This window comes from Peribacillus sp. P4_B1, from assembly GCF_056402395.1.
The window spans coordinates 1-55,510 of sequence record NZ_JBFUHM010000033.1 but is presented as its reverse complement, the minus strand read 5'-3'; the positions used below and the strand labels follow the sequence as shown (position 1 = coordinate 55,510).

Below are 55,510 nucleotides of genomic sequence, written 5' to 3'. Positions count from 1 at the left end.
CCTTAGATCAGGCTATGGCAATCGGGGACAGCAACAATGATTTATCCATGTTCCAGAAAGTTGGATACAGCGTAGCGATGGGAAATGCGAAAGATGCCATAAAAGCTGTTTGTACAACGACAACCATGAAAAATGATGAGAATGGGGTAGCTTATGCGATTTATCGATATATGGAGAACTTCGAGGTTCAAAATAAGTGTCAATGCCGAAGGAGAGAGCGATAAAATGGCATGGATATATATCATAATGGCAGGACTTTTGGAAATCGTCTGTTTATGAGGGGGGATTGTTTATGGCAGTAGCAAAGAAGCAGGTCAAAAAATGGTTTACCTTATGTATCTTAATTTTGGGAGGAGGAACAATATTTAAATTATCATCCTTAAAAGATGCTTTTTACATTCCGATGCAAAAATATTTTCATCTTTCACATACCCAAATAGGTTTGGCATTATCTGTATATGCTATTGTGCAAATGTTTGGTTATGTAGTCTCCATTTATATCACTGATAGATTTACTAAAAGGAAGTTAATTCCGATTGGATTGATTGGGGTAGGTGCAACTGGGATTTATTTATCTACTATACCAAGTTATTATGGAATTTTAGCTTCTTGGGGAGTAATGGCTTTATTTACAGAGATTACTTTTTGGCCAGTATTGATAAAAACCGTTAAATTGCTTGGAGACTCCGACGAACAAGGCAGGATGTTTGGATTCCTTGAAGCTGGCCGTGGTGTTGTAGATACAATCGTTGCATTCTCTGCTCTAGGTATATTTATTTGGTTAGGATCTGAGTCATTAGGTTTCAGAGCCGCAATTTTATTCTTTGCCTTGATTACAATTATTGTTGGTATTATTAGTTATTTCTTTATAGAGGACGATATTATTGAAACGTTTGATAAGGGTGGAGAAGAAATTAGTAAAAATAAAGTAGCTTTGAAAGGTGCGATTCAAGCAATTAAAACTCCCAAATTGTGGTTTTCCTCATTTACAATATTTTGCGTATATACGGTTTACGCAGGTTTAACTTACTTTATTCCGTTCTTGGAAGAAATTTATGGAATGCCGGTAGCGTTATTAGGTGCATATGGGATTATAAACCAATACGGATTAAAAATGATAGGCGGTCCCATCGGTGGATTCTTAGTTGATAAAAAATTTAAATCAGCGACAAAATACCTTAGATTTACATTTCTCTTATCCATTATTGCAATGATAATTTTTATTATGCTTCCACATGACAAAATGAATATTTATATAGGAATAATTGCGACACTTGGCTTCGGAACGATTGTATTTACTCAACGGGCTGTGTTTTTTGCCCCATTAGATGAAATTGATATTCCAAAAGAAATAAGCGGTGCTGCCGTATCAGTAGCTTGTTTAGTTGGTTATGCTCCTTCAATTTTCGCCTTTGCCATGTATGGTAATATTCTGGATCACAATCCTGGAATTACTGGATATAGATATGTATTTTTGATTATGATTGCATTTGCAGCTATAGGTTTTATTATAAGTAACTATTCAGTTAAAATTTTAAAAAAGAAAAAACAAACTAACCGATATTTGGAAGATAATTAAATGAATGTTTAATTTTTTAKCAATATATAAATTGGCTTAAATTTGGGTAACAAATGAAAATTGGATTAGAAACAGAAAGCTTTCACTTGCAGTTTATTATAGGTTGAAGGAATATTTTCGATTTTATCAGAAGGCTGTTTTCACATACTTTGTTGCTATTTACCAGGTAGTGAGTTGTGGTTGATTTCCCCTCCAGATGCTCGCTTTCCTTGGTGCGGGCGGTGAGCCTCCTCGGCGTAAACGCCTGTGGGGTCTCACCTGTCCCGCTGCTCCCGCAGGAGTCTCGCACTTCCGCTCCAATCAACCTTAAATAGTTTCGTTTTAAAAACAACAATCTTTACGAAAAGAGCCTATCAGAAAAAACAGCTAATCATTTAAGATGTAAAAACCGTATTTCAATCAAAAACTGATTGATCCTTTAACAACATACTATCCAAGTGATGATCTTTTAGAACAAATGTTATTGGCCCAAGATAATGAAATTAAAGAATCTGTACAAACGGTCAAAAAGTTACGAGAAAAATATTGTAGATAAAAAGGAGATTTTTATTATGAAAGAAGCAGTTTTAACAAATAATGCGCCACAACCTATTGGACCATATTCCCAAGCGGTATTATCAAAAGGGATTCTCTATATTTCGGGGCAACTCCCTTTAAATCCTAATACTAATAAATTAGCTATAGGCATTGAAGACCAAGCAAGACAATGTTTAGAAAATTTAAAGCACATTTTAATAGAAAAAGGTCTAGAAATGAATTCAGTTTTGAAAACAACTATATTTGTGACTGATTTATCAGATTTTCAAACTGTAAATGAAATTTATGCGGAATATTTTTCGAAGCCTTTTCCAGCTAGGAGTACCATTCAGGTAGCAGAATTACCTATGAGTGCAATGATTGAAATTGAATTGATGGCCGAGGTAAAAAGGTGACCAATTATTCTTTTTTGGAGAGAATGTGTTCTGTCGTTTAGTTGCTGGTTCTTCCCTTATTTAAGAGAAATTTCGTAAGCAAAGTCGTTAAGCAGAAATTAATTCAAATAAAAATAGAAGTCGAACAAAATTTAGTTTAATTTCTTTCTCTGCACAATAAATTAACATAAAGGTGGGTAAAACATGAAAATTGGATTAGAGACAGAAAGCTTTCACTTGCAGTTTATTACAGGTCGAATGGATATTTTCGGTTTTATCAGAAAAACAGCCGAATTGGGATTAGATGGAGTCATGATCAATATTGTTCCATGGCCAGGGTTGCCAGGAATTGGTACATTAGAATCATTTGAACCGGAATACTTAGACAAGGTGAAAAAAGAAATTCAAAAGTATGGATTTTTCGCTGAAATCGATACAAATGGAACCGATCCGAAACATCTAACCGAGGTCATTGAGGCCGCGCATAGAATTGGAGCGGATGTCATTCGTACGTATACCTGCATGGGAGAATATGATCCAGGCAGATTGAGAAGAGCTCCCGAAGATATTAAACAAATTGTACCATTATTAAAGAAATATAGAATCAAGCTTGCTGTTGAAAATCACGAGGAAGAGTTAACGGATGAAGTGATTCAAATCATAAAGGAAGTCAACAGCCCTTGGGTTGGTGCTCATTGTGATTTCGGGAATGCAATGATGGCATGGGAGGACCCGATTGAAGCTGTAAGAAAATTAGCACCATATGCCTTTACAACTCATTTTAAGGATCATATTATCGTCCATGATGGCGAAGATTACAGGGTATGTGGCGTACCTGCTGGGACTGGTAATATCGATTTGGAAGAATGTTTTAAAATATTGATTGAGAATTCAATGTTGACTAGAATCAACGTTGAAATGTGCTTCCCGTATGCCATCCATTTTAAGAGAGAGCCTGGTACAGGCGGAGTCTTTGCAGTAGGCGAAGGAGCATTTAAGGTGGAACAACCTCCTTATGATTTAAATGTAATTAAACCATTGGATTACTATTATCCGCCAACAGAACTTCTAGAACAAATGATTGAGGATCAAGAAAAAGGTGCAGAGCAATCGGTTAGATATGCACTTGCATTAAGGGATAAATACTGCCGCTAAACAAAAAACAGGGAGAGGTTCTTTCGTGAATAATCTCCCTGTTTTTTATTTTGCAGAGGGTGCTAGGGTGCGTGAGTTTAACAATAGGGTTGTTACACAACACTTTCTTATGGAACTAAAGCGGCTGGTTAGTTCAAGAGTGAGTTTTGATTTTTGTTCAACAATTGGGCCAGATTGTGGAAGATCATTTTAAAAGAAAATTCGATATTTGTCTGTGAGATTTTGAAGAATTGTACTAAGCTAAAGGACAGAATAGTTGAAGAAATCAAGTTTATATATATTTTGTCCATCAACGTTCCATTGTAATGTAATCCTTCTTTCTATCTTTTTATAAGATTTAAATAGAAATATTACATCAATTGGGTTCTAACTCCCCCAAAAGTAGCAAGATGAGCGAATAAAAAAACAGTACCACCGCTATAAAAGTGGTGGTACTGCTATATTGAGTGACAAGTGTTTTATTAATTAGAACGTACTTGCTACTTTAACAGCTTTTTCAAGCCCTGCAGCAATAATTTCTTCTGCTTTATCAGGGAATTGATTGTGACCCTCAATCACTACTTTCTCTGTATTTTTTACACCGAAGAAGCTCATCATACTTGCTACATATTTAACAGCCATTTCTACTTCAGCTTTTGGTCCTTCAGAATATACACCGCCACTTGCGTTTAATAATGCAATTTTCTTATCTCCAATCAGACCTACTGGACCTTCTGGTGTATATTTAAATGTTTTGCCTGCGCGGTTTAAATAATCAATATATGTGTGTAGTACAGCCGGAATTGTTAAGTTCCATAATGGGAATCCAAACACAACTTTATCAGCTGCAAGGAATTGTTCTAAATATTTATCAGCAACAGTTACTGCTTTTGTTTCTTCTGCTGTTAAACCAAGTCCTCTACTAGCTTTAAATGTACCGTTAATCATATCTACTCCTACATATGGCAATTCTTCCTTGTATAAATCAAGTTCTACCACTGTATCATTTGGATGTGATTCTTTATAACTTGCTAAAAAAGCCTCATATAATTTCACACTCACCGCTTGGTTTGCGGGGCGATTGTTTGCTTTTACAAATAAAACTGTTGTCATTCTCTTTTCCTCCAATTGGTCACTCTTTTGTTGTTATATATTTATTCACTTAAAAAGGAATCATATTGTCTTTACAATATCTTTTTAAAATAATACTCCATGTCTCCGCCTAGAGCTTCAGCTGTATCACCAGTTTCTCTGAAGTCATGTGTATGAATCTTTTCAAACGGACCAAAGTTTACTTGCTTATAAAATTCATAACAAGGGAATCCGTCATGTGCACCTTGAATATCGATAGTACCATCTTTTTTGACATGTACAGTTAATAGATAATCAACGGGAGGTGCATATATATTTAATGGGTTGCTAGCACTAGCACTCATTTGAAATTTGACGTCATCTGACCTCCATACAACATCAGTGCACAAAATGCCTTCCGTTCTAGCTTTTCCTGTTTTTTTATTAACGGAACCATCAGGAGTTGTGATTCTTTCTGTTGTTATGCCCGTATTCGCATATGTGAAAATTTCTTTTTTATAAAAATCAATGATCACTTCTTGTTCCACTCTAGAACGCATAGCGTTTACCGCATATGGTGTAAATTCACGTGCATCACCTTCAAATTGAATAATGTTTCCTGTTTGAGTATCCTTCTTAGGTTCAGTCCAAGACATTGGAATAAATACACTTGCTCTAACTTTAACGATATTAGTCATGAGGCACACCTCTGTAATTCCTGATTTATTTTGGGTAATAATAATATTGACCCATTGAGCAAAACAGATCACAAGTTCCTTCGTTTGATCAATTGCTTTTCTATATCTAGATTGTCGTTTTAAAACTGTATTCCATTTCCCCAGCTAGTGCTGCCGGAGTGTCACCAGTTTTTCTGAAATCATGTGTATATATTAATTCAAATGGACCGAAATCTGTTTGTTTATAAAATTCATAGCAGGGGAACCCATCATGGGAACCTTCAATATACGCAACACGATTTTTGTTAACATGTATAGTTAATAAATAATCAGCCGCAGGTGCTGCTGCATTTAAAGGATTACTTGCACTTGCCCTCATTTCAAAAGAAACTTCATCAGAGCCCCACACAACATTAGTACATACAATATTTTCTGTACTTGTTTTTCCTTTTTTATAATCAATAGAACCATTTGGATTTGTAACTTTTACAGTTACGATACAAGCATTTACATATGTGAAAATTTCTTTTTTGTAAAAATCTACAACTACTTCTTGCTCTAATCTTGACCGCATAGTGTTTACAGTGTTTGGTGAAAATTCACGTGCATCACCAGTGTATTCGAATATCTTTTCTGTTGCAGGATCTTTAATAGGTTCCAACCAAGCATATGGTGCAAATACACTTCCTCTAATTTTAACGATAGCCATGAGCACCCTCCAAAATGTATTAATTTTTTTATAATTGAATTATAGTCAATTTGATTGACTACATTGCGTATAGTACAATGGATTTTAAATAAAGTCAATCTAGTTGACTTTATTCAAGGAGGTTTTATGTATGAATCATGAAATATTTAGTGAGTTGGACCTTACATCACTTTTATCATTATCCTTTAGTACATCAATTACTGAATTACATGACAGATTGAGTGAATTGGGATTTGGAGATATTAGACCTGTACATGGGTTTATGTTTAAATGTATCACTCCCAATGGTGCAACAGGTATAGAACTAGCCGAATATTTAGGAATTACAAAGCAAGCTGTGAGTAAAATGGTGGATTATCTTGAGAAAAGTGGCTATGTAATGCGCAAAGCTCATCCCACTGATAAGAGAGGGAAAATTATTGTTTTGACTGAACGAGGTTGGTTAGTTGTGAAAGCAAAAGAGAGGATACTAACTGAAATTGAGCAACGTTGGATTGAAAAGATAGGTGCTGATCGCCTGCAAATGCTCAAAGAAGATTTAACAAAATTAGTTTATGAAGAAAATGAAGATAAACTATCATCGAGGTTAAAACCTGTCTGGTAATTATAGAGTTTATAAAGGGAACTTATAATCGTGCTTAAATTCGTACTAACAGTACACATTCCTGTAATGATTTAAATTAGCAGCAAGGTTTGTGAGAATTGTACGGGAGCGTTAGTTGAAGAGAAACAAGCTAACATTTGTGTTTCTATTTTCGTTGTTCCATTAAAGGGCGCAATTCTTGAAGAAGGTTCGCTTTTCTTATAGAACTAACCAGCCAATAGTTTTTCAAAATTTTTCAATAAACACTTAAAATGTTTCATTATATACTAAATTTGCGTATGCCAAATAACCTTCCAAGGTTCTGTGTTTGGAAAGTTTTGGGCTGTTTAGTTATACTTTAAAACTAGGCTAGATCTTGGAAAGTCGATTTACTTTTTAAAAGTGCATAAATCCAATGTAAGAATTTATTGGTACTTGCTATCACAGCTACTTTAAAGGGCTTTCCCTCCTCACGTTTCTTATCATAAAATTCTCATAATCGCCTGTTACGAGGAATGATTTCATCTGTCGTTTTCTTTTTGCGACAATCACGAATGGCACATTTTACAGCCATATACAAGGCGTGTCGCAGCCTACTAGAACCTCTTTTGGTAATCCGAGTTAAAGTACCTTTGAATGTACCAGATTCAAAGACACTTGGATCGATTCCGGCAAATGCAACCAGGAAAATTATAAAGAAAGTGGGAAAACGATTGAAGCGATTAGAACAGGTGGCTACATACTATATTGAAGAGTTTAGTCAATATTCGCTAGCGGTAATCCGTTCAAAACAAGGAGTTACTCCCACTTTCGAAGGTAAAATAGTTATTTCGAAATTAATACCTTTACTAAACCTTAAAGAACTAAACAAAGAAATTTATTTTAAAAATATCAATCAAATGCGTTTAATTACTGCGCCTACTTTTTCTTTTATACTTCAAGAAATCAAGTTGAATTTTAATTCAATAAATCATTTGAAGTTGAATTAGTTGAGCAAAACCCTACAGTTATATATGTATTGCAGTGGGTAAAAATTCACCTTTTTATTCTTTGTTAAAGACTAATATAAGTTAGCGATGATAAAAGAATTGATGTAATAATAATGGCAATAAGTGGACGTATTGCTTTGGTACGTAGTTCTTTCAAGCTAATATTCAATCCTAATCCGGTCATTGACATTGTTAACATAAATGATGTGAAGTCTGCAATATCAGACATCACTTTTTGTGATACCAATACCTTATTACCAATGATATAGCTTCCCACAAAACTCATAACAATAAAGCCAATTAAAAACCATGGAAACTCGAATCTTGCCTCCCCTTCTATTTTTCCTTTCTTTTTCATCCAAAGCATGAGGATAAAGCAAACCGGAATTAATAGGAATACTCGTGTAAGTTTGGCAAGTAATGCGTGAGCAAGAGCATCCTGGCCTGCYGGGGCAGCAGCTAAAGCAACATGGCCTATCTCGTGTAGGCTGATTCCAACCCAATTTCCGTAGTTCATAGGACCAATTGATAAAAAAGGATATATTAACGTATAGATTATTGAAAACACTGTGCCGACTAATGCGATGATGCCTACACCCATAGCCGTATCTTCATCTTTTGCTTTTATAATAGGCGATACGGCCGCGATGGCAGCTGCACCACAAATGCCTGTGCCAACACTTAATAATAAAGAAAGATTAAAATCTGCCTTCAGCCATTTTGCAATAATCATAAGAACAGCAATTGAAAAAATGATCGTTATTGTCCCTCTTAGCAATAGAGGGACACCCTGATGAAATATCACAATCATGTTAAGCTTTAATCCATAAAGTATGATGGCAAACCTCAATAATTTTTTTGATGAAAATTGAATACCATTACGTAATTTTTCTGGATATCCAAAAACCTGTCTATAAATTACAGCTAGTAAAATGGCGCATGCAAGAGGTCCAATATGATTTAGACCTGGCAACGCTGCTAAAATAAAACCTAATACGGCTATGAGCAAGGTAAAACCAATTCCAGAAATCAAAGAAACATTTAGCTTTTTTGCCGGTTTTTTTTGCATATTTGGACTGGGAGTTATTAACGCTTTTTGTTCCAATGTTTTTCAACCCCTTATTTGGATTATTTTTAATTTATCGTAACTTATGATTTACAATAAGGAAAATAAATGATTATTATAGTTGTAATAAGTAAATACGATAGTAAGGAGGGGAACATATGGATCAACTATTATCTGTATTTATATCTGTAGCTGATAAAAGAAACTTTTCCAGAGCAGCGGAAGAGCTTCATATGACCCAGCCAGCAGTCAGCCAGCAAATTCAACAATTGGAAAAATACGTAGGTGCAAAACTACTTCTGCGAACAAACAAATCTGTCCAGATAACTAAAGCAGGAGAAATAGTCTATTTACATGCTAAGGAAATTACAGGTTTATATAAACGAATGTCGATGTTAGTGAATGAATTAAATAACGAGCCAACAGGACCATTAAAAATTGGTGCCAGCTATACCTTTGGAGAGTATGTATTACCACATATACTTGCAAGAATGAAAAACTTATTTCCTAATATCATCCCTTCGGTACAGATTGGCAACACAAGGGATATTGCCAAAGCAATCACAAGTCATGAGATCGATGTAGGTATTGTAGAAGGGGAAATTTCTCTTCGAAATATATATATAAAATCGGTTTCCACCGACCAAATGTATATCGTGGCAGGGGGCAAATATCCAATTTATTTCAATAAGGAAGTTTCACGAAGACAGGTAGAACAAGAGAATTGGATTGTCCGTGAAGAAGGTTCTGGTACAAGAGAGGCAACAGAAACATTATTTCAATCTTTACAAATACGTCCTTCCAAGTTAATGGAATTCGGCAGCACACAACTTATAAAAGAAGCAGTTGAAGCTGGGCTTGGTATTAGTTACTTATCTGAACTTACTGTAAGAAAAGAAAGAATGCTCGGTACCATTCAAGTATTAAATGTAAAAGGGACACCGATAAAAAGAAATTTTTCAGTTATAACAGAATCTGTGGAATTGCATACGAAATCTATGAACTTATTTATTGAGTTAATAGAAAAATATCTAAAGAACCAATTATTGCAATAGCTCTATTTTATAAAATAATCAAAAATATAAAAAAAGACAACGCTCTTTACTGGGGCTTTGTCTTTTTATTTAGAAGTAGTTGTAGAGTTCATCGAATTAGCACTCCTTTTATCCTGAAGTTCCTTTTTAATATTATTAATACTTATATATAAATTAAAATCTTTAATTTTATTTAATTATAATTTATAAGTATACTTAGTGTAATAATATTTTAAATATTCAAAATAGTGGGCGTTCAAAGCCTCCTATGTGAGAAAAGGGGTGGAATTCATTTAATGAGTTATAACTTAAACGAAAATCTAAAAAGAAGTGCAAGCAACTTCCCGGAAAGTATCGCTTATATCTTTAGAGATAAAAGTGTTACTTATCAAGAACTAAATCAGAAGGTGGATCGATTGGCTGCCGGTCTGTATGTACAAGGAATCAGGAAGGGAGATGGAGTGGCTCTAATTTTTGGAAATAGCCCTGAATTTCTCATTGCGTACTACGGCATTTTACGGCTAGGTGCATTTGTTGTTCCTATCAATCCTTTGTATACCCAAGGGGAAATCAACTACTTATTAGACAATAGTCAAGTCAAAGCGGTCATTACTCATGTTTCTGTAGAACCGAAGTTATCAGAAGTAAAAAAGCAGTTGGAAAATCTGAAGATTGTGATTTATACCGAAGCCGAGGATCAGGAATCGACATGGGAGCATCTCATGGAAACAGGCACAGGCTTCAATGCAGATGGAAGCCCTTACATTGATGAAGAAGACCTTGCAGTCATTCTATACACATCAGGAACAACCGGGAAACCAAAGGGTGCAATGTTAACGCATCGGAACTTGGTTTCAAATGCGGACTCCATTTCAAAATTACTAGAACTCGATGATAAAGATCGTGTCGTAGCTGTTCTGCCAATGTTCCACGTATTCTGTATGACAGTTTGTCTGAATGCGCCAATTGCTTGTGGGGCAACAGTCCTGATCCAGCCTAAATTCAGCCCTCATGACGTGGTCACCACCATTCGAGAAAAAAAGGCAACCGTGTTTGCTGGAGTACCTACGATGTACAGTTTTATCTATCAATTGCCTGAAGCGAGTGCAAAGGATTGCCAATCTATTCGCCTGTGTATCTCTGGAGGTGCCTCGATTCCGGCAGAGCTGCTGCATAATTTTGAGAACAAGTTTAGTGTTCCTTTATTGGAAGGATATGGGCTTTCAGAAACTGCTCCTCTCGTCGCGATTAATCCATTAAAAGGGACTCGCAAGCCAGGTTCTATCGGTTTGAATATTCCAGCTGTCCAAAGCAAAGTTGTAGATGAGTTTGGAAAAGAATTGCCAAGAAGAGAAGTAGGAGAATTAGTTGTTCAAGGGCCAAATGTAATGAAGGGATATTTTGGGATGCCGAAAGCTACTTCAACTGCTTTTAATGACGGGTGGTTTTACACTGGTGATTTCGCAACAATGGACGAAGAAGGATACATCTACATTGTTGACCGCAAGAAGGACATTATTATTGTTGGAGGCTACAATGTATATCCTCGTGAAGTGGAGGAAGTCCTGTATCAACATCCTGCTGTAATAGAGGCGGCCGTAATCGGAGTTCCAGATGGGGAATACGGAGAAAGTGTTAAAGCTTTTGTCGTAGTTAAGGATGAGCAGATCACCATGAATGACATTATTCAATTCTGTCACGATAAGCTGGTGAAGTACAAGCTTCCTAAACGAGTAGAATTTTTTAAAGAGTTGCCTAAGAACTCAACAGGGAAGATTTTACGAAGAGAGTTAAGAGAATTGACTGAAATGAACACTTATTAAAGGGGGATTAATTATGTCAACCATTTTAAAAGAAAAAGTTAAAGGGCAAGTAGCGTGGAAAGGCACTGACCTGGCTAAAGATGATTCATGGGTTTATTATTTGTCTGAAAAAACGATTGCCTCGCTTGAGGATGCTTTAGTTCATGTTAAACAAAAGGGTTTAAAAGCACCTGATTTTAACAAAGAGGATTTTCCGATTCCTGATATATATGAAGAAATCGTTTATTTTGTTGAAGAGCTGGAGAATGGGAGAGGGTTCCTATTAATTCGTGGATTACCTATTGAAAGATATACTGATGAAGAAGCAAGCATCATTTACTGGGGTCTCGGACTTCACATGGGCATTCCGGTATCGCAAAACGCAAATGGTGAACTCTTAGGGCACGTCAAAGATCAAGGTCTTAGCTTAGAAAATTCTAATGTACGTGGTTACCAAACGAAACTGCATCTTCCATTTCATGCTGATGGATCTGATGTTGTTGGCTTATTAAGCCTAAGAAAAGGGAAATCTGGAGGTTACAGCAGTATCATCAGTTCGATGACTGTTTACAATGAAATTCTGGAGAAGAATCCGGAATATCTAGGAGTTCTCTGTCGTCCATTTTACTTTGATCGTCGTGGAGAGGAAGCGCCGGGAGAACCTCCAGTATTTACATCATCAATCTTTAATTATTATGATGGTAAATTGAGCTGTAGATATGTCCGTTTATTTATCGAATCAGCACAAGCAAAAACAGGCATACAATTGTCAAAAGTGGAAATTGAAGCATTAGACTTATTGGACTCCCTACTTCATGATGAGAATTTACATTATAACATGATGTTGGAAGAAGGTGATATGCAGTTCGTCAATAATTATACGATTCTTCACTCACGTACTCAATACGAAGACTATGAAGAGCCAGAACGCAAACGTCATCTTTTAAGATTGTGGCTCACGATGCCAAATGGTCGGGAAATTTCCCCGGAATTCGCGATGTTTATTGATGAGAATACAGGTAAACCAGGTCGCGGCGGCGTACCCCAACGTAAAACAACATCTGGCGGTATTATAGAAACCCTGAAGTGATTTTTTATAAAACGTTTAGTAAGAACGAGTGGGAACACCTTTTCGGAATTCAGAAAAAGGTGTTCCTTATATAGGAAAACGTGGGGAGATTTTCATGACAAGCACTCCAAAATATTCTTGGATTATCTTATTATTTCTAGTTCTTAGCGGGATGATCAACCAAGTGGATAAAATAATTATTGGGTTGGTTTCCGTTCCTTTAATGAAAGAGTTACATTTAAGTCCATCGCAATGGGGAGTTGTAGGAAGTTCTTTCTTTTGGTTCTTTACCTTCTCCTCCATTATTTTTGGCGGCATGGCCGATTCAAAAAACACGAAAAAAATGTTAACTTGGATGTCGTTGGTTTGGTTGATAGTTCAATTTTTCACCCCTTTCGTTAGCAGTTTGTCTATGCTTTTGTTAACCAGAATGATTTTGGGAGCTGGTGAAGGTCCTGCCCCCGCTCTATCCACGGCAATCATGGGGAAATGGTTCCCGAAACATAGGCATGGCATCGGTTTTGGTGCGGTTCTATTAGGAACGACAGGGGGATCTGCAATCGCTTCGCCATTATTAATCTCCTTGATTGATCATTATGGATGGAGATCTGCATTTATAGCGATGGGCATTCTGGGACTGATTGTGCTGGTTTTATGGATGATTTTCGGTAAAGAAAGTCCTCAAGAAATCGGCTGGCCGTCGATACAGCAAAAGGAGCAGCAATTATCCAGCCTCTCTAAAGTTTCTTGGAGTCAGTTTTTTCCGCATCTATTATCTAAAAACTTTATTCTGATCGTTTTGTGCGGGGGGTGTGCCTATTGGTTATTGTCCGTACAAGCAGTATGGCTTCCAGCCTATTTTACCAAAATTCAACATTTTAATGGTCAAACATTAAAATTAGCCGTGTCTTTACCTTTTCTTTTTGCAGCGTTTTTCCAATTAGGATTTGCCATTCTATCAGATCGGCTCTATCGTAAAACCAGAGATATTCGTAAAGCACGAATAAATCTTGCCGGTATAACGATGATGTTATCCGCTCTATGCTTATACCTAGCAAATGCCGCGAATTCCACGGTGATGTCCATATTGTTCTTCACCCTTGCTCCGGGTTTTGCGTATGTCATTCTTTCACTCGCACCCGCAATCTTGATGGAGTTTTTTTCTCCCCAAAATATTGGAAAGGCACAAGGGACGTTCATTGCACTTGCGAGTATTACAAGCGTTATTGCTCCACTCGTATTTGGCTATCTTATTCAAAATTCTGAGAATGAAGCTATCGGATACGGATACGCATTTCAAGCCTCTTCTTTAGGGATGCTCATTATTGGATTATTGTTTTGGATCGGTGTACGTCCCGCAAAGGAAAGCCACACAATAATTGAAACAGATGAGAAATTGAGAATTTAAGAGATATAAACGTAGATTGAAAGATTCTTAGTAAGATTATATTGATCTAACTTAATTATAAGTTAAAAATAATAATTTCATTTTTAAAGATAAGTTAAAAATAATAATTTCATTTTTAATTATAAGGATACCATATATAGTAATTTCCGAATATTCAATCAATTGAGATGATACAACAAATATAAAGGAGGAATATGTATGTCTGTTATTTTAAAGGAAAAAATTCAGGGGCGTTCAGCGTGGAAAGGTATCGAACTGGAAAAAGATGATTCATGGATTTATTATTTGTCTGAGACAACCCTTGCAGCTCTTGACAAGGCTGTATTACATGTTCAACAAAAAGGGGTAAAGGCACCCAATTTTAACAAGGAGGATTTCCCGATTCCTGATCTCGCTGATGAAATTGCTTATTTTGTTGAAGAGCTGGAGAATGGGAGAGGATTTCTATTGATTCGTGGGTTACCAATGGATCAATATACTGACGATGAAGCTAGTATCATTTACTGGGGTCTTGGACTTCACTTGGGCCTACCGATCATCCAAGGAAAAAAGGGCGACCTCTTAGGGCATATCAAAAACATGGGTAAAGACTTTAATGATAATACAGCAGTAAGAGGTTACCAAACGAATGTACGTCTTGACTATCACACAGATCTTGCTGATGTTGTCGGATTACTATGTCTTCGTAAAGCGAAATCTGGCGGTTTAAGCAGTATCGCTAGTGCGATGTCTATCTATAATGAAATTCTGGATAATCACCCTGAGTACCTTGAAATTCTCTACCGTCCATTCGCTCATGATCTTCGTGGGGAAGAAGCACCTGGTCAATCTCCAGTAGTTCCATCACCGATCTTTAGCTATTACGATGGTAAATTAAGCTGCAGATATATGCGGCAATATGTCGAATCAGCACAAACAAAGACAGGTATCTCTTTGTCAAAAGAGGAAATCGAAGCGTTTAATTTTGTAGATTCCCTTACTGCTGATAAAAACTTTCATATTGATATGATGATGGAACCGGGTGATATGCAATTCGTTAATAATTATACCGTTTTTCATTCACGTACACTATTTGAAGATTATGAAGAAGATGACCGCAAACGTCATTTATTAAGATTGTGGCTCATGATGCCAAGTGGCCGGAAAATTGCTCCAGATTTCGAGTTTTATATAGGAGGAGCACCTGTAATTAGATAAAAACCCGTGGTAATAATAATCACTAATAATTCTTGAATGGTGATTTTATTCAACGAAAATGATGAATAAAATCACCATTTTATATTTTTATTTTGAAGTGAGAGTTTCGTGACAGGAATAATGGCGTCGCATATAGACTGGGTAATTTAAAAATAACCTAAAGTGAGGAGGATGTTTTTTGGCAAATTTAGATCCGCAAGCAGAAAAATATTTACAAGCATTTAATCAGCTGCCACCTATTCATACGATGAATCATAAGTCAGTAAGAGAGATGCTTTCTAAAGCACCGCGTCCTGTTGTAAAATTAGAACCGCTTTCAAAAGTTGAGGATTACATGATTCCGGTAAGCCAGGATGAAACAATCAAATGCAGGGTATATATACCGGAAGGAAAAGGTCCTTTCCCACTATTTATTTACTACCATGGTGGAGGATGGGTTCTAGGAGACATTGAATCAACGGATGCAAGCTGCCGAATGATAGCGAATCGAACGAAAAGTATTGTTGTATCCGTAAACTATCGTCTTTCTCCAGAGTATAAGTTTCCGACTCCAGTAGAAGACGCCTATTCCGCATTGCAATGGGTTTTTGAAAAAGGGACTTCATTTAACGGAGAGGTTTCTCGATTGGTAGTTGGTGGGGATAGCGTAGGTGGAAATCTAGCAACTGTAGTTACGATGATGGCGAGAAACAAAAAAGGTCCAAACATCACTGCACAGGTTTTAATCTATCCTGCGACAAATCTTGAGTTCAATGCGGAATCCCATCGAACCTTTGCAAAAGGATTTGGACTTGACCGCGAGCAGTTGATTTGGTTCCGTAATCATTATTTAAGGAATAATGAGGACAGATGTAATGAGTATGCTTCCCCCTTAGTCGCTCAAGATTTAAGTGGTCTCCCTCCAGCAATTGTTATTACAGCGGAAAATGATGTACTTCGGGATGAAGGAATGGCCTATGCCGAACGTCTAAAAGATTTTGGTGTTCAAGTTGAATATGAATGTGAACCGGGGATGGTCCACGGATTTTTTGTACAAATGGCCATTTTCTCAAAGAACATAGAATTGACTGTTTCTCGGATCGAGAAGTTCTTGAGTTCCTTAAAATATACAATAGGGATAGATTGAAAGAAAATGTTCTAAATGAAGCGAGCCTCAGAATGTAGTGAGGCTCGCTTTTTAAAATAACCTATTTAATTTTTTAAATAGAATTTATTGATAATCAACGAAACAGTAACAATAGCAACCCTAGGCATTTAGTAATAAACGGTATTTCCAATTCCACCGGTTACCGAAATGACATCGCCAGTTATCGATGCCGCCAAAGGTGAGGCTAGGAAGGTAACGACATAAGCAATTTCCTCTGATGTAATCAAGCGGCCGAGGGCATTCATTGATGCTGCCTGGCGTATAGCTTCCTCATTAGTGACACGGCCTCTAAACGTTTCCGTATCGACAATCCCTGGATAAACAGCATTGACAGTAATTCCGTGCTTTCCTAATTCTAATGATGCGGATTTTGTCATATGGACAACAGATGCATTACGAGGACCGGAACTAAAATAATTGCCGCCAATTCTAGCTGCCAGACCACTTATATTGATAATACGTCCCCAATTATTTTGGATCATATAAGGAGCAACAGCCCGGACACTACGAAAATAGCCCATATACTTTTCTTCGAAATCTTTCAAGATAAGTTCATCTTTAATGCTGTTAAAATCCTCTGGTTCATGGCCTCCTACTCGGGCCCCACTGTTGATTAAAATATCAATGCTTCCCATTTCTGCTGCTGATTTTTCAACTAAATTTAGGATAGAGTCCGGATCATTAGTATCTGCCGTTATTGGATAAATATTCCTCTTAGTCTCTTTGGCCAATTCGTCTGCTGCATTCTTTAATGAAGATTCGTTTCTTGAACAAATCGTACAATCCACACCTTCCAAAGCCAACTGACGGGCAATAGCTTTGCCAATCCCCCTGCTTCCCCCAACGATAAGTGCCTTTTTTCCAGATAATTTTAAGTCCATAGTTCAACCTCCTGCTTCAATTAACTTGTATTAGACTCTGCTCTTGAAAGCGGTTTATTAGAAAATTCAATCATTTCTATCTTTGATTATACCTATAAATAATAATTATATAAAATTAAAGATTTTAAATTGCACTTAAGTTTTATTAATATAATGATATGTGTTGTAAATTGCCATGTACAAGTGTGTTCTATTTCCGTTTATTAGTAAGGTTTATTTGTAAATTAAAAATTTTAATTTTATTTAACTGAAAATTATGAATATAATGAACTGGATAACTATTATAACAGTCAGAAGTTATTTAAAGCGCTTTCATGGAGGGGGGACAAGGAACATCATTTATTAAGCAATAATTGTTTGTATAAGGGTTTGAAAGATAGTGGCAGTCGCTTTTAAAGTAGGAAAACAGCCCAAACTTTTTCATTAGGTACTATAGTTAAAATTGCAATAGAAAACGAAGGAGGATTCTCAGTGCCGTCTATTTTAAAGGAAAAAATTCAAGGACCAGTAGCTTGGAAAGGTATTGATTTAGCTAAAGATGAATCATGGATTTATTATTTGTCAGAGAAAACGATCGCAGATCTTGAAAGCGCTTTATTCTATGTGAAACAAAAAGGATTAAGGGCACCTGATTTTAATAAGGAGGACTTTCCAATTCCGTATCTTTCTGACGAAATAGCTTACTTTATAGACGAGCTGGAGAATGGGAGAGGTTTTCTATTAATTCGTGGCTTACCAATTGAAAAGTATACAGATGAAGAAGCAAGCATTATTTACTGGGGTCTCGGAGTCCACCTGGGCATCCCGGTCACGCAAAACGCAAAAGGTGATCTATTAGGACATGTTGTTGATCAAGGTCTCGACATTAATGATTCAAATGTACGTGGTTACCAAACGAATGCTCATCTGCCCTTTCACCCAGATGGATCTGACGTAGTCGGATTATTAAGTCTTCGAAAAGCTAAATCTGGCGGTTACAGTAGTATCGTAAGTTCCATCGCAGTTTACAATGAAATTCTGGATAGATACCCTGAGTATCTTGGAATTCTCTATCTTCCATAATTCTTGGATCGTCGTGGTGAGGAAACACCAGGTGAATCTCCTGTTTATTCATCACCAGTCTTTAGTTATTACGAAGATAAATTAAGCTGCAGATATAACCGCGGATATGTAGAATCAGCACAAGCGAAAACAGGTAGATATTTGTCAAAAGTTGAAACTGAAGCATATGACTTAATAGATTCCCTCTTATATGATGAAAACATGCATATTGATATGATGATGGAACCGGGTGATATGCAATTTGTTAATAATTATACTGTTCTTCATTCCCGTACTGTATACGAAGACTATGAAGAACCCGAACGCAAACGTCATTTATTAAGATTGTGGCTCACGATGCCAAATGGGCGGGAAATTGCGCCAGACTTCGCGATGTTCATTGATGAGAAAACAGGTAAAGCTGGTCGCGGTGGTATTCCTGTACGTGAAAATACAGCTGGAGGTATTGCAGAAAAAATGAGGTAAGGGGTTTAATAAATAAAGAGTTTAGACGAGTTTAAACACGGAAGATTTACCTTTAAAGACTTTTAAAACTTTAAAGACTTTTAAAACACCAATTGATTCATGTTAACGGAATAGAAGGGGAGATTATTAATTTGAAAACACCTAAATATTCTTGGATCATATTATTAATTCTTGTAGCCTCAGGGATGATCAACCAGGTTGATAAAGTTATCATTGGTTTAGTTTCTGTTCCTCTAATGAAAGAGTTACATTTAAGTCCTTCACAATGGGGAATTGTTGGCAGTTCGTTCTTTTGGTTCTTTACCTTTTCCTCTTTCATTCTAGGGGGAATGGCCGATTCAAGAAATACGAAAAAAATGTTTACTTGGATCTCGTTTGTATGGTTGATTGTTCAATTTACCACACCTTTTGTTTCAAGTCTATCTCTACTAGTAATAACAAGAATGGTCTTGGGAGCAGGAGAAGGTCCTGCCGTTGCTATATCAACTTCAATAATTGGAAAATGGTTCCCTAAACATAGACATGGTATAGGCTTTGGCGCTGTTCTCTTTGGAGCAACAATCGGGCCTGCGATTGCTTCGCCATTATTAATCTCCTTGATCAACGGATATGGATGGAGATCTGCTTTTATAGCAATGGGGATTGTTGGACTAATGGTGCTAGTTTTATGGATGATTCTTGGAAAAGAAAACCCAAAAGAAATCGGTTCGTATGCTTTTGATCAAGAAGATAAGCACTCAATAATTTCTTCTAATGTTTCTTGGCGTCAGTTTCTTCCGTATCTTTTATCTAAAAATTTTATTTTTATCGTTTTGTGTGCAGGTTGTGCCTATTGGTTATTGTCCGTTCAAGCGGTATGGTTTCCTGCATATTTTTCCGAAATTCAACATTTTGATGGAAAAATGTTGAAACTTGCAGTGTCTTTACCTTTTCTTTTTGCTGCCATTTGCCAAATTGTATTTGCCCTGTTTTCGGATCGGCTTTATCGCAAAACAGGAGATATTCGTAAAGCACGAATAAATGTTGCAGGGATTACGATGGTGCTATCCGCTATTTGTTTATTTCTTGCAAATGCCTTTAATTCTAGTGCAATCTCCATTCTATTCTTCATCCTTGCTCCGGGTTTTGCGATTGTTATTCTCTCACTCGCACCCGCCATATTAATGGAATTCTTTTCTCCCAAAAACATTGGAAAGGCTCAAGGGGCCTATGTTGCTCTATCAAGTACAACAAGCATTATTGCTCCACTCATATTCGGGTATTTTATCCAGTATGCAGGAACTGAGGCAATTGGATATGGTTATGGCTTCCAAGTAACTTCTTTGGTTATGTTCGTAATCGGATTATTGTTTTTGACCATTGTCCGTCCCGCGAACCAAAGTCAAACAACGATAAAACCTGAGGAACAAGTTATTGTATAAAAATCATTTAATAGGTGAATCAAGGAGGGAAATAAACGATGTGTAAAAATGAAAAGTCCGTTTCTGAGAAGGACTGTTGTGTATTGTGTCATGAAGAATTAGCTATTATGGAGCGAAATCGCAGTAAGTGCTGGAGTTGTCAGGATAAGATATCCGAGACCTACGCTGATAATCATATTGAAGTGGAGGATTAAGTAAGTTAATTAGTTTCGTAATGATTAGAACTGTAAAAGGGCCTTCTTTATGAAGGTCCTTATTATTTTTTCGGTGATGTTTAAACATAATTGTTGATTTTTAAACTAAGTTGATTGAAGCGGAAGGCACGAGGCTCATGTGGAAGTAGCAGGTCAGGTGAGACCCCACAGGCGCTCTGCACCGAGGAGGCTACACGACTGCACGCGGAAAGCGAAGTGCCTTAAGCGGAAATCAACAGGCAAGTTTAACACAGCCAATATTTAAGATTATATTTTGTGTTATATAAATATTACTTACAGGTACCAGGACAAAAATCATTAAGCGTGCGGTTCAAGAGATTCAAAATGGGATGAACGTGAATCTAGGAATTGGAATGCCTTCTTTACTTGCGAACGAAATACCGAAAGAAGTACATGTATTATTGTAATCCGAAAATGGGTTGCTTGGCATCGGACCTTATCCAGTTGAAGGGATGGAAGATCCTGATCTTATTAACGCAGGGAAAGAAACGGTTACAGCGGTAATCGGTGGATCTTTCTTTGACAGTGCTGAGTCCTTTGCTATGATTCGTGGGGGACACATTGATCTGGCTATCTTGGGAGGCATGGAGGTTTCCGAACAAGGTGATTTGGCAAATTGGATGATCCCGGGGAAATTGGTCAAAGGGATGGGAGGTGCGATGGATCTTGTCCATGGTGCCAAAAGAATTGTGGTCATAATGGAGCACACCAATAAGTACAATGAATCCAAGATCAAAAAAAAGCTGTTCCCTTCCATTGACAGGTCAAAAGGTTGTAAATCGACTGATTACGGATTTGGCTGTATTTGACTTTACTCCCGAGGGAATGATTCTTGTGGAAACGCAAGAAGGTGTTTCACTAGATGAAGTGATAGAAAAGACGGAGGCTTCCGTTACGATCAGCGCCAATTTGACATGTGGAAAAGGGGATCGCCAAAAGGCTTCTATTACAAGGTAAAGAGATAACACTGCTAATTCCTGTTAGGGTAGAGATAAATTTGTAATAAGAGAAGCCTTTTCGTCCACCTTTGGACGAAGAACCTTCTCTTTTTTTCTTTTTTAATTCTTAATAATTTCTGATTTTAAATAATGAATATATTTGTTGGCAAAAGTGGACAAATGTTTATTCTCTGATCGAACTAATCCTAAAGAAATATTTACAGTTGGATGATACACCAAATCAATTGGAACGATATCGCCATTAATGATAAGGGGGTAGTTTTTCATTACGAAATCAGGAGCGAATGTAATTGCCAAATTTTCATTTATGGCTTGGAGAACTCCATCCATATTATTTGAAGTAAACAAGATTTTCAAGGGCTTATATTTATGAAAAAAATCTTGTACGAAATACTCCATAAATTCACCCTTATATGTAACGAGAGTTTGATCAAGTATATCATGCGGAGTTATAGTACCAAGAATGGCTAAGGGAGAATGCTTAGAAACATATACTTTCTGCTTTCCTTCGATTAATGCTTCAAAAGCTATTCCTTCCATGTTTATGTTCAAATCTCTTGAATACGTAATCAGTCCAATGTCAGTCTTATGCTGTCGAACATCTCCAATTACAGCAGATCCACTTTTATCGGCAACCTCCAAATTTACGTACGGATAATCATGTCTAAACGATGCTATCGCTTTTACCAGGAACGTCATCAATCCGGGTAATGACGATATTTTTAGTTCCCCCACTTCCGTGGAATTCAATAAGTTAGCAGTCACTTTTATTTCCTCAAGCTTTTTTTGCACTTCATAGGCGAGTTTCAGAATGATTCTTCCTTCATCGGTTGGAACAGCGCCTTGTCCCCGTGACCGTTTAAGAACTTTAATCCCCAGCTCCTTTTCCAAGTTGGTTATGGACTGGCTGATGTTGGATTGAGTCACATGTAGATTCTGTGCTGCGACAGACAGAGAACTGTATTTTGCGACTTCTACGATATAAAGTAATTGTTCAATATTCATGACTATTCTCCTTTTTTAAATAGGCTGTTTTCACATACTTTATTGCTATTTACCAGGTAGTGAGTTGTGGTTGATTTCCCCTCCAGATGCTCGCTTTCCTTGGTGCGGGCGGTGAGCCCCCTCGGCGTAAACGCCTGTGGGGTCTCACCTGTCCCGCTGCTCCCGCAGGAGTCTCGCACTTCCGCTCCAATCAACCTTAAATAGTTTCGTTTTAAAAACAACAATCTTTACGAAAAGAGCCTTTAAATATTAGTAATACTTACTTACAGATTAAAATTTTTAATTTTATTTAATTATAATTTATTAGTATAATCAATATCAATAGTATTTTAAAAACTTTGAATATTCTAAAAAAATAGGAGGAGAACAAGAATGTCATTGAACCAATTGTTTGATTTAAATGGTAAGACAGCAATCGTTACTGGAGGCGGCAGCGGGTTAGGGCGTGTAATGGCACTGGCATTGGCAGAAGCTGGAGCAAACGTTGTTGTATGTTCACGGCGTTTAGAGGTTTGCGAAGCAGTTGTAAAAGAAATCGAGGCGTTAGGAAGACAGGCACTTGCCCTGTCATTGGATGTCACAGATCGGGAATCTGTCGTTCAAGGTGTTGAGAAAGCGGTTTCTCATTTTGGGGAAATCAGAATTTTAGTCAACGGCAGCGGAACAGTTTTTGAGTCTCCTGCTACGGATATGCCTTTAGAACAATGGCAATCTATGATGGATACAAATGTGACTGGAACATTCTTGATGTGTCAGGCAGTTGGTAAACATATGATTAATAACGAATACGGTAAAATCATTAACATTTCTTCTAGTATCGGCTTTAAAGGAGTTGACCCAGAAGCTGTAGATTCTGTCGGATATACAACTAGTAAGGGTGCAGTCATGACTTTAACGAAGGATCTGGCAGTTAAGTGGGGACGACATGGAGTGTATGTAAATTCAATTGCTCCTGGAGTTTTCACTACAGGTATGAATAACCCCGAAATACCGGGAACACTAGTACACAAAGCAGGCCCTTTCATTGCGTCACAAGTTCCAGTTAGAAGATTAGGCAGTGACAATGATTTGGTAGGTGCACTCCTATACTTTGCTTCAGCAGCATCTGATTATTGTACTGGACAAATTTTGACTCTTGATGGTGGACTTGGGGCTAAGTAAATTTCAACCAAATAACGTGGTTGCGTAAATTAATCATACTTAACTACAATTAAAAAATACCAATTTTACTTAACTAAAAATCACGAATATACTGAATTAATAAATTCGAACTAGTTAATTTGCTTGCTGATGAAAGCGATAACAATATGCGAATTAAATAAATATTTATTGGAAGAGGGGATTTTAAATGAGTGATTTAAAAGATGTAAAAAAAGTAGAAGTATTTCATGCAGGTAATGTTAGTGTAGATGAATTGCCTTGGATTCCATATTTTGGAGATGCGAAGTTTAAGTTGCTTAAAGCCAACCCTGTGACCGGACAGACGGTTACGTTATTATGTGTTCCTGCGAAAATGCAGCTTCCTGCCCATTTCCATTCTGGAACAGTCATTGTATATACCGTCCAAGGGACTTGGAGATATCTCGAGGAGCCTTGGATCTCCAAACCTGGTGACATGGTTTATGAGCCTGCAGGCTCCAAACATACGCCGACAGCTGTAGGGGATGAAGATGTTATCACCTTCAATATTGTAGAAGGAACATTAGACTATTTGGGTGAAGAAGGAGAAATTCTTGCCAGAGACAATTGGGAATCATTCCTGAAAAGATACTATGAATATTGTGCGGCTGAAGGAATTGAGCCTATTGATGTGACTAAATTTTGATAGTTAGATTCATGAAAAAAGGAGAAGCCCGGTGTCCACATGACGAAGAGGCTTCTCTTTTTTCTGGGATTTTTCATTTTAATATTAGTAGTAATAATTTATATATTAATATTTTTAATTTTATTTAATTAAAACTTATAAGTATAATCATAAACATAATAATATTTTAATAATTTTTAATATTCTAACTTAATAGATAATAATGCTGGGAGGAATAATGATAAATGACAGCAGAGACGGTTTTGATTACTGGTGCTACAAAAGGGATCGGATATGAATTCACAAAAGTTTTTGCAGAGCATTATTATAACTTGGTATTAGTTGCAAGAGATTCGGCGTTGTTGGAACAACAAGCCGAGAGTTTAAAAAAGGAATATGGCGTGCAAGTGAATACTTTTGCCGGCGATTTGAGCAGCCATACAACGGTAGAGAGCTTACATCGATACTTGAAAAGCGAAGGAATCGACATCGATATTTTGATTAATAATGCTGGAGCAGGCGGATTAGGGTTGATGACGGAATTGGATATTCAAAAAGAAATGGAATACCTGCAGCTCAACATGATCTCTCTCACGTATTTAACTAAACTTATTGCGGATGACATGGTGAAACGAAAGCAAGGTAAAATTTTAAACGTGGCTTCAACAGCAGCCTTTCAGCCAACTCCACGGATGTCGATGTATGGTGCCAGCAAATCTTACGTCTTATTCTTTACGGAAGCAATTGCGGAAGAACTTAAAGGAACCGGAGTTCAAGCTTCTGTATTATGTCCACCTTCTACCAAAACGCCGCTCACGCAAGGGTTGGCTTCAACAAGAACAAAAATTTTCATTAAGAACTTAATAGAGCCGCAAGCTGTTGCCAAGTGCGGATTTGAAGGGTTAATGAAGAATAAAACTGTAATCATTCCAGGCCTTAAAAATAAACTCATGGCTAAATCTGTGGGATTGTTGCCAAGGAAATGGGTAACTATCTATACCCGAAAGCTTATCGAACAAAAAGTGTAAATACCATTAAGGTCCTATCCTTGGAAGAGTTGGAGTATTTAAAAGTATTACCTTGATAGATTTACAATGGCAAATAGCTTACATAGTTTTTCAGAAGATATCTTGTTTGGAATAACAAAATCAAAAAAGGGGACTAATGATGAATTTTTTATTATCTAAGGAACATCAAATGATGCAAAAAATGGTACGTGAGTTTGCTCTAAACGAATGTGAACCTACTGCAGCCCAACGTGATGAAGAGGAATACTTTGATATCAATATTTGGCAAAAGATGGCGGAACTTGGTTTATGTGGCATTCCTTGGCCGGTAGAGTACGGAGGTGCAGGTGCCGATTATTTGAGTTATGTGATCGTGGTGGAGGAATTGTCTCGGGTGGACGCTTCAATTGGGACCACACTTTCCGCACATACATCGTTAGCCGGATGGCCGATTTACAAGTTTGGAACGGAACATCAAAAGCAAAAATATTTGCGGGCCATGGCGGAAGGAAAAAACATGGGTGCGTATTGCTTGACGGAATCTGGATCCGGATCTGATGCCAGTGGAATGAGAACAACAGCCGTTTTTGACGGAGATGAATGGGTTTTGAACGGATCGAAGATTTTTATCACCAACGGAGGCTATGCCGACACTTATATCGTTTTCGCACAGACCAACTCTGCACTAAAGCATAAAGGCATTTCTGCGTTTATTGTGGAAAAGGGCTTCCCAGGCTTCTCTGTAGGAAAGAAGGAAAAAAAGATGGGAATTCGCTCTTCCTCCACGACAGAGATCATTTTTGAGGATTGCCGGGTTCCAAAGGACAATCTTTTGGGCCAAGTGGGTGAAGGGTTCCAGATTGCCATGAAGACTCTCGACGGCGGTCGGAACGGAATCGCTTCTCAAGCTGTTGGAATCGCTCAAGGAGCATTTGATAATGCCGTAACATTTGCAAAGGATCGCGTCCAATTTGGCAAACCGATTAGCTCACTTCAAGCTATTCAATTCAAATTAGCCGATATGGCCACAAAAATTCAAGCTGCCCGTTTATTGACGTATCAGGCAGCATGGTGTGAGGATCAAGGAATTCCTTACGGACTTCAATCTGCAATGTCCAAACTATTTGCTGGAGACACCGCCATGGAAGTAGCGGTAGAGGCTGTTCAAGTATTTGGCGGATATGGCTACACAAGGGAATACCCGGTAGAACGATATATGAGAGATGCTAAAATCACCCAAATCTATGAAGGGACGCAAGAGATTCAGCGTCTTGTTATTGCCGGAAATCTGCTTAAAGCATAGAAAAAAATCAATATTAACGAAAACAGGAATGTAATCTATTAAAAAGAAGCGAATGGGTTTGTCAAACGTGAAAGATATGCTTGGACATGAGTTAGAGCCTTACCGCATGGCAGTGGAAAAAGGAAAAATAAAAGAATTGGCGATTGCAATAGGGGATGATTTTCTACAGCTTGGAGTCAGCTGGTATTCCTGTTCCGCTCGCTTTTTTGCAAATCATTGGCGGTTATGGCTTTCAAGAGAAAAGGAGGTTTGTTGGCAAAGTAGTAGAGAAAAAAGCTGACAACGTTGTTGTGGGTGAAATACAGGCGAAAAAAAGTAAGGTGACATGAAATTCTCTGGTACTTTTGAATCGTTTTGCCATCAAGTGATTTGTACATCCAATCTTATAGCTCGTTGCTGACCGAATGGATGGAACACAACCGCTTCAGGAATTGGCGGATGTGCTAGGTGCTGAATACTGAGATTATTCACTTCAAATCGGACAGGCGGGAAAAGTCGTAAACCCTGATTTGTCCATTGCCTGCGGAATTTCAGGGGCCATTCAGCATTTAGTCGGGGTGTCTAACTCTAAAGTTGTCGTTGCGATTAACAAGATTCCGAAACACCTATCTTTCAAGTAGCGGACTACGGTATTGTGGGGGGATTTGTTTGAGGTGATTCCGCTTCTAGCGAAAGAAATTCAAAAAAACTGGTAAATTCTTAAATAAGAACATGTTATTACTCCTGATTAATAAGTGCATCTCTTCTCAATAAAGATCTCCTATCAATAGAGTGATTGATAGACAATAATAAGCTTTTGGAAAGGAATTCGTATATGTTTAAAAAGGTTCTTATTGCTAATCGAGGAGAAATTGCTGTCCGTGTGATTAGGGCGTGTAAGGAAATGGGGATATCTACGGTCGCTGTATATTCTGAAGCAGACCGTGAAGCTTTGCATGTACGTCTAGCAGATGAAGCCTATTGCATTGGACCACACCTATCATCTAAGAGCTACTTGAATATGACCAATTTATTAATTGTTGCTCAAATTTCACATGCAGATGCTATCCATCCCGGCTATGGATTTTTAGCGGAAAGTGCAGAATTTGCTAATTTATGTATTGAAAACGATATCATTTTTATTGGGCCATCACCTGAGGCCATCAGTAAGATGGGGGCGAAAGCGGTAGCGAGAGAAACGATGGAATACGCTGGCGTACCAATTGTCCCAGGTACGGATGGGATTATTGAAGATATTGATGAAGCTGTTTTTACAGCAAGACGTATCGGGTATCCAGTTATTGTTAAAGCCACTGCGGGTGGTGGTGGAAAAGGAATGCGGGTTGCTAAATGCGAGGAAGAGTTAAAAAATGCGATTTCAATGGCGCAGCAAGAAGCAGCTACAGCTTTTGGTAATGCAGGTGTTTATTTAGAAAAGTACATTGAAGAGCCTCGACACATTGAAATCCAAATTATGGGTGATTCCTTTGGCAATGTCGTGCACTTAGGGGAACGTGATTGCTCAATCCAGAGACGCCATCAAAAGCTAATTGAAGAAGCGCCATCCCCTGCACTTGATGAAGAACTAAGAACGAAAATGGGAGAGGCGGCATTAAAAGCCGCGAAGGCAGTACAATATTCAGGGGCAGGTACCATTGAATTTTTACTAGATAAACATAAAAATTTTTACTTTATGGAAATGAATACTCGTATTCAAGTTGAACACCCAGTTACAGAACTTATAACAGGAGTAGACTTAATCAAAGAACAATTACTTGTTGCCTCAGGTCATAGGCTATCTGTCAAACAAGAAGATATTCATATCAATGGTTGGTCGATCGAATGCCGGATTAATGCAGAAAATCCTGATAAAAAATTTATGCCATCCCCTGGGAAAATTGGATTATACCTACCTCCGGGTGGATTTGGAATCCGAGTCGATAGCGCAGTTTATCCAGAATATACGATCTCACCATTTTATGATTCGATGATTGCCAAATTAATCGTACATGGAAAAACTCGTGAAGAAGCAATTGCAAGGATGAAGCGAGCCTTAAGCGAGTTCGTCATTGAAGGAATTGATACAACAATCGCTTTCCACCTTCGCTTATTAGAACATCCGGATTTTATAGCTGGTAATTTCAACACTAAATTTTTAGAGATGAATGATCTAACGGTTTCCACTAAGTAACTAGTGGTGATTTGAAGTATTCAGTGGCACTAGTTCATTTAGTGAAGAGAAGAGGTAATGGATTTGGAAAAACAATTTTTTAAATTATTGATTAGAATGGCCAGATAATCGGGACTGAACCTATGTGTGGAGATTTCATAGATCCTAAAAAATCGGAAATGAGTAAAGAAAAAATGATAGAAATTAAATTGTAGAAGGAGTGTTTCCTCATGTTTAAAATGAATGACATTAAAGAATTAATTCGAGCGGTGGACCGTTCTTCAATTGGAGAATTAACGATTAAAGGTGAAAATGATCACCAAATAACGATTAGTAAACAAATGAATGTCGGACAATCAGCGCTTATCGAAGAAACGCAAGTCCCAGCAAATATTGCTTTCTCACCTGTGAAAGTGGAAGCGGCACCCGTTCAAAAGCAGGAAGAAATACAAGCACCAGCGGCGACAATTGCTGATGACACATCGATTCATAAAATTACTTCCCCAATGGTGGGAACGTTTTATACGGCTCCATCACCTGATTCTGATGCCTATGTAAGAGTGGGAGATCAAATAAAAGAAGACACAGTGTTATGTATTGTGGAAGCCATGAAGCTTATGAATGAGCTTGAAGCGGAAGTTAGTGGTGAAATTGTTGAAATCTTTGTGGAAAATGGTCAGGTTGTTGAATATGGCCAGCCCTTGTTCCTCGTAAAAACAGCATAAACAATAAAATTTAAACACTGATAGGAGAGGAACCACAGCATGGATATGTTCGATAAAATCGAGATCATGGAAGAACGACGGGAAAAAGTGAAGCTGGGGGGCGGTTATGCACGGATTGATGCCCAGCATGACCGCGGGAAGCTTACTGCTAGAGAGCGAATCGAACTATTAGTGGATGAAGGGACATTCGTTGAAATAAACCCATTTATAGAAAATCGCGGCCTTGAATATGGATCTGGGGAGGCTCCAGGAGAAGGGGTTGTTACAGGTTACGGTAAGGTCGATGGGTGCCTTATTTTCCTTTTTGCTCAAGATTTTACTGTTTTCGGCGGAGCCCTTGGCGAAATGCATGCGACAAAGATTACCAAAATCATGGATTTAGCTGCAGAAAATGGAGCACCTATAATCGGGTTAAATGACTCAGGTGGAGCAAGAATTCAAGAAGGTGTTTTATCACTAGATGGATATGGACACATTTTCTATCGAAACTCCATTTATTCAGGAGTAATTCCACAAATTTCCGTGATTATGGGACCTTGTGCCGGGGGGGCTGTTTATTCTCCTGCGATTACAGATTTCGTTTTCATGGTAGAAAAAACTAGTCAAATGTTTATTACAGGTCCAAAGGTAATTGAGTCGGTAACGGGAGCAAAGATTAATAGTGAGGATTTAGGTGGTGCGTCCGTTCATTCCACAATAAGTGGAAATGCCCATTTTACTGGACCAACGGAAGAAGACGTATTAAACGAAGTCAGGAGATTAATTGGCTACTTGCCATCAAACTATGAAGAAAATCCACCTTACAAAGAGCCAGTAAATAAAGTTCCTTTAGATGAAAGAATCGATGAACTTCTTGATGTTGTCCCGATTGATGGAACGAAGGTTTATGATGTGCGTAAGGTGATTCATTTAATTGTTGATGATCAAGATTTCATGGAAGTCCAGCCTAAATTCGCTAAAAACATTGTCGTTGGCTTTGGCCGTATAAACGGCGATACAGTCGGTATAATCGCAAATAATCCGAAGATGATGGCTGGTGGTCTTGATATTGATTCATCTGACAAATGTGCTCGCTTCATCCGATTCTGTGATTGCTTTAAGATTCCATTAATTACATTTGAAGACGTGAGTGGCTTTATCCCAGGAATTCAACAAGAGCATGGCGGGATTATCCGGCATGGGGCGAAAATTTTATATGCCTATTCGGAAGCTTTGGTTCCCAAAATTACAGTGATTCTTCGAAAAGCATATGGTGGGGCTTACGTTGCCCTAAACAGTAAAGCAACCGGGGCAGACTTAGTATTTGCTTGGCCTAATGCGGAAATTGCGGTTATGGGACCATCCGGGGCTGCCAATATCATTTTTGCAAAAGAGATTAATGAAAGTACAGATCCGGAGGCCTTTAGGCAAGAAAAAATCAACGAATACCGCGAACGGTTTGCCAATCCTTACGTCGCATCAGCTAATGGCATTGTTGATGATGTAATTGACCCGAGGGATACAAGAAAAAGTATCGCTAGTGCATTGGAAATGCTAAAAAACAAGAAGAAAGCATTACCTAAGAAAAGGCATGGAAATATCCCTTTATAAACCTTTTCTTTAATAGATTATGAACTACCTATATTAATAGGAAGAAAAACATCTAAAGACGACAAATGAAAAAAACCTAGCGTAAATTGAGATGGTATAGAAGGGAGAGAGCGATAGCATAGGGATTGATGCTTAGCGCAACTTAAAATGGATAAAAAAATAGTGGACCAATTTTCAGAATTTGAGATCCCAAGTTATGAACAGTGGCGTGACCTAACAGAACAATCTTTAAAAGGAGCTTCTTTTGAAAAAAGACTTATTACAGAAACTTATGAAGGAATTTTACTTCAGCCGATGTATCGAAAGGAGGATGCCGCCACTCTTCCTTTTCTGCAGTCTTTGCCAAGTATGGCCCCTTTTACTCGCGGCACTAAAACGCTTATAAATGGATGGGAAATCAATCAGGAAATCAATGTTGGAATACCCACTTCTTTTAATAAAGTAGCACGGCATGACCTTAGTAAGGGGCAAACCTCATTAAATATCGTCCTTGATACACCAACGAAACGTGGAATAAATGCGAATGAAGCTACCTCAGAAGTAGGGAAAGCGGGACTATCGATTTCAGGGGTAACCGATGTAGCCGGTGCACTAAAAGATATTGACTTTGGTAATGTTCCTTTTCACGTTAGTGCTGGGGCAAATTCGTTGCCAATCCTAGCTCTGATTATCGCTCATCTAGAACAGTCCGGACGACAAGTGGAGGAATTACATGGGTGTATAGGAATGGATCCACTCGCAGAACTGGTAGCAAATGGAACATTGGCTTACGAGTTGGAAGATTGTTATACATTGATGGCCGACATAACAAAATGGGCAAATGAGAATACCCCCCATTTACAAACGGTTCTAATCCATGGAAATGTCTATCATGACGGTGGAAGTAGTACGGTTGAAGAATTAGCTTTTACCTTATCAACAGGTGTCGAATATCTACAGGCACTAACTTCCCAAGGAATTGATATAAATAAAGCCGCCAGCAGTATCCGTTTTTCGTTCTCAATCGGTTCCGGTTATTTTATGGAAATTGCCAAACTTCGTGCCGCAAGAACTCTTTGGGCCAGAATTGTAGAAACCTTTGGTGGGAATGAAGAAGCCCAGAAGATGACGATGCATGCACGAACATCTGCATGGACAAAAACTGTTTTTGATCCCTATGTGAATATGCTGCGTGCTACAACAGAAGCATTTTCTGCAGCAGTCGGTGGAGCTGACAGTATTCATGTTAGTTGCTTTGATGAAGCGATTCAAAAGTCTACCGCTTTTTCACGACGAATTGCACGGAATGCCTCCATTATTTTAAAAGAAGAAGCTCATATTGCGAGGACAATCGATCCAGCCGGTGGCTCATGGTACGTAGAAGTACTGACAAATGAGGTTGCCAAAAAGGCATGGGGACTCTTCCAGGAAACAGAGCGAAAAGGTGGGATTTTCCAGTCGTTAATAAAAGAATTCCCACAAAATTTGGTTCAACAAACAGCTTCAAAACGGGTAGGGAACATTGCTAGTCGAAAGGATATATTTGTTGGGACAAATATGTACGTGAATATTGAAGAAAAAGGAATAGATTGGTTAGCTATTGATGAGGCGTCTCAAATTGATGATCATATCAATAAGGTTAAAGGTCGAGCACATAGACCGGTTGAAAGCTTAGCTGCAATTCCCAATAAAACAGAAGCGTCGATTCAGGTAGCGAAACAAGGTGCATCGTTAGGTGAAATTGCAGAAGCAACAGGTAGAGGGTCTGAATCTGTTGTCAGCGTTAAAGCAATCCGTCCTACGAGAGGTGCCATTCAGTTTGAACAACTCCGTCAAACCATCAATGAAAATGCAGAAAAGGCAGGTAATCGTCCAAAAGTTTTTCTAGCGAACTTAGGACCTATATCAGCTTATAAAGCGCGGGCTGAATTTGCATCAGGATTTTTTGGAGTTGGTGGCTTCGATGTTATTCAAAACAATGGATTTACTTCTGCAAAAGAAGCAGCAGATGCAGCTATTGCTTCAAACGCCGGTATTGTCATCATTTGTGGAAAAGATGAAGACTACCAACAAACAGCGGTTCCTGTTGCAAAGACGATTAAAAATGCAGCAGAACAAGCAATTGTTTTATTAGTAGGAAAGCCTAGCGAAGAGTACGAAGTCAGCTTTAAAGAGGCTGGAATATCTGAGTATATTCACGCTGGCTCAAATTGCTATGACGTGCTAAGTCAACTTCTAGATAAGAAAGGAGTTGCTGCATTATGACAAAACCAGATTTCAGCCAAGTAAAATATAAGGATGAAAGAATAGCAGAATATAGCGAGTGGCGTAAACAAGCAGAAAAACTTTCTGGAAAGTCTTTTGAAGAATTAACAGTTCCGACTTATGAAAAAATTGATGTAAAGCCTCTTTACACAAATATGGACACACAAGGAATGAATCATTTAGATTATGTGGCGGGAATCGCACCATTCTTTCGAGGTCCCTACCCAGCTATGTATAAATCACAACCTTGGACGGTTCGTCAATATGCTGGCTTTTCTACAGCGGAAGAAAGTAATGCGTTTTACCGCAGAAACTTAGCTGCAGGACAAAAAGGGCTTTCGATCGCATTTGATTTAGCCACACATCGTGGGTATGATTCGGATCATCCTAGAGTCGTAGGCGATGTGGGAAAAGCCGGCGTTGCCGTTGATTCCATTCTAGACATGAAGATTTTATTTGATGGAATCCCATTAGACCAGATGTCTGTTTCGATGACGATGAACGGAGCTGTCCTGCCAATTATGGCTTTTTACATCGTGGCAGCTGAAGAACAAGGAGTTCCCCAAGAGAAGCTTTCTGGAACAATACAAAATGATATTTTAAAAGAATATATGGTTCGTAATACGTACATCTTTCCTCCAGAACCGTCAATGAAAATTATAGCAGATATCTTTGAATACACGTCCCAGCATATGCCGAAATTTAATTCCATTAGCATCTCCGGTTATCATATGCAAGAAGCGGGGGCTACGGCCGATATAGAGTTGGGCTATACCCTTGCAGATGGATTAGAATATGTCAAAACGGGTTTAAAAGCAGGGATTGATATTGATCGATTTGCTCCACGACTTTCCTTCTTCTGGGCAATCGGAATGAATTACTATATGGAAGTGGCTAAAATGCGCGCAGCTCGTTTAATTTGGGCGAAGCTAATGAAAAGGTTTTACCCGAAAAATGAAAAGTCGTTAGCACTTCGAACCCATTCGCAAACATCTGGATGGAGCTTAACAGAGCAAGACCCATTCAATAATGTTTCACGTACCTGTATTGAAGCGATGGCTGCTGCTCTTGGTCATACACAATCCCTACATACAAACGCACTGGATGAGGCGATTGCGTTACCGACCGATTTTTCTGCCCGAATAGCTCGAAATACCCAACTATACCTACAGGATGAAACGGGGATAACCAACGTATTAGATCCATGGGGCGGCTCCTATTACGTGGAGTCACTTACGGCTGAATTACTTGAAAAAGCCTGGGAACATATTGAAGAAATCGAAGCACTTGGTGGAATGGCAAAAGCCATTGAAACAGGACTGCCAAAGATGAGAATTGAAGAAGCCGCTGCTAGAAGACAAGCGCATATTGATTCTGGTAAAGAATCGATCATTGGAGTGAATAAATACCGTTTAGAAAAAGAGGACCCTCTTGAGATATTAGATATTGATAATACTGCTGTCCGTGAAGCGCAAATTCGCCGCTTAGAGCAACTCCGGGCAGAAAGGGATAAAGCAAAGGTAGAAGCAGCACTTCAAGCGATTACAAAAGCGGCTGAAACTGGAGAAGGAAACCTCTTAGAGCTAGCGGTAAATGCAGCTCGCGCTAGAGCGAGCCTAGGAGAAATTTCGAATGCATACGAACAAGTAGTAGGGAGACATAAAGCAGTAATTCGTTCGATTAGCAGAGTGTACAGTACAGAGTTTGGGGAAAAGGAACAAGTGAAAATTGTCCGTGAAATGTCCGATCATTTTGAAGAGAATGAAGGCCGACGCCCTCGAATTATGATTGCAAAGATGGGACAGGATGGACATGACCGCGGAGCTAAAGTGATTTCTACTGCATTTGCAGACCTTGGTTTTGATGTTGATATTGGTCCCTTATTCCAAACCCCAGAGGAAGCAGCCCTACAGGCCGTGGAAAATGATGTACATGTTCTAGGGATGAGCTCTCTTGCTGCTGGTCATAAAACATTACTTCCTCAAGTCGTGGAAGAGCTGAAGCGTTTAGGCCGTGAAGATATTGCCGTCGTGATTGGCGGTGTTATTCCTGCTCAAGATTACAGTTACTTAATAGAAAAAGGAGCAGCTGCCATATTTGGACCAGGAACGGTTATCCCGATTGCCGCACAACAGGTGATAGAAGAATTAAATCGTCGTCTCGGATTGGTTACTTAAATGACAGAAAAAATATCGCCAAGACGAAGACACATTACGGTTGATGAATATGTGCAGGGTGTGATGAATGGAAATCGTGCAATTATTGCTCAAGCGATCACCTTAGTTGAAAGCAATTTACCCAAACACATGGAAATGGCACAAAAGGTGCTGAAAGAACTGATTCCATATACAGGAAAATCAATTCGGATCGGCATTACAGGGGTTCCTGGAGCTGGTAAGAGCACGTTAATCGAATCCTTTGGTATGATTCTCTGTGAGCAAAATCACCGTGTAGCGGTATTAGCCGTTGACCCAACTAGCAGTGTATCTAGAGGAAGTATTCTAGGTGACAAAACACGAATGGAACATCTTTCTCGCCACCCACATGCATATGTTCGACCGTCACCATCAAGTGGCACGTTAGGAGGGGTCACTAGAAAAAGCCGTGAAACCCTTCTTATTTGTGAGGCAGCAGGGTATGACGTAATAATCGTGGAAACCGTGGGAGTCGGCCAAAGTGAAATAACCGTCCGGTCCATGGTGGATTTTTTCCTAGTTATTATGCTGACTGGTGCAGGGGATGTGCTACAAGGAATGAAAAAAGGGGTGATGGAATTAGCTGATGCTATTTTCATTAATAAAGCGGATGGCGAAAACAAACAAGCTGCCCTGAATGCAAAGATGGAATACAATCGACTCCTGCATTTCTTACAGCCAATCACCGAGGGTTGGGAAACAAAAGCATTTACTGTGTCTGCCTTAACGGATGAAGGAGTATCTCACATTTGGAAGGTCATTCAGGAATATAAACAAGTTACCAGTAGGACTGGTTTTTTTGGAAAAAGAAGAAAAGAACAAATGATTGACTGGTTTCATTCTATGATAGAGGCCCAATTAAAGGCGAGATTTTATGGTAATCCATCGATGAAAAAGAACATTTCTAAAATGGAAGGGTTACTTCTTAACGGCCATACTTCTCCCACACTCGCAGTCCAACAATTATTCAACATTTATGATGAAAATAGATAGGAAAAGGAAGGCTTTTCATTAAGAAGAGAAAAGGGATACCGGGTATAGCCTAATATATTACCTTAACAATATACCGTTAATTAATATCATGTACCAATAACGGTATAAAATTAGAAGGTAAAATAAAGAAATGGAAAAGATGTTTTCCATCCATCAAATCGAATCAAACAATCTTCAATAAAGGAGAATGAATTATGAGTCATGTTTATATTTTAGGTGGGGCTAGGACGCCATTCGGGAGTTTTGGTGGGGTATTAAAGGATGTTTCTGCCATCGATCTTGGAGTGATAGCAAGTAAAGGAGCCATTGAAAAAAGTAATATTTCAGTTGAAGAGGTTGAGCATGTTTTTGCTGGGAATGTGATACATACTTCGAAAAATGCCTCCTACCTTTCCAGGCATATTGCTTTGAAAGCTGGGATTCCAATCGAGAGCCCCGCTTTAACTCTCAATCGTTTATGCGGTTCTGGATTGCAAGCGGTTGTATCGGCAGCTCAGTCGATTATTTTAAAGGATGCTGAAGTTGCCCTAGCCTTGGGAACCGAAAATATGAGCCAATCTCCTCACGTATTACGAGATGTCCGCTTTGGTACGGGTTTACAGTCTCCACAAATGGACGACATGCTTTGGGCGACTTTGAGCGATGAGTATATAGGGTGTGGGATGGGATTAACAGCGGAAACTCTTGCTGAAAAATATGAACTAACCCGAGACGATCAAGATAGTTTAGCTGTCCAATCACACCAAAAGTCAGCAAAAGCCCAACTGACGGGACGATTTCAACAAGAGATTTCCCCGGTCACGATATTCACAAAAAAAGGAAAGGAAATAACCATTTTAGAAGACGAACATATTCGCCATAATACTTCAATTGAAGGATTAGCGAAACTGAAACCAACCTTTAAAAAGGATGGGACCGTAACGGCAGGTAATGCCAGTGGTATTAATGATGGGGCAGCTGCCTTAATACTTGGAAGTGAATCCTTCCTTCAAACCAATCACAATGTGAAGCCATTGGCAAGAATCATATCCTGGGGGATTGCGGGGGTAGACCCAAATATTATGGGCATTGGACCAGTTCCTGCTAGTCAATTAGCCTTACGGAAAGTCGGACTCAATATTGAAGATATCGATTTGTTCGAAATCAATGAAGCATTCTCTGCCCAGTATCTTGCAGTAGAGAGAGAGCTTGGATTGAAACGGGAAAAAGTTAACGTCAATGGTGGAGCAATCGCATTAGGTCATCCAGTTGGGGCTAGTGGAGCTAGAATTATATATTCATTGGCCCTGGAGTTAAGGAATCGTGGAAAGAAGTATGGACTAGCCTCCCTCTGTATTGGAGGAGGACAAGGAATCTCAGTAATCATTGAGGCTCTATGAATGATATTACAAAATGAATTTCTGTAAGACACCTGACATGGTCCGCACTTCTAATGTTGAGGACCTAATTCCACAATGACGTCAAAAGGGGATTCGGTTATTCATCCTCGCATGACCAAAAAGCTGATAACGTATCATCACCAGCAAACGAAATCAGAGCCGAACGAAAATATTCTGACTAAGCGAGAAAAAGAAATGTTGCTTGAGTTGACCAAAGGTCTTAGTAACCAAGAAATCGCTGAAGCCTTATTTATCAGTGATAAGACGTCAAAATTCACATCAATAAGATTTTCAAAAAGCTGAATGTGAAAAGCCGTTCACAGGCAGTCAGTTATGCCGTTGAATCAACTTGTTCCATTTTCATAAATCGTAATCACTTAAAAAGTTAAAAGAACTGTTCAGTACCTTGATTATTCTTCTTTAATAACAGATCTGGAATAAATCTTAAGTTATATATGGATCTAGAACCAATAGATGAAAAATTACATCTTATGATTAATTTTCAGAAAAGTAGAAATGTTAAACGGTATATTAAATCTTAGTTTACTAGATTCATCATCTTTAAATGAATTGTTTATGAAGAACAAATGTTTAGTGAGAAAATAGTTATATAGGATAAGGGGATGCGGTATGAAGAGGAAAAAAATCAGTAAGATTCTTACAGGGACCTTAGTTGTTGGCATGTTATTATCTCAAGGCGCCCCGTATAATGTAATGGCGAAAAGCCCGTTTGAGTTGAATCCAGTTGATCATGCGGAAGAAATTCTAAAGAGCCTGTCTGCGGAACAAAGAAAGGCATTAGAGCAATTGGATGCCACTCCAAACTTTACGATTTCTCCGGATATTAATGCAAATAGTCCGGAATTAGTCAAAGTCATTGTCGAATTTGAGCAGGCGCCAGCCAAAATAGAAGTGATGAAAAAAGCGGCGAAAGGAAAGAAACTATCTTCTGCAGATGCGAATGAGAAAGTGGAAAAAGCTCATAAAGATTTTAAACAGTATGTGCAATCATTGAAATCACAGAAAAACGTGACTAATTACAAAGTGGAAGATGTAAAGATCACAAGAGAGTATAAAAACGCCATCAACGGTGTAGCGATGACACTGCCTGGTGTGGCAGTTAAGGATTTGCTGCAATCTGGAGTAGTTAAACGTATTTTTAAAGATTACGAAGTGAAAGTGGAACCACCTGTAAAATCGAAAGAAGCCATCGAGCCGAAAATGGCAGACAGTATTCCGCAAATTGGCGTGGACAAACTTCATGCCGAGAACATTACCGGCAAGGGAATTAAAGTCGGTGTTCTTGATACAGGTATTGACTACAATCATCCTGACTTAAAAGAAGCTTATAAAGGCGGATATGATTTTGTAGATAATGATGTCGATCCAATGGAAACGACCTACGAGGATTGGATAAATGCTGGCAAGCCGGAAGACCCAGGCTATGTGTATTACACAAACCATGGGTCACATGTCGCAGGGACGATTGCAGCCCAAAAGAAAAACAATGTGGATTATGCTGTGAAAGGGGTAGCACCTGAAGTAGATTTATATGCGTATAGAGTATTGGGGCCTTGGGGAGGGGGATATACTGAAGGAATTCTCGCTGGAATCGATAAAGCGATTGAAGATGGCATGGACGTCATCAATATGTCGCTTGGCGCGCAGACTAACGATCCTTTATACGCCACTTCTGTCGCAGTAAATAACGCCATGCTTACAGGCTTGGTGACCGTCGTTGCTGCAGGTAACGCCGGACCTAACGAAAAAACTCTTGGTTCTCCGGGAACAGCGGCTCTTGGCATATCAGTAGGTGCAAGCGATGCTTCCATGTCCATTCCTGCCTTTAATGGAAGCGCTTCCGACGAGAAATTTGAAAATATGCAGCTGCTAGGCAAAGATTTTTCTGATAGATTAGAAGAATTGCAAGGAAAATCCTTACCAATTGTATTTGCGGGACTTGGTAAAGCATCTGATTTTGCTGGGAAAGATGTCAGCGGGAAAATTGCGTTGATTCAGCGCGGAGAAATTGCGTTTGATGAAAAAATCAAAAACGCCAAAAAAGCTGGGGCTAAATCAGTGATTGTGTATAACAATGTTGACGGGCAAATACCTGCCTACTTGGGTGAGGCCGTCGGGTTAATCCCTTCATTCCGCCTGTCAAAAGCGGATGGTGAGCGTTTAAAGGGGATGGGCGAAGGTTCTTTCACATTTGAAACGTTAAATAACACAAAAACGGAAGGCGATCATTTAGCAGATTTCAGTTCTCGTGGACCGGTAAATGGAAATTAYGATATTAAGCCGGATGTAGTCGCTCCAGGTGTGTCGATATTCTCTACGACACCGGAATTCATCAACGATCCGCAGGACGGCATTAATTACGGGAATGCCTATGTACGCATGTCGGGTACATCGATGGCTACGCCACACGTGGCAGGAGCAGCAGCATTGATTTTGCAGGAGAATCCGGAATACACTCCTTTCGATGTAAAAGCGGCACTCATGAATACATCGAATGATTTAAAAGGGAATAATTCTGTATACGAAGTGGGTGCAGGACGAATCGATGCCTATCAAGCGGTTCATACAGATACATCCATCAAAGTATGGGATAAGACAAAAAATATCGAAAATGGAAACGTCGTAGAAATTGACGAACAAACAGGTTCTATCGTATTCGGCAGATATTATAAAAAAGGTAATGGACCAATTGATGCAAGCAAAAAGGTGACGGTTCAAAACAACAGCCAGGAAGAGAAATCTTTTAAACTAGAAGTGGAGTATCACGGTGAGCGAAAAGGCATTCAAGATGCAGTGAAGAACGGTGTAAAAGTGGCGGTGCCTTCATCGATTACAGTGGGAGGCGGCCAAATAGAGGAGCTCCAGCCAAAAATAACGATTCCAACCAGCGCTTCGGCAGGAAGATATGAAGGGTACATTCATGTGACCAATACCAACAATCCAGACGAAACCTATCAAATTCCATTTGCTGTCATGGCGACGGAAAAAGGATTTGATTATGTCAAAGCGACTAGACCATCCGTGACAAATACAACACCTTTCTGGGAACTTAATGACACAAGGATCCATTTCATCATGAAGTTGAACAGTCCAATGACAACCATGGATGTGCTTGTAAAAGACAGTAAAACAGGAAAATCTGTAGGGTTCATAGGGACAGCGAACACTAACTTTCCAATAGATAGAGAAGTGTATCTTACAGGTGCGTTCAGCGGTACGGTCTTACCATTTACAAATGATCCGTCCCAGCCAATCAGTGATATTCCTATAAAGCTTCCAGCAGGCGACTATATACTGGAACTGATTGCACACGATGAGGAAGGGAAAACATATGTGGTAGACAATCCACTTATCGTGGACAATACAGCACCAGAAGTCAACATGGATATAAAATCGGGTGTAATCGAAATCAATGATTCTTTGTTTACAGTAGAAGATGGCCAAAAAGCGGTGTGGCTGCATGGAACAGCTAAGGATGAGACAGTGGATCTATTACAATCTAAAGGGTTGGACATCGATCAATCGTCCAACACTATGGCTTACTATACAGGTGCCTCTGGATATATGGCTGGGTTCTTCCCGATTCAAGCGAATGGAGGTGTGAAGTTAGGTATTGAGGAAAGTGATATTGCAAAACAACCTATGAGATTGTGGTTGAGAACGTGGGATACTGCAACGGCAGTTGGTTACCAAAAGTATTACTTCATGAAAGAAGGAACGGAATATACGACTTCCAGTTATAACAAGAAAGAGTTAAAAGTCGACGATAGCTTTACGATGACACTAAGCCTTAATAATGTGAAGCAGCTTGTCTCGGGAGAATTTAATGTAGAGTACTACAAAGACTTCTTCAAGTTTTCGAATGTGAAGCTGAACAATGCAGTCAAACAATATGCAAAGGAAAAAGGCTTACAGGTATCACTAGATAAACCTGTTGTGACGGAAGGTACATTCAATAATAGTTTGAAAATCGGTGCTTCCATTACTGGAAATGCATTCAGAGGACTGGATGGAGACATGCCGTTCCTCGATGTAACGTTTAAAGTATCGAATGATGAAGTTTACGATGAAATTCCTGGATTTGAGGTAAAGAAGGGGTCTTATAAGAAATCCGGACAAACAGCAGACACTGCTATTCCTTTTTACGGCACTGAAGATCTTAAATTAATTCCTACACATACACAGTTGCTGGGATCCATCTTGCCGGAAGCATTTTTGATATATGAATCAGGAGCAGTATTTTTGAAAAAAGCGGATTACTCAAAAATAGGAGCACAAGTATACGCTCTCTCTAGAAGTGGTAAAAAATATCCAGGAACAATTGATAAGAGTGGAAAATTCACAGTCAATGATATTCCTGCTTCCGATCAAGTATATACAGCTGTTTTCGATGTTCCGGGGCATCTTAAAGTGATGAAGAAATTCATTCCTGGATATGATGCAAATGGAGAGCTACGAGGGCAATTTTTAAGAATTGGTCAGAGAAGTCTTGCAGGCGATGTGAATGGCGACAAAATGGTTGATATCCTCGATATCCAGAGTGTTGTGGATGCATATGGTATGAAGGATGCATCCATCGTGCCGCAAGATATCAATCAAGACGGTGTGGTAGACGAAACGGACATTCGCTTAGTTGAGAAAAACTTCTTAACGAAAGGACCGGATGCACCTGCCGATAAACAGCCAAAAGAAAAAATTGGCAAAAAAGGTCTGGAATACTTCCTGCGCCTGATCGGACTGGAGCCAAAGCAATAGCAAGAAAAGAAGGTGAGGAATGCAGAGCATTCCTCACCTTCTTTTTTATAAAATAAGAAGAGCAGAGTTAAGAAAAGTTGATAAGTCCTCTTTTTTGAAGATATGTACGGAGTACCAGATTTCTTGAACAAAAGGGCACCGACCCTTGCTTTTTATTCAAAAAGGAGTATTTAGCATATATGGAAAAAGAATTCATTAATTTAATATCAGAAAAAATGAAACTTGTCCGAACATGATTTTGTTCAGTTAATTGTTTGTAAAAATGGTGGTACGCCTAAAGAAAAAACAATGGATGGTAAGATATGGTGGAAAGAAATCGAGTATAGAGGGGATTTTCGTTTGCAACAAAATTTGAGTATTAACCATTACCGTATATTGGATCAATATGATTATCGTTGGCATAGTTCTTTTAATAAGGCTCTTTTCGTAAAGATTGTTGTTATTAAAACGAAACTATTTAAGGTTGATTGGAGCGAAAGTGCGAGACTCCTGCGGGAGCAGCGGGACAGGTGAGACCCCACAGGCGTTTACGCCGAGGAGGCTCACCGCCCGCACCAAGGAAAGCGAGCATCTGGAGGGGAAATCAACCACAACTCACTACCTGGTACAAAGTATGTGAAAACAGCTTTTAATAAAGAAGAGAGTTTAAGTCGTTTAAATGAATTACAGTAGGTGGGGACATCGAGATAGACAAAGGTATAGGGATGGGGATATATGAAGATTAAGATTTTATTTACAGTATTGATAATCAGTATAGGGATTAATTTGTTTTTATTTGGAAGATGGTTAATTTTTGAAAAAGCGTATGAACCGTCCGAAAGTGAACAGGCTATTTTAAGAAAAATGGTGCAGAAAACAGTTGAGAGTAAAGAGTTTAAAAAGTTAGCAGAAAAAGAGAATATTATTGCTATTGATGCAAACATGGATAAAAATAAAGGTTGAATGTTCCACTACTATTTTGGAGTATATGTCCGTACTATACAAACCTATCTGTTTGCTTGCAGTAATGAACAATACTCAGAATTGGAAAGCGCAGTAACGACTAATTCCATATATCAAGTAGAACCCCGAATTCCATTTAAAAAATAGAGAAAAGCCAAAAAATAACTGAAATAAAAGAAAGCCTATTTCCTTACATAACAAGGATCCTAGGCTTTCTTTATTATTATAGGTGTTTAATTTACAATTTTGAAGTTAAACTCAATTTTTTTTCCAAACTGGTGTACGTTTTACTTGCTTCCGTCATAGTCTAATTTTTTTACAGCATAGAGTATATTTCTTCTTATGCGAGAAATGATAAATCCGAGAGAAAGGGGGGCGTTTCATATTTTTTTCTCCGGTTTATTTAAAAGGAAACGTTATTCTAAATACCAGCAAACAAACCAAAATGTTTATTCAGAAAAACTTAGTTCGATAGAACATTATCCGCTGTATCCTGATTTATCGATGAATATACAAGTACTTCAGCAGATGTTTCACCATGCTCCGGATCTGGTGATTCGCCACTTCGAATTCGCCGGAAAGGGAACAAAGGCAGCTTTAGTATACGTAGATGGTTTAACAGATAAAAATTCAATAAGCAGAAATGTTCTAAGTGCCATGATGCAATCCTCTTTCGACCCAAAGAAGGGATTGCCTACAACTATAGGGGATGTTGAAGAAGTCCATTCATGGAAATCCGTTGAAAATGCACTTTTTGCAGGTGACAGCGCCTTATTCATCCAAGGGGAAACTAAAGCGTTTCTTTTGGATACAAAAGGATGGCCTCAAAGAGCGATTGAAGATCCGAAGTTAGAAACATCACTGAAAGGTGCCCACCAGGGATTTGTAGAGACCGGAAGTCAGAATGTAGCAATGTTGCGAAGGTATATTCCTAACCGAGAATTGATCATAAAGGAACTTACAGTGGGTGTTCGCGGAAAGTCAAAGGTCTTTATCGTTTATTTGGGAGATGTTGCTAGTAAAGAAGTACTGCAGGAACTTGAAGACAGAATCAAACAAATTCAAATGGACGTGATAATTAATACTGGTGAACTATCTGAACTCATTGAAGATAACCCATATTCCCCGTTTCCTCAGTTTATATTAACCGAGAGGCCGGACGCAACAGCTTCACAAATTCTTCAAGGTCGATTTGCCGTTATCGTCGATCGTTCGCCATCTGTTTTAATTGCTCCGGTAACATTAATGTCTTTTCTTCAGAGTATTGATGATTACAGCACACGCTGGTTAGCTGCATCATTGATACGGTTGTTGCGCTTTTTCGCTTTTATGATCACATTGTTTCTACCTTCAACATATGTAGCCGTTATATCCTATAATTACGAAGTCATTCCTTTAAAGCTTTTTTTATCCATAGCCGAATCACGGGTGGTTGTTCCCTTTCCGCCAATCATAGAAGCACTCTTGATGGAGGTTACCATTGAAATGATGAGAGAAGCAGGCGTTCGTCTTCCGGCTCCAATAGGCCAAACGGTTGGAATTGTGGGAGGAATTGTGATCGGACAGGCAGCTGTTCAGGCAGGTATAGTAAGCAATATTATGGTGATTATCGTTTCTGCAACGGCAATCGGCTCATTTATCATTCCAAATTATGACATGGGGACGGCTATCCGAATGCTGCGATTTCCAATGATGTTATTAGCAGTCATGTTTGGAAGTGTCGGAATCATGATTGGTGGCATGACGTTGATTGCCCATTTAATTAGTCTTGAATCGCTGGGAACTCCGTATGCAAGCCCATTAGCTCCTTTCCGGTTTGCTGATATGAAGGACTCATTTATTCGTTTCCCTTTATGGAAAATGATTACAAGACCAAAAAGTGTAAGGAACATTCAATCCAATCGTCAGGGAAAGCCTAAAAGATAAGGTGAGGAAAATGAAAAAATACACTCATAATGAAATCACCATCCTGCAATATATTTTTTTAATTGTTGGGACCCAAATGGGGGTCGGTTTTTTGTCGCTTCCTAGAGTTGTTGCCGAAAAGGGTGGAACAGACGGCTGGATGGGCCTCATCATTGGTTGGATATTAAGTGTTGCTGCCAGTATTATTATAGTGAAAACGGCTGCGAAGTACCCAAATGACACGTTTTACGATCTTCTTATCCGATTTTTTGGAAAAATACTAGGTAAAGTGGCTATTTTCATTATTCTTGGATACACTTTAAGCTTTTCTTTGATCATATTTATTAACACTTTTCTTTATATAAAAGCATGGTTTCTTCCCAATACACCTGATTACTTAATTGTGTTGTTATTTTCAATCCCGGTATTCTTTATAGTCAGGAATGGTCTCCGTGTTATTGGAAGATATAATGAATTGATTTTCTATATGACGATGTGGCTCCCGGTAGTTCTTTTGCTTCCATTAAAAGATGGAAGTCTCTTGAATTTACTTCCATTGTTTAAAGTTGGTTGGAAGTCAATTTCAGCTACCCTGCCGCCGATCATTTATTCGTTCCTAGGGTTTGAGCTTGTCTTTTTCTTTTATCCTTTCTTAAAGAAAAAGCAATATGCCATTCATGGAATTATTATTGCCAACACCTTATCGATGTTCTTTTATCTCTTTGTAACCATTAGCTGTTTTGTGTTCTTTAGTCCGGATAGCATTACCGATTTTAATCAGCCTGTCCTAAGTATGCTCAAAGTGATTAAATTCCCGTTTATTGAGCGTCTTGACGTGGTTATATTGAATATTTTGATCCTTTTTTCCTCAAGAGCCTGGATCTTGTACATGTACTGTACAGTCTTTAGTTTCAGTCAATTAATGAATAAGCAGGATCATAGTTTATATGTACCCGTTTTGTTAGGTTTACTCGTCGTGGCCACATTTTTTGTTCAACCAACATGGATACAAGTAACAACCTGGCAAAAATGGGCTTCGAATGCCGGGATTGCGGTAGCATATGTGTTTCCCGTTTTTTTATGGATTTACAGTTGGGGATATGAGAAATTTTCACGGAGGAGATTTTCATGAGCCGAAAAATAGGATTGTGTCTTTTAATCCTTGTAATGATACTCTCTGGATGTATGGATGCTACACCAATAGAGGAAGTTAGCGTCTCACTTATTTTAGGCCTCGATTTAGATGAAGAGGATAATTTATTAGTGTATATGTCAAGCCCGATAYTTAGTAAAGAGGCAAAAGATAAGGAAGAAGTGTATGAAGTTAAATCATATACCCTCCGACATTCAAGAGAAAAATTTGATGCGAGGGTAATAGGATTAACATCAGGAAGTAAAACGCAATTGTTTTTGGTGGGAAAACGACTGCTTAAAAAGAAGGATTGGTTTGACTATCTCGATCCTTTCTTCAGAGATTCTAAAAATACAGTAACCGCAGGTGTTGTCGCTGTAGATGGATCTGTTGCAGATGTTATTTTCAATAAACCAACAGATAAACCGCGGCTATCTCTATATTTAACAAGTTTAATTGATTCTGCCTCCAAGAGAAATATTGTGAAAAACACGTCCCTCCAGGATTTCCACAGACAAATGAAGGACAAAGGGAGAACGGCGTGGATCACCCAAATCAAAAAGAAAAAAAGAATCGAGCTAACAGGCTCCGCATTGCTAGCTCAGTCCGGCCAATATAAAATAACAATAACACCTGATGAAAATCAATTATTAAATATTTTAGATGGTAATCAAAAAGGTGATTATTCCATAACTATTCCTGTTTCTATGGAATCCGCCAATAAAGGCAAACCATACATCAGCTTCGCCATTTCAGATTTGAAAGTAAAGAAGAAAGTAAAGTTCAATGGACGCTTTGTATTTGATATAAATGTAGATTTACAAATCTCGATTTCCGAACAACTCTTTCCATTCGATGTCCAAAAAGATTATGCAAAGCTTGAAAAAATCATTACAAATGAGCTTGAGAATGAAACCAATCAATTAATTCAAAAAATACAAAAGGCTCAAATTGACCCTTTAGGGCTTGGTCTGTATGCAAGAGCTTACACTTATCAAGAGTGGAAAAAAGTACAAGAAGACTGGGGGAACACTCTGGCAAAATCAAAAATAAACATACATGTAAAAACAAAAATTAAGGGCATAGGATCAACGAATCATCAATAGGACAAAAGCTTTCATAATGGGGATGCTGAGAACCGATACCGGTTTCTCCCTTTTAGGGATTAAATTTGCAAGCTTTTTTTGACAAAGGCCATGCTTGATTTAGAATGAGGTAGCATAAGACTGTAATAAGCATTATTGATTGCACCTAAAGGGCGAAAGGGTGAAGAGGCTTACAAACGATTTCTTGTTTCGGAGGCTACAAAAACTTGCTTAATGAAGAAGATTATTTATATATATAAAGATCAAAGAAGCTTAGGCTCTTTGATTTTTATTAATGTTTAAGGCTCTTTTCGTAAAGATTTTTGTTTTTAAAACGAAACTATTTAAGATTGATTGGAGCGGGACAGTTGAGACCCCACGCGTTTACGCCGAGGAGGCTCACCGCCCGCACCAAGGAAAGCGAGCATCTGGAGGGGAAATCAACCACAACTCACTACCTGGTAAATAGCAACAAAGTATGTGAAAACAGCCATGTTTAAATACTTCATCGTAATACCAGACCCTTTAATTTGTCCTCGGCTTTGTCCTCGTGTAATTTCAAAGTTATTAAAGATTATTGGTGATGAATTTTTAGAAAGTGTTTATATGATAAGATTTTTTAGCCCTGTTTTCTTCGATTATGATGTAAACATCGCCTAGAACCTTTGGTATGACTGGATTTTGGATTAAGATGAGAGTGGAATGCTAACATTTTGCTAACTTTCAGTTTCTGAAAACTTACTTTCACTATTTAGAAAAGACCTTTCATAAGTTCACTGAACTTATGAAAGGTCTTTTCGTCAATATTTTTTGTCATATATGCGTAGATGTTCATTGTTGTATTTACGTCTGAATGTCCTAATCTCCCTTATATCTAATTTTATACCTGCACCAGCTTCAATGAGAGTCTAAAACTGTGTGGAGTGATGTGCTTTTTCAATCTTCATATGCTTCACTTGTTCGATTGTAATAAGTTTTTGTGATTCTTAGTTTTTTATGAAGTCAAGGGTTGACCACTTTAGAGCAAGAATTTCTTCCAAACGAACTCCCGTATACGCTAACTTGCAAAGGTAAGATAGTCAAAAGAAAGTCCATGTTCTTTAGCAATACATAAGAATGCCTTCAATTCACTTACTTTCAAAAATTGATCGTTGAGTTCTTCTTCTTCAATGTATTTTATAGTTATTTGTTTTTTAGGCATAACAAAACCTTCTATTGGGTTTGCAAGTAGAAAAACTTGGCGGATAGCGTGTTTAAAAATCATATTTACAGTAGTATGAATGCTGTCAAGGTAGTTATTGCTAAACTTCTTGGACAATTCATTGAAATGGGACTGATACATATGCCTTGTTATCTTTCGCAAAGGGAGATGACCCCATTTAGATATAAGGTGCTTTATAGCAATGCTACGAGCTCTTACACTGCTTACTTTTACTTAAATATCATAATATTCAATCCATTTCAACGCAAAATTTTCAAAAGTGATATTCATTTCCTTCAATTCGGTTTCGTATTTCTAGATTGGTATAGAGAAACGCCTAAAATAAATCTGATACCATCGCAACTCGGTTAAAGATAATTTTAGTTTTTGTTTTTATAAGACGTTGTAAAATCTGGGAAAATACTTTGATATTGCATCTAAAAGAATCCTCCGTCAAATAAAGAGATTTAAACTTTGGGTCATGGGGATGAAGTTTAGGCACATTGTCACTTGTTGGAGGAGTTTTATCCTTATTAATGCACAATTTTAATATTACTGTAGCAAAATAAAGAGAACACCCTTTAAATTAACTCTTGGCACGCTTAGTTTGATGGGAATGTGGTAGGACCCTAGATTTGCTTTTACTTTACCCTATTTTCGTACTGTTGTTGAGGATTTTTTCTGGATGATTATGAAAATAAAAGCTGATGAATTTGACGAATAAAAAGTGGTTTTACAAAACCTTAATATTTGAATAATGTGGGATTAATATTGTCGAACTATGATGAAACCGTAATAAAAAGTAATAAACATTAAAAATTCCACACTAAATGGAGGCCCTTTTTATGAATTACACATTCAAGAAGAACTGTTATAAGTCTATTCAAGCTGTGATGTTAGGAGTGAGTGTACTAGGATTATCTGCTTGTGGAGCTCCTGAAGAGCAGGCTGCTCCAGTTGTTAAAGATCCAAACTCACTAACCCTGAAAGATATTGAAACAAAGGCAAAAGAAGAGGGGACAATTAATAGTGTCGGTATGCCTGATTCATGGGCTAACTGGGGAGAAACGTGGAATGATGTGATGAAAAAATATACGTTGGAACACAGCGATACAGATTTATCCAGTGCCGAAGAGATTGCCAAAATGGAATCTGAAGGAGAGAATGCAACAGCTGATATCGGCGATGTAGGGATTTCCTTTGGGCCAATCGCGGAAAAAAAAGAATTAACGATGCCATATAAAACTTCCTATTGGGACGAGGTACCTGACTGGGCAAAAGATGACAATGGAGATTGGGTTGTTGGCTACCAAGGAACGATTGCATTCCTTACTAATAAAGAATTAGTAGATAACCCGCCAAAATCATGGGATGACATATTAAAAGGAGATTATAAAGTAACAGTTGGAGATGTTCAGCGTGGTACACAGAACCAAATGGCCGTTCTTGCTGCCGCTAAGGCTTACGGTGGTGATGAAACAAATATCCAACCAGGAATTGACTATTTTGCTAAGCTTGCCAAGCAAGGCCGCCTTAGCTTAACTGATGCCAAGCCGGCTAACATCGAAAAAGGGGAAGTGGAAGTTGCCCTTGTTTGGGATTTCAATGCTCTAGGTTACGCTGACCAAATTAACCGCGATCAATTTGATGTAGCCATTCCAAGTGAAGGTTCAGTCGTAAGCGGCTACGCAACTATTATTAACAAAAATGCAAAGCATCCGCATGCGGCGATGGCAACTAGAGAATATATCTTAAGCGATGAAGGACAAATAAACTTAGCTAAAGGATTTGCCCGTCCAATTCGCGATGTAGAACTACCGAAAGAAGTAGCTGAAAAAATGGTTCCAGAAGAACAGTACAAAAATGCAAAACCTATTGAAGATTACAAAGCTTGGGAAGAAACAGCAAAGAAATTACCACAGCTTTGGCAAGAAGAGGTGTTAGTCCATGTCAAATAAAGTAATAGCAATTATTGTTGATGGTATGAGATATGATAAAGCATGTGAGGCTCTTGGATTTATTCAACATCTAGTTGAAACAAATCAGGCAGCACTTTACAAAGTAAAGTCGGAGCTCCCAAGTCTTTCCCGTCCATTATATGAAGTGTTACTAACGGGTACACCGGCATCAGTGAACGGAATTACGTTCGCTTATCTACTGAGAAAAGTATCTTTCATCTTACGAAAGAAAACGGCTTAAGAAACGGAACGGTATCTTATTACTGGGTAAGCGAACTTTATAATCGCGCGCCATTCCATTTTATTGAAGATCGTGAGCAAGAGGATGAGTCTAAGCCAATTCAATATGGAAAATTTTATTGGGATGATGACTATCCAGACAGCCATGTGTTAATGGATGCAGAAGCTTTGCGCAGAAAGTATGACCCACACTTTTTATATATTCATCCGCTCGGTGTAGATGTAAAAGGAGAAATTTTCGGTTCGGAATCGAAAGAATATCGTGAACAAATCTTAAAAATGGGAAGCTTGTTGGCACAACTTTTGCCAATTTGGATCAAAGAAGGTTACCACATTTTAATTACATCTGATCATGGCATGAGTGAATATGGCAACCATGGCGGCATAACTGATGGTGAGCGTGATGTACCACTCTTTATCATGAGTCCAAAAGTTGAACCTGGTGTTTACAGTGAAGTAGTTCCGCAATTAGCTTTTGCACCGCTCGTTTGTGAACTTTTAAATATTGAGCCGTCCAATAAAATGATTTCATATCAATTTCCAGGTCTGAAAGGAAAAAATACCCTTTAAAAAAGATACACTATTCAACATTAAAATGAAGAATGAAGGTTGACGGGAATTGGTTTAACGAACGTACTGTTAAATCAATTCCCGAATTTTCCTAAATTGTTAGAGAACAAAGAGGAGCGAGAAGTCTTGCGAAAAATAAAAAAACAAAAAATTTACTTATTAGCTCTTTTATTGCCCTTTATTATGTTTGTGATTGGATTTGAAATAGGACCATTAGTGGCAATGATAAAAGACAGTTTTTATGCAGACGATGGAATTCAAGTTACGATTGATCAATATATCACCATATTTAAAAGTAAGTTTTACTTACAAGGTATTCAAAATAGCATTGTCATTTCCTTGTTTTCTGCCGTAACTTCTGTGTTTATAGCAGTCATTGCAGCCTATTCGTTTACAAAGTTCTCACAAAAAATACAAAATCGCCTGCTGATGATTGCCAATATGACGTCGAACTTTGAGGGTATTCCCCTTTCATTTTCATTTATTATTTTACTTGGAAACAATGGGTTGTTTACGTTGCTTTTTTCAAAGATTGGTGGGGATGTGTTTGCGGATTTTAATTTATATTCATGGACAGGCCTCATTCTTGTTTATATATATTTTCAAATTCCGCTTGCTATTATGCTCATCTACCCGTCTTATCAAGGAATTAAGAAACAATGGAAAGAAGCTTCTTCATTATTAGGAGGATCAACATTATCATTTTGGCTTCACATTGGGATTCCAGTTCTTTTACCTAGTATTGTAGGTACATTCAGCATTTTGTTTGCTAATTCGATGGGAGCTTACGCTACTGCCTATGCATTAGTAGGCAGCAACTATAACTTATTGTCATTGCAAATTGCCTCTCTAGTTGCAAGTGACGTTGCATTAAAGCCGCAGCTAGGCAGTGCGATGGGAGTTCTTCTAGCAGCGACAATGATAGGGGCGATGTGGTTCAATGAACGAATGATGCGCCGCATTAGGAGGGATTTACGATGAAATCTTCATTGACTTTTCATAAAGTGATTGTAGGGTTACTAGTTATATATTTATTAATTCCGCTTGTAGGAACCTTTTTATTCTCGGTTGCCGGTAAATGGGATCATACCATTTTACCTGAGAGTTATACAATGGATTGGTATATTGAATTATTTCAAGATGAACGGTTTTATGATGCTTTTCGACGAACGCTGTTTTTAATTGTCATGTCTGTAGGTCTTAGTGTTGTTATTATGCTTCCGACTATCTTTATCATCACGGTATATTTCAGTAAATGGGAAGGGTTACTTCAAGCAGCAGCTATGCTTCCTTATGGAATTCCTCCCATTGTTGGAGCTGTCGGATTAATCAAGGTATATTCAGATGGACCGATTCAAATTGCCGGAACACCTTGGATTTTAATCGGTGCCTATTTCATAACGATTCTGCCATTTATGTATCAAGGTATTCGTAGCAGTCTTCGTACGATTAATGCTGTGCAGCTTGTTGATGCAGCTGAATTACTGGGTGCTACCAAATTCCAGTCGTTTCGCACAGTGGTGTTTCCAAATATTATATCTGGTATTTTAGTGTCTACCTTATTATCAGTCGCTCTTTTATTTAGTGAGTTTGCTTTTGCCAATTTGCTTGTCGGGGGCCGATTTGAAACCATTCAAATTTATCTTGCCGACAAACTAAACAGCAGTGGTCACTTAACAAGTGCAATTGTTATTACTTATTATTCAATGATTTTACTTTTAACGGGGATTGTATTAAAACTTACGTTTAGAAACGAAAAAAATCCTGTCGTGTCAAATAAGAAGCGAATTCTTTCATTTTTTAAAAAACAACACTGTAATAAAAATACTGCTATAGAAGGTGAAAAGTAATGAGCTATGTAACCATCGATCAAGTGACTAAGGGGTATGAAAATCAAGTCGTTCTAAATGACATTTCTTTAACATTAAAAAAAGGAGAATTTGCTACACTTCTTGGGCAAAGCGGATGCGGGAAAAGTACATTATTACGTTCCATTGCGGGACTTGAAGGTGTTGATGTAGGAAGAATCTTAATTGATGGAAAAGATATTACTAATTTATCACCGCGTCAGCGTGAAGTCGGTATGGTATTTCAGTCTTATGCGCTTTTCCCAAATATGAGCGTTTTTGACAATATCGCGTACGGCCTTAAAATGAAGAAGGTAAAAAATATTAAATCAAAAGTGAAAAATATGATTGATATGGTTGATTTAATAGGAAAAGAAGAGTCGTATCCTCATCAATTATCTGGTGGACAACAACAGAGGGTTGCTCTTGCCCGTGCGCTTGTCATGGAGCCGAAAGTACTGCTTTTGGATGAGCCGTTAAGCGCATTGGATGCTAAAATTAGAAAAAGTTTGCAAAAAGAATTAAAGAGAATACAGAAAGAATTAGATATTACAACTATTTTTGTTACGCATGATCAGGAAGAAGCAATGACGATGTCTGACCGAATTTTTGTCATGAATGAAGGAAAAGTTGTACAATCCGGTTCTCCATCAGAAATTTATACTTCTCCAGCCAATACATTTGTTGCAAAATTCATCGGAAATTATAATGTTTGTAATATGGAAGTTTTCCATAAACTTGTTCGCAGCACAGAATTAAAAGGGAAGGAAGTCGCGATTCGTCCTGAAGTTTTACAATTAGTTTCTGCTGGTGAGGATAGCTTGGATTTACAAGAGAACTGGGGAATTAAAGGGTTTATTAAAGATGTTTCCATGACAGGGAATGTTTTAAGATATGAAGTAGAAACAGATGAGTCCGCTTTCCTTGTAGACTATCTTCACCACCGAGGAAAAATGTTTGAACAAGGAGCACGCGTTAATATTGTTGTACCGAAGAAAGAATGCATTATTTTATAAATTATTAATGATTGTGGGGGAAGGAATATGTCTGTTTTGCCAGAAGAAAGAAAGAATGAAATTTTAAAAGAACTTAACAAAATGGGAAAAGTTAGAGTAATGGAATTAGTTGATCAATTTAATGTTTCAGAGGAAACGATTCGACGCGATTTGATGATATTAGAGGAAAAAGGGCTTTTAAAGAGGGTTTACGGTGGAGCGATTAAAACAGTCTTTGAATTTGAGGAGCCTCCATTTAAACAGCGTACAACGGTGAATCAAGAAGCGAAAATTAAGGTTGGGAAAAAAGCAGTAGAACTCATTTCTAACGGTGATGTGATTGCCATTGATGTAGGGACAACCATGCTTGAATTTGCTCAGTGTATCGAAAATAAAATAGACATTACGATTTTAACCAATTCTCTTCCTGTGTCGTCTATGTTAACCGAATTGCTCAATGAAAATAAGTTTACAGGACAAATTCTATTACTAGGCGGACAAATTGATCCAAAGCATCAATCTATAAGCGGCGGTCTCACTGAACAAATGTTAAATCAATTTAACATTGATAAAGCGTTCATTTCAGCTGGTGGTGTTTCCATTCAAAATGGGGTTAGTAATTATCATTTACATGAAACATTAGTTTCACGCAAGATGGTCGAGGTATCAAAGCAAGTTATATTGCTAACGGATTACTCTAAAATTGGTGTCGACACATTTAGTAAAGTTTGTCCTCTAGAAAAAGTCGATGTGATTGTCTGTGAGCAACCATTTCCAGAGGAATGGAGAAATCATTCAAAATTAGAAGAGATCAATTGGATTCAAGCATAGTCAATCCATAAAAGGACATATCGAGATGGATGAGGGAGTTCTCTCTCTTTTTTGATTGGCTTTTTAATGAGAGCAGATATAAAAGCTAGAAAGAGAATTTAATAGATTGAATGAGAAAAGGAGCTATATAGCATGAGTTTCATTGCGATAGATTTAGACGGAACATTATTAAACGACCAGAATGAAATTAGTGATGAAAATATAAAGGCGATTCAATATGCCCAAGATAGAGGCTTTGAAGAGAGGCTTTGAAGT

General features: G+C 38.2%; 46 protein-coding genes and 8 pseudogenes. 44 read left to right on the top strand and 10 right to left on the bottom strand.

Going from position 1 to position 55,510, the window contains the following annotated elements:
* The coding region (locus tag AC1DVK_RS18055) for an HAD family hydrolase (protein ID WP_477627063.1) at nucleotides 1–224 on the top strand (224 nt) is incomplete at its 5' end.
* A 68-nt stretch (nucleotides 225–292) separates the two neighbouring features.
* Complete coding sequence (locus AC1DVK_RS18050) at nucleotides 293–1,579, top strand: MFS transporter (protein ID WP_289337660.1); 1,287 nt, start codon at nucleotides 293–295, stop codon at nucleotides 1,577–1,579.
* Between the two features lie 82 nt (nucleotides 1,580–1,661).
* Here AC1DVK_RS18050 and AC1DVK_RS18045 read toward each other — a convergent pair whose 3' ends face one another.
* Complete coding sequence (locus AC1DVK_RS18045) at nucleotides 1,662–1,910, bottom strand: hypothetical protein (RefSeq protein ID WP_477627062.1); 249 nt, start codon at nucleotides 1,908–1,910, stop codon at nucleotides 1,662–1,664.
* 220 nt (nucleotides 1,911–2,130) lie between these two features.
* On the opposite strand from AC1DVK_RS18045, the gene AC1DVK_RS18040 reads away from it, so the two are divergent.
* Nucleotides 2,131–2,511: a RidA family protein gene (locus tag AC1DVK_RS18040; protein WP_284470989.1), complete on the top strand. Its 381-nt coding sequence runs from the start codon at nucleotides 2,131–2,133 to the stop codon at nucleotides 2,509–2,511.
* A 183-nt stretch (nucleotides 2,512–2,694) separates the two neighbouring features.
* Nucleotides 2,695–3,645 (top strand): sugar phosphate isomerase/epimerase family protein, encoded by a 951-nt coding sequence (locus tag AC1DVK_RS18035; RefSeq protein WP_289337659.1) that lies wholly within the window; start codon nucleotides 2,695–2,697, stop codon nucleotides 3,643–3,645.
* Between the two features lie 465 nt (nucleotides 3,646–4,110).
* On the opposite strand, the gene AC1DVK_RS18030 is transcribed toward AC1DVK_RS18035, so the two are convergent.
* From AC1DVK_RS18030 to AC1DVK_RS18020, 3 genes are all read right to left on the bottom strand, one after another.
* Nucleotides 4,111–4,737 carry an FMN-dependent NADH-azoreductase gene (locus AC1DVK_RS18030; RefSeq protein ID WP_284470987.1) on the bottom strand — a complete coding sequence of 209 codons (627 nt, stop codon included), beginning with the start codon at nucleotides 4,735–4,737 and terminating at the stop codon, nucleotides 4,111–4,113.
* Nucleotides 4,738–4,808: 71 nt separating this feature from the next.
* Nucleotides 4,809–5,393: a DUF3238 domain-containing protein gene (locus AC1DVK_RS18025; RefSeq protein ID WP_477627061.1), complete on the bottom strand. Its 585-nt coding sequence runs from the start codon at nucleotides 5,391–5,393 to the stop codon at nucleotides 4,809–4,811.
* Between the two features lie 106 nt (nucleotides 5,394–5,499).
* Complete coding sequence (locus AC1DVK_RS18020; RefSeq protein ID WP_410864150.1) at nucleotides 5,500–6,081, bottom strand: DUF3238 domain-containing protein; 582 nt, start codon at nucleotides 6,079–6,081, stop codon at nucleotides 5,500–5,502.
* A gap of 130 nt (nucleotides 6,082–6,211) precedes the next feature.
* On the opposite strand from AC1DVK_RS18020, the gene AC1DVK_RS18015 reads away from it, so the two are divergent.
* Nucleotides 6,212–6,685 (top strand): MarR family winged helix-turn-helix transcriptional regulator, encoded by a 474-nt coding sequence (locus AC1DVK_RS18015; protein ID WP_289320509.1) that lies wholly within the window; start codon nucleotides 6,212–6,214, stop codon nucleotides 6,683–6,685.
* A 343-nt stretch (nucleotides 6,686–7,028) separates the two neighbouring features.
* On the opposite strand, the pseudogene AC1DVK_RS18010 reads toward AC1DVK_RS18015, so the two are convergent.
* Nucleotides 7,029–7,349: pseudogene (locus AC1DVK_RS18010) on the bottom strand (transposase); the annotation flags it as partial.
* On the opposite strand from AC1DVK_RS18010, the gene AC1DVK_RS18005 reads away from it, so the two are divergent.
* Nucleotides 7,297–7,653, top strand: coding sequence for a hypothetical protein (locus AC1DVK_RS18005; RefSeq protein ID WP_477627060.1), 357 nt, complete (start codon nucleotides 7,297–7,299; stop codon nucleotides 7,651–7,653). The pseudogene AC1DVK_RS18010 and the gene AC1DVK_RS18005 overlap by 53 nt on opposite strands.
* 64 nt (nucleotides 7,654–7,717) lie before the next feature.
* Here the strand turns inward: AC1DVK_RS18005 and AC1DVK_RS18000 are convergent, their stop codons facing one another.
* A complete protein-coding gene (locus AC1DVK_RS18000; RefSeq protein WP_061466052.1) occupies nucleotides 7,718–8,722 on the bottom strand; it encodes a YeiH family protein in 1,005 nt (334 codons plus the stop codon).
* A gap of 155 nt (nucleotides 8,723–8,877) precedes the next feature.
* Between AC1DVK_RS18000 and AC1DVK_RS17995 the strand changes: the two genes are divergently transcribed.
* The 6 genes from AC1DVK_RS17995 to AC1DVK_RS17970 all read left to right on the top strand — a co-directional run bounded on the left by AC1DVK_RS17995 (nucleotide 8,878) and on the right by AC1DVK_RS17970 (nucleotide 16,355).
* Nucleotides 8,878–9,774 carry a LysR family transcriptional regulator gene (locus tag AC1DVK_RS17995; protein ID WP_214811823.1) on the top strand — a complete coding sequence of 299 codons (897 nt, stop codon included), beginning with the start codon at nucleotides 8,878–8,880 and terminating at the stop codon, nucleotides 9,772–9,774.
* Nucleotides 9,775–10,049: 275 nt separating this feature from the next.
* Nucleotides 10,050–11,576 (top strand): long-chain-fatty-acid--CoA ligase, encoded by a 1,527-nt coding sequence (locus tag AC1DVK_RS17990; protein WP_477627059.1) that lies wholly within the window; start codon nucleotides 10,050–10,052, stop codon nucleotides 11,574–11,576.
* A 13-nt stretch (nucleotides 11,577–11,589) separates the two neighbouring features.
* Nucleotides 11,590–12,645: a TauD/TfdA family dioxygenase gene (locus AC1DVK_RS17985; RefSeq protein ID WP_410863325.1), complete on the top strand. Its 1,056-nt coding sequence runs from the start codon at nucleotides 11,590–11,592 to the stop codon at nucleotides 12,643–12,645.
* A gap of 94 nt (nucleotides 12,646–12,739) precedes the next feature.
* The gene (locus AC1DVK_RS17980; RefSeq protein ID WP_477627058.1) at nucleotides 12,740–14,032 is read left to right on the top strand and encodes an MFS transporter; all 1,293 of its coding nucleotides are present in this window, start codon (nucleotides 12,740–12,742) and stop codon (nucleotides 14,030–14,032) included.
* 198 nt (nucleotides 14,033–14,230) lie between these two features.
* Nucleotides 14,231–15,229: a TauD/TfdA family dioxygenase gene (locus AC1DVK_RS17975; protein ID WP_410863328.1), complete on the top strand. Its 999-nt coding sequence runs from the start codon at nucleotides 14,231–14,233 to the stop codon at nucleotides 15,227–15,229.
* A gap of 178 nt (nucleotides 15,230–15,407) precedes the next feature.
* Nucleotides 15,408–16,355, top strand: coding sequence for an alpha/beta hydrolase (locus AC1DVK_RS17970; protein ID WP_477627057.1), 948 nt, complete (start codon nucleotides 15,408–15,410; stop codon nucleotides 16,353–16,355).
* Between the two features lie 128 nt (nucleotides 16,356–16,483).
* On the opposite strand, the gene AC1DVK_RS17965 is transcribed toward AC1DVK_RS17970, so the two are convergent.
* Entirely contained in the window at nucleotides 16,484–17,257 is a 774-nt protein-coding gene (locus AC1DVK_RS17965; RefSeq protein WP_061462902.1) for an SDR family NAD(P)-dependent oxidoreductase, read from the bottom strand.
* Nucleotides 17,258–17,728: 471 nt separating this feature from the next.
* Here AC1DVK_RS17965 and AC1DVK_RS17960 point away from each other — a divergent pair.
* From AC1DVK_RS17960 to AC1DVK_RS17950, 3 genes and pseudogenes are all read left to right on the top strand, one after another.
* Nucleotides 17,729–18,784, top strand: a pseudogene (locus AC1DVK_RS17960) (TauD/TfdA family dioxygenase).
* A gap of 131 nt (nucleotides 18,785–18,915) precedes the next feature.
* A complete protein-coding gene (locus AC1DVK_RS17955; protein ID WP_477627056.1) occupies nucleotides 18,916–20,205 on the top strand; it encodes an MFS transporter in 1,290 nt (429 codons plus the stop codon).
* Between the two features lie 544 nt (nucleotides 20,206–20,749).
* Nucleotides 20,750–21,377: pseudogene (locus AC1DVK_RS17950) on the top strand (3-oxoacid CoA-transferase subunit B).
* 101 nt (nucleotides 21,378–21,478) lie between these two features.
* Here the strand turns inward: AC1DVK_RS17950 and AC1DVK_RS17945 are convergent.
* Entirely contained in the window at nucleotides 21,479–22,384 is a 906-nt protein-coding gene (locus AC1DVK_RS17945; protein ID WP_061462905.1) for a LysR family transcriptional regulator, read from the bottom strand.
* Nucleotides 22,385–22,386: 2 nt separating this feature from the next.
* Nucleotides 22,387–22,605, bottom strand: coding sequence for a hypothetical protein (locus AC1DVK_RS17940; RefSeq protein WP_477627055.1), 219 nt, complete (start codon nucleotides 22,603–22,605; stop codon nucleotides 22,387–22,389).
* Nucleotides 22,606–22,756: 151 nt separating this feature from the next.
* Between AC1DVK_RS17940 and AC1DVK_RS17935 the strand changes: the two genes are divergently transcribed.
* The 22 genes and pseudogenes from AC1DVK_RS17935 (at nucleotide 22,757) to AC1DVK_RS17830 (ending at nucleotide 48,113) form a co-directional block, all read left to right on the top strand.
* Nucleotides 22,757–23,545, top strand: a complete 789-nt coding sequence (locus tag AC1DVK_RS17935) for an SDR family NAD(P)-dependent oxidoreductase (RefSeq protein ID WP_061462906.1) — start codon at nucleotides 22,757–22,759, stop codon at nucleotides 23,543–23,545.
* A gap of 187 nt (nucleotides 23,546–23,732) precedes the next feature.
* Entirely contained in the window at nucleotides 23,733–24,209 is a 477-nt protein-coding gene (locus AC1DVK_RS17930; RefSeq protein ID WP_477627054.1) for a 2,4'-dihydroxyacetophenone dioxygenase family protein, read from the top strand.
* 224 nt (nucleotides 24,210–24,433) lie between these two features.
* Nucleotides 24,434–25,216, top strand: coding sequence for an SDR family NAD(P)-dependent oxidoreductase (locus tag AC1DVK_RS17925; RefSeq protein WP_477627053.1), 783 nt, complete (start codon nucleotides 24,434–24,436; stop codon nucleotides 25,214–25,216).
* Between the two features lie 139 nt (nucleotides 25,217–25,355).
* Nucleotides 25,356–26,498 carry an acyl-CoA dehydrogenase gene (locus AC1DVK_RS17920; protein WP_410863337.1) on the top strand — a complete coding sequence of 381 codons (1,143 nt, stop codon included), beginning with the start codon at nucleotides 25,356–25,358 and terminating at the stop codon, nucleotides 26,496–26,498.
* Between the two features lie 67 nt (nucleotides 26,499–26,565).
* Nucleotides 26,566–26,778: a hypothetical protein gene (locus AC1DVK_RS17915; RefSeq protein WP_477627052.1), complete on the top strand. Its 213-nt coding sequence runs from the start codon at nucleotides 26,566–26,568 to the stop codon at nucleotides 26,776–26,778.
* Nucleotides 26,779–26,905: 127 nt separating this feature from the next.
* Nucleotides 26,906–27,193 (top strand): annotated as a pseudogene (locus tag AC1DVK_RS17910) (electron transfer flavoprotein subunit alpha/FixB family protein); the annotation flags it as partial.
* A 119-nt stretch (nucleotides 27,194–27,312) separates the two neighbouring features.
* Entirely contained in the window at nucleotides 27,313–28,668 is a 1,356-nt protein-coding gene (gene accC / locus AC1DVK_RS17905) for an acetyl-CoA carboxylase biotin carboxylase subunit (protein WP_284470971.1), read from the top strand.
* A 209-nt stretch (nucleotides 28,669–28,877) separates the two neighbouring features.
* Nucleotides 28,878–29,372: an acetyl-CoA carboxylase biotin carboxyl carrier protein gene (accB, locus tag AC1DVK_RS17900; RefSeq protein ID WP_410863340.1), complete on the top strand. Its 495-nt coding sequence runs from the start codon at nucleotides 28,878–28,880 to the stop codon at nucleotides 29,370–29,372.
* 39 nt (nucleotides 29,373–29,411) lie between these two features.
* On the top strand, nucleotides 29,412–30,962 hold the full coding sequence (locus AC1DVK_RS17895; RefSeq protein ID WP_410863342.1) for an acyl-CoA carboxylase subunit beta: 1,551 nt from the start codon (nucleotides 29,412–29,414) through the stop codon (nucleotides 30,960–30,962).
* Between the two features lie 147 nt (nucleotides 30,963–31,109).
* Nucleotides 31,110–33,206, top strand: coding sequence for a methylmalonyl-CoA mutase family protein (locus tag AC1DVK_RS17890; RefSeq protein WP_477627051.1), 2,097 nt, complete (start codon nucleotides 31,110–31,112; stop codon nucleotides 33,204–33,206).
* Complete coding sequence (scpA, locus tag AC1DVK_RS17885; protein ID WP_477627050.1) at nucleotides 33,203–35,383, top strand: methylmalonyl-CoA mutase; 2,181 nt, start codon at nucleotides 33,203–33,205, stop codon at nucleotides 35,381–35,383. Before AC1DVK_RS17890 ends, scpA begins: the two co-directional genes overlap by 4 nt.
* Complete coding sequence (meaB, locus tag AC1DVK_RS17880; protein WP_477627049.1) at nucleotides 35,384–36,394, top strand: methylmalonyl Co-A mutase-associated GTPase MeaB; 1,011 nt, start codon at nucleotides 35,384–35,386, stop codon at nucleotides 36,392–36,394. It begins immediately after the preceding gene.
* 194 nt (nucleotides 36,395–36,588) lie between these two features.
* Nucleotides 36,589–37,773, top strand: coding sequence for an acetyl-CoA C-acetyltransferase (locus AC1DVK_RS17875; RefSeq protein ID WP_284470966.1), 1,185 nt, complete (start codon nucleotides 36,589–36,591; stop codon nucleotides 37,771–37,773).
* 75 nt (nucleotides 37,774–37,848) lie between these two features.
* Nucleotides 37,849–38,139, top strand: a pseudogene (locus AC1DVK_RS17870) (response regulator transcription factor); the annotation flags it as partial.
* Nucleotides 38,140–38,403: 264 nt separating this feature from the next.
* Nucleotides 38,404–42,549, top strand: a complete 4,146-nt coding sequence (locus AC1DVK_RS17865; RefSeq protein ID WP_477627048.1) for a S8 family serine peptidase — start codon at nucleotides 38,404–38,406, stop codon at nucleotides 42,547–42,549.
* Nucleotides 42,550–42,825: 276 nt separating this feature from the next.
* Nucleotides 42,826–43,062: pseudogene (locus tag AC1DVK_RS17860) on the top strand (hypothetical protein); the annotation flags it as partial.
* Nucleotides 42,986–43,168 carry a hypothetical protein gene (locus AC1DVK_RS17855; protein WP_477627047.1) on the top strand — a complete coding sequence of 61 codons (183 nt, stop codon included), beginning with the start codon at nucleotides 42,986–42,988 and terminating at the stop codon, nucleotides 43,166–43,168. The pseudogene AC1DVK_RS17860 and the gene AC1DVK_RS17855, both read left to right, overlap by 77 nt.
* Before the next feature lie 95 nt (nucleotides 43,169–43,263).
* The gene (locus tag AC1DVK_RS17850; RefSeq protein WP_410863353.1) at nucleotides 43,264–43,491 is read left to right on the top strand and encodes a hypothetical protein; all 228 of its coding nucleotides are present in this window, start codon (nucleotides 43,264–43,266) and stop codon (nucleotides 43,489–43,491) included.
* Between the two features lie 351 nt (nucleotides 43,492–43,842).
* A complete protein-coding gene (locus AC1DVK_RS17845; RefSeq protein WP_410863355.1) occupies nucleotides 43,843–45,417 on the top strand; it encodes a spore germination protein in 1,575 nt (524 codons plus the stop codon).
* A gap of 10 nt (nucleotides 45,418–45,427) precedes the next feature.
* A complete protein-coding gene (locus AC1DVK_RS17840) occupies nucleotides 45,428–46,528 on the top strand; it encodes a GerAB/ArcD/ProY family transporter (RefSeq protein WP_477627046.1) in 1,101 nt (366 codons plus the stop codon).
* Nucleotides 46,525–47,634 carry a Ger(x)C family spore germination protein gene (locus tag AC1DVK_RS17835; RefSeq protein WP_477627045.1) on the top strand — a complete coding sequence of 370 codons (1,110 nt, stop codon included), beginning with the start codon at nucleotides 46,525–46,527 and terminating at the stop codon, nucleotides 47,632–47,634. Before AC1DVK_RS17840 ends, AC1DVK_RS17835 begins: the two co-directional genes overlap by 4 nt.
* Nucleotides 47,635–47,936: 302 nt before the next feature.
* Nucleotides 47,937–48,113, top strand: a complete 177-nt coding sequence (locus AC1DVK_RS17830; protein WP_477627044.1) for a hypothetical protein — start codon at nucleotides 47,937–47,939, stop codon at nucleotides 48,111–48,113.
* A 557-nt stretch (nucleotides 48,114–48,670) separates the two neighbouring features.
* Here AC1DVK_RS17830 and AC1DVK_RS17825 read toward each other — a convergent pair.
* Nucleotides 48,671–48,931, bottom strand: a complete 261-nt coding sequence (locus tag AC1DVK_RS17825) for a hypothetical protein (RefSeq protein WP_477627043.1) — start codon at nucleotides 48,929–48,931, stop codon at nucleotides 48,671–48,673.
* Between the two features lie 728 nt (nucleotides 48,932–49,659).
* Between AC1DVK_RS17825 and AC1DVK_RS17820 the strand changes: the two genes are divergently transcribed.
* The 7 genes and pseudogenes from AC1DVK_RS17820 to AC1DVK_RS17790 form a co-directional block, all read left to right on the top strand.
* Nucleotides 49,660–50,772 (top strand): ABC transporter substrate-binding protein, encoded by a 1,113-nt coding sequence (locus AC1DVK_RS17820; RefSeq protein ID WP_410863360.1) that lies wholly within the window; start codon nucleotides 49,660–49,662, stop codon nucleotides 50,770–50,772.
* Nucleotides 50,762–51,582 (top strand): annotated as a pseudogene (locus AC1DVK_RS17815) (alkaline phosphatase family protein). The gene AC1DVK_RS17820 and the pseudogene AC1DVK_RS17815 overlap by 11 nt, the downstream one beginning before the upstream one ends.
* A gap of 39 nt (nucleotides 51,583–51,621) precedes the next feature.
* Nucleotides 51,622–52,563, top strand: a complete 942-nt coding sequence (locus AC1DVK_RS17810; RefSeq protein WP_477627042.1) for an ABC transporter permease — start codon at nucleotides 51,622–51,624, stop codon at nucleotides 52,561–52,563.
* On the top strand, nucleotides 52,560–53,432 hold the full coding sequence (locus AC1DVK_RS17805; protein ID WP_318684840.1) for an ABC transporter permease: 873 nt from the start codon (nucleotides 52,560–52,562) through the stop codon (nucleotides 53,430–53,432). Before AC1DVK_RS17810 ends, AC1DVK_RS17805 begins: the two co-directional genes overlap by 4 nt.
* A complete protein-coding gene (locus AC1DVK_RS17800) occupies nucleotides 53,432–54,445 on the top strand; it encodes an ABC transporter ATP-binding protein (protein WP_477627041.1) in 1,014 nt (337 codons plus the stop codon). The genes AC1DVK_RS17805 and AC1DVK_RS17800 overlap by 1 nt, the downstream gene beginning before the upstream one ends.
* A 27-nt stretch (nucleotides 54,446–54,472) precedes the next feature.
* Nucleotides 54,473–55,255, top strand: a complete 783-nt coding sequence (locus tag AC1DVK_RS17795; RefSeq protein ID WP_284470957.1) for a DeoR/GlpR family DNA-binding transcription regulator — start codon at nucleotides 54,473–54,475, stop codon at nucleotides 55,253–55,255.
* 132 nt (nucleotides 55,256–55,387) lie between these two features.
* A pseudogene (locus AC1DVK_RS17790) lies at nucleotides 55,388–55,489 on the top strand (HAD hydrolase family protein); the annotation flags it as partial.
* Between the last annotated feature and the right edge of the window lie 21 nt (nucleotides 55,490–55,510).

Bases quoted from the DNA above. Each gene is read 5' to 3' on its own strand.
- AC1DVK_RS18015 (WP_289320509.1), top strand. From the start codon at position 6,212: ATGAATCATGAAATATTTAGTGAGTTGGACCTTACATCACTTTTATCA.
- AC1DVK_RS17820 (WP_410863360.1), top strand. From the start codon at position 49,660: ATGAATTACACATTCAAGAAGAACTGTTATAAGTCTATTCAAGCTGTG.
- meaB (WP_477627049.1), top strand. From the start codon at position 35,384: ATGACAGAAAAAATATCGCCAAGACGAAGACACATTACGGTTGATGAA.
- AC1DVK_RS17935 (WP_061462906.1), top strand. From the start codon at position 22,757: ATGTCATTGAACCAATTGTTTGATTTAAATGGTAAGACAGCAATCGTT.
- AC1DVK_RS17890 (WP_477627051.1), top strand. From the start codon at position 31,110: ATGGATAAAAAAATAGTGGACCAATTTTCAGAATTTGAGATCCCAAGT.
- AC1DVK_RS17850 (WP_410863353.1), top strand. From the start codon at position 43,264: ATGAAGATTAAGATTTTATTTACAGTATTGATAATCAGTATAGGGATT.
- AC1DVK_RS18030 (WP_284470987.1), bottom strand. From the start codon at position 4,737: ATGACAACAGTTTTATTTGTAAAAGCAAACAATCGCCCCGCAAACCAA.
- AC1DVK_RS17920 (WP_410863337.1), top strand. From the start codon at position 25,356: ATGAATTTTTTATTATCTAAGGAACATCAAATGATGCAAAAAATGGTA.
- AC1DVK_RS17845 (WP_410863355.1), top strand. From the start codon at position 43,843: ATGATAAATCCGAGAGAAAGGGGGGCGTTTCATATTTTTTTCTCCGGT.
- AC1DVK_RS17980 (WP_477627058.1), top strand. From the start codon at position 12,740: ATGACAAGCACTCCAAAATATTCTTGGATTATCTTATTATTTCTAGTT.
- AC1DVK_RS18035 (WP_289337659.1), top strand. From the start codon at position 2,695: ATGAAAATTGGATTAGAGACAGAAAGCTTTCACTTGCAGTTTATTACA.
- AC1DVK_RS17975 (WP_410863328.1), top strand. From the start codon at position 14,231: ATGTCTGTTATTTTAAAGGAAAAAATTCAGGGGCGTTCAGCGTGGAAA.
- AC1DVK_RS17840 (WP_477627046.1), top strand. From the start codon at position 45,428: ATGAAAAAATACACTCATAATGAAATCACCATCCTGCAATATATTTTT.
- AC1DVK_RS17875 (WP_284470966.1), top strand. From the start codon at position 36,589: ATGAGTCATGTTTATATTTTAGGTGGGGCTAGGACGCCATTCGGGAGT.
- AC1DVK_RS17895 (WP_410863342.1), top strand. From the start codon at position 29,412: ATGGATATGTTCGATAAAATCGAGATCATGGAAGAACGACGGGAAAAA.
- accC (WP_284470971.1), top strand. From the start codon at position 27,313: ATGTTTAAAAAGGTTCTTATTGCTAATCGAGGAGAAATTGCTGTCCGT.
- AC1DVK_RS17945 (WP_061462905.1), bottom strand. From the start codon at position 22,384: ATGAATATTGAACAATTACTTTATATCGTAGAAGTCGCAAAATACAGT.
- AC1DVK_RS17985 (WP_410863325.1), top strand. From the start codon at position 11,590: ATGTCAACCATTTTAAAAGAAAAAGTTAAAGGGCAAGTAGCGTGGAAA.
- AC1DVK_RS17930 (WP_477627054.1), top strand. From the start codon at position 23,733: ATGAGTGATTTAAAAGATGTAAAAAAAGTAGAAGTATTTCATGCAGGT.
- AC1DVK_RS18025 (WP_477627061.1), bottom strand. From the start codon at position 5,393: ATGACTAATATCGTTAAAGTTAGAGCAAGTGTATTTATTCCAATGTCT.
- accB (WP_410863340.1), top strand. From the start codon at position 28,878: ATGTTTAAAATGAATGACATTAAAGAATTAATTCGAGCGGTGGACCGT.
- AC1DVK_RS17925 (WP_477627053.1), top strand. From the start codon at position 24,434: ATGACAGCAGAGACGGTTTTGATTACTGGTGCTACAAAAGGGATCGGA.
- AC1DVK_RS17805 (WP_318684840.1), top strand. From the start codon at position 52,560: ATGAAATCTTCATTGACTTTTCATAAAGTGATTGTAGGGTTACTAGTT.
- AC1DVK_RS17800 (WP_477627041.1), top strand. From the start codon at position 53,432: ATGAGCTATGTAACCATCGATCAAGTGACTAAGGGGTATGAAAATCAA.
- AC1DVK_RS18020 (WP_410864150.1), bottom strand. From the start codon at position 6,081: ATGGCTATCGTTAAAATTAGAGGAAGTGTATTTGCACCATATGCTTGG.
- AC1DVK_RS17995 (WP_214811823.1), top strand. From the start codon at position 8,878: ATGGATCAACTATTATCTGTATTTATATCTGTAGCTGATAAAAGAAAC.
- AC1DVK_RS18050 (WP_289337660.1), top strand. From the start codon at position 293: ATGGCAGTAGCAAAGAAGCAGGTCAAAAAATGGTTTACCTTATGTATC.
- AC1DVK_RS17795 (WP_284470957.1), top strand. From the start codon at position 54,473: ATGTCTGTTTTGCCAGAAGAAAGAAAGAATGAAATTTTAAAAGAACTT.
- AC1DVK_RS17965 (WP_061462902.1), bottom strand. From the start codon at position 17,257: ATGGACTTAAAATTATCTGGAAAAAAGGCACTTATCGTTGGGGGAAGC.
- AC1DVK_RS18040 (WP_284470989.1), top strand. From the start codon at position 2,131: ATGAAAGAAGCAGTTTTAACAAATAATGCGCCACAACCTATTGGACCA.
- scpA (WP_477627050.1), top strand. From the start codon at position 33,203: ATGACAAAACCAGATTTCAGCCAAGTAAAATATAAGGATGAAAGAATA.
- AC1DVK_RS17990 (WP_477627059.1), top strand. From the start codon at position 10,050: ATGAGTTATAACTTAAACGAAAATCTAAAAAGAAGTGCAAGCAACTTC.